Source organism: Larkinella insperata (assembly GCF_026248825.1).
Classification (GTDB): Bacteria; Bacteroidota; Bacteroidia; order Cytophagales; family Spirosomataceae; genus Larkinella; species Larkinella insperata.
Genome location: NZ_CP110973.1, coordinates 4,676,558 through 4,733,633 on the forward strand (window position 1 = coordinate 4,676,558; position 57,076 = coordinate 4,733,633).

53 protein-coding genes (2 of these 53 cut by a window edge) are annotated in these 57,076 nt (G+C 54.6%); 26 read left to right on the forward strand and 27 right to left on the reverse strand.

Going from position 1 to position 57,076, the window contains the following annotated elements; genetic code table 11:
• Together treY and OQ371_RS18970 are read right to left on the reverse strand one after the other, a co-directional pair.
• Positions 1-803, reverse strand: the start of a protein-coding gene (treY, locus tag OQ371_RS18965) for a malto-oligosyltrehalose synthase (RefSeq protein WP_265989823.1). The gene continues 3,427 nt to the left of window position 1, outside the view; 803 of the gene's 4,230 nt are visible here — the first part of the coding sequence; its start codon is at positions 801-803; the stop codon falls past the left edge of the window.
• 202 nt (positions 804-1,005) lie between these two features.
• A complete protein-coding gene (locus tag OQ371_RS18970) occupies positions 1,006-1,524 on the reverse strand; it encodes a YciE/YciF ferroxidase family protein (RefSeq protein WP_265989825.1) in 519 nt (172 codons plus the stop codon).
• A gap of 163 nt (positions 1,525-1,687) precedes the next feature.
• On the opposite strand from OQ371_RS18970, the gene OQ371_RS18975 reads away from it, so the two are divergent.
• Positions 1,688-2,287 (forward strand): cysteine hydrolase family protein, encoded by a 600-nt coding sequence (locus OQ371_RS18975; RefSeq protein WP_265989827.1) that lies wholly within the window; start codon positions 1,688-1,690, stop codon positions 2,285-2,287.
• A gap of 28 nt (positions 2,288-2,315) precedes the next feature.
• Here the strand turns inward: OQ371_RS18975 and OQ371_RS18980 are convergent, their stop codons facing one another.
• The 3 genes from OQ371_RS18980 to OQ371_RS18990 all read right to left on the reverse strand — a co-directional run bounded on the left by OQ371_RS18980 (position 2,316) and on the right by OQ371_RS18990 (position 4,873).
• Complete coding sequence (locus OQ371_RS18980; protein WP_265989829.1) at positions 2,316-3,386, reverse strand: sensor histidine kinase; 1,071 nt, start codon at positions 3,384-3,386, stop codon at positions 2,316-2,318.
• A gap of 128 nt (positions 3,387-3,514) precedes the next feature.
• Positions 3,515-4,585, reverse strand: coding sequence for a sensor histidine kinase (locus tag OQ371_RS18985; RefSeq protein WP_265989830.1), 1,071 nt, complete (start codon positions 4,583-4,585; stop codon positions 3,515-3,517).
• Positions 4,586-4,615: 30 nt separating this feature from the next.
• On the reverse strand, positions 4,616-4,873 hold the full coding sequence (locus OQ371_RS18990; protein WP_265989832.1) for a hypothetical protein: 258 nt from the start codon (positions 4,871-4,873) through the stop codon (positions 4,616-4,618).
• Between the two features lie 12 nt (positions 4,874-4,885).
• On the opposite strand from OQ371_RS18990, the gene OQ371_RS18995 reads away from it, so the two are divergent.
• Entirely contained in the window at positions 4,886-5,653 is a 768-nt protein-coding gene (locus OQ371_RS18995; protein ID WP_265989833.1) for an SDR family NAD(P)-dependent oxidoreductase, read from the forward strand.
• A 60-nt stretch (positions 5,654-5,713) separates the two neighbouring features.
• On the opposite strand, the gene OQ371_RS19000 is transcribed toward OQ371_RS18995, so the two are convergent.
• The 5 genes from OQ371_RS19000 to OQ371_RS19020 all read right to left on the reverse strand — a co-directional run bounded on the left by OQ371_RS19000 (position 5,714) and on the right by OQ371_RS19020 (position 8,545).
• Positions 5,714-6,628 (reverse strand): EamA family transporter, encoded by a 915-nt coding sequence (locus tag OQ371_RS19000; protein WP_265989835.1) that lies wholly within the window; start codon positions 6,626-6,628, stop codon positions 5,714-5,716.
• A gap of 123 nt (positions 6,629-6,751) precedes the next feature.
• Positions 6,752-6,937, reverse strand: a complete 186-nt coding sequence (locus OQ371_RS19005) for a hypothetical protein (protein ID WP_265989837.1) — start codon at positions 6,935-6,937, stop codon at positions 6,752-6,754.
• 45 nt (positions 6,938-6,982) lie between these two features.
• Positions 6,983-7,357: a hypothetical protein gene (locus OQ371_RS19010; RefSeq protein WP_265989838.1), complete on the reverse strand. Its 375-nt coding sequence runs from the start codon at positions 7,355-7,357 to the stop codon at positions 6,983-6,985.
• Between the two features lie 420 nt (positions 7,358-7,777).
• Complete coding sequence (locus OQ371_RS19015; protein ID WP_265989840.1) at positions 7,778-7,963, reverse strand: CsbD family protein; 186 nt, start codon at positions 7,961-7,963, stop codon at positions 7,778-7,780.
• Positions 7,964-8,089: 126 nt separating this feature from the next.
• A complete protein-coding gene (locus OQ371_RS19020; RefSeq protein WP_265989842.1) occupies positions 8,090-8,545 on the reverse strand; it encodes a DUF2147 domain-containing protein in 456 nt (151 codons plus the stop codon).
• Between the two features lie 161 nt (positions 8,546-8,706).
• On the opposite strand from OQ371_RS19020, the gene OQ371_RS19025 reads away from it, so the two are divergent.
• Positions 8,707-9,246 carry an acyl-CoA thioesterase gene (locus OQ371_RS19025; protein WP_265989843.1) on the forward strand — a complete coding sequence of 180 codons (540 nt, stop codon included), beginning with the start codon at positions 8,707-8,709 and terminating at the stop codon, positions 9,244-9,246.
• A gap of 75 nt (positions 9,247-9,321) precedes the next feature.
• Here the strand turns inward: OQ371_RS19025 and OQ371_RS19030 are convergent, their stop codons facing one another.
• Positions 9,322-10,791 (reverse strand): leucine-rich repeat domain-containing protein, encoded by a 1,470-nt coding sequence (locus OQ371_RS19030; protein WP_265989846.1) that lies wholly within the window; start codon positions 10,789-10,791, stop codon positions 9,322-9,324.
• Between the two features lie 225 nt (positions 10,792-11,016).
• Here OQ371_RS19030 and OQ371_RS19035 point away from each other — a divergent pair, with 225 nt between their 5' ends.
• Positions 11,017-11,400, forward strand: coding sequence for a BlaI/MecI/CopY family transcriptional regulator (locus OQ371_RS19035; RefSeq protein WP_265989847.1), 384 nt, complete (start codon positions 11,017-11,019; stop codon positions 11,398-11,400).
• Positions 11,397-13,442, forward strand: coding sequence for a M56 family metallopeptidase (locus OQ371_RS19040; RefSeq protein WP_265989849.1), 2,046 nt, complete (start codon positions 11,397-11,399; stop codon positions 13,440-13,442). Before OQ371_RS19035 ends, OQ371_RS19040 begins: the two co-directional genes overlap by 4 nt.
• Before the next feature lie 40 nt (positions 13,443-13,482).
• Here the strand turns inward: OQ371_RS19040 and OQ371_RS19045 are convergent, their stop codons facing one another.
• A complete protein-coding gene (locus OQ371_RS19045) occupies positions 13,483-14,439 on the reverse strand; it encodes an L-threonylcarbamoyladenylate synthase (protein ID WP_265989851.1) in 957 nt (318 codons plus the stop codon).
• 386 nt (positions 14,440-14,825) lie between these two features.
• Between OQ371_RS19045 and OQ371_RS19050 the strand changes: the two genes are divergently transcribed.
• The 4 genes from OQ371_RS19050 to OQ371_RS19065 all read left to right on the forward strand — a co-directional run bounded on the left by OQ371_RS19050 (position 14,826) and on the right by OQ371_RS19065 (position 19,689).
• Positions 14,826-16,568 (forward strand): GMC oxidoreductase, encoded by a 1,743-nt coding sequence (locus tag OQ371_RS19050; RefSeq protein ID WP_265989853.1) that lies wholly within the window; start codon positions 14,826-14,828, stop codon positions 16,566-16,568.
• Between the two features lie 99 nt (positions 16,569-16,667).
• On the forward strand, positions 16,668-17,294 hold the full coding sequence (locus OQ371_RS19055; protein WP_265989855.1) for a gluconate 2-dehydrogenase subunit 3 family protein: 627 nt from the start codon (positions 16,668-16,670) through the stop codon (positions 17,292-17,294).
• A 96-nt stretch (positions 17,295-17,390) separates the two neighbouring features.
• Positions 17,391-18,482, forward strand: coding sequence for a Gfo/Idh/MocA family protein (locus OQ371_RS19060; protein WP_265989857.1), 1,092 nt, complete (start codon positions 17,391-17,393; stop codon positions 18,480-18,482).
• A gap of 19 nt (positions 18,483-18,501) precedes the next feature.
• Positions 18,502-19,689 (forward strand): T9SS type B sorting domain-containing protein, encoded by a 1,188-nt coding sequence (locus OQ371_RS19065; protein WP_265989859.1) that lies wholly within the window; start codon positions 18,502-18,504, stop codon positions 19,687-19,689.
• 3 nt (positions 19,690-19,692) lie between these two features.
• Here OQ371_RS19065 and OQ371_RS19070 read toward each other — a convergent pair whose 3' ends face one another.
• From OQ371_RS19070 to OQ371_RS19085, 4 genes are all read right to left on the reverse strand, one after another.
• Positions 19,693-20,262, reverse strand: coding sequence for a pyridoxamine 5'-phosphate oxidase family protein (locus OQ371_RS19070; protein ID WP_265989861.1), 570 nt, complete (start codon positions 20,260-20,262; stop codon positions 19,693-19,695).
• Between the two features lie 215 nt (positions 20,263-20,477).
• Positions 20,478-20,930: a hypothetical protein gene (locus tag OQ371_RS19075; protein WP_265989863.1), complete on the reverse strand. Its 453-nt coding sequence runs from the start codon at positions 20,928-20,930 to the stop codon at positions 20,478-20,480.
• Positions 20,927-21,181 carry a hypothetical protein gene (locus tag OQ371_RS19080; protein WP_265989865.1) on the reverse strand — a complete coding sequence of 85 codons (255 nt, stop codon included), beginning with the start codon at positions 21,179-21,181 and terminating at the stop codon, positions 20,927-20,929. The genes OQ371_RS19075 and OQ371_RS19080 overlap by 4 nt, the downstream gene beginning before the upstream one ends.
• Positions 21,182-21,366: 185 nt before the next feature.
• Positions 21,367-21,483, reverse strand: coding sequence for a 30S ribosomal protein THX (locus OQ371_RS19085; protein WP_265989866.1), 117 nt, complete (start codon positions 21,481-21,483; stop codon positions 21,367-21,369).
• Between the two features lie 219 nt (positions 21,484-21,702).
• On the opposite strand from OQ371_RS19085, the gene OQ371_RS19090 reads away from it, so the two are divergent.
• From OQ371_RS19090 to OQ371_RS19125, 8 genes are all read left to right on the forward strand, one after another.
• Positions 21,703-22,482 (forward strand): SRPBCC family protein, encoded by a 780-nt coding sequence (locus OQ371_RS19090; protein WP_265989868.1) that lies wholly within the window; start codon positions 21,703-21,705, stop codon positions 22,480-22,482.
• Positions 22,483-22,656: 174 nt separating this feature from the next.
• Positions 22,657-23,481, forward strand: coding sequence for a sterol desaturase family protein (locus tag OQ371_RS19095; protein ID WP_265989869.1), 825 nt, complete (start codon positions 22,657-22,659; stop codon positions 23,479-23,481).
• A gap of 114 nt (positions 23,482-23,595) precedes the next feature.
• A complete protein-coding gene (locus OQ371_RS19100) occupies positions 23,596-24,390 on the forward strand; it encodes an SDR family NAD(P)-dependent oxidoreductase (protein WP_265989870.1) in 795 nt (264 codons plus the stop codon).
• Entirely contained in the window at positions 24,387-25,364 is a 978-nt protein-coding gene (locus tag OQ371_RS19105; RefSeq protein WP_265989871.1) for an NAD-dependent epimerase/dehydratase family protein, read from the forward strand. The genes OQ371_RS19100 and OQ371_RS19105 overlap by 4 nt, the downstream gene beginning before the upstream one ends.
• A 360-nt stretch (positions 25,365-25,724) precedes the next feature.
• Entirely contained in the window at positions 25,725-28,100 is a 2,376-nt protein-coding gene (locus OQ371_RS19110; RefSeq protein WP_265989873.1) for a TonB-dependent receptor, read from the forward strand.
• A gap of 40 nt (positions 28,101-28,140) precedes the next feature.
• Positions 28,141-29,409, forward strand: a complete 1,269-nt coding sequence (locus OQ371_RS19115; protein ID WP_265989875.1) for a DUF4374 domain-containing protein — start codon at positions 28,141-28,143, stop codon at positions 29,407-29,409.
• A gap of 98 nt (positions 29,410-29,507) precedes the next feature.
• Entirely contained in the window at positions 29,508-30,866 is a 1,359-nt protein-coding gene (locus tag OQ371_RS19120) for a PepSY-associated TM helix domain-containing protein (RefSeq protein ID WP_265989876.1), read from the forward strand.
• A 252-nt stretch (positions 30,867-31,118) separates the two neighbouring features.
• Positions 31,119-31,637, forward strand: coding sequence for a DUF4198 domain-containing protein (locus OQ371_RS19125; RefSeq protein ID WP_265989877.1), 519 nt, complete (start codon positions 31,119-31,121; stop codon positions 31,635-31,637).
• Between the two features lie 94 nt (positions 31,638-31,731).
• Here OQ371_RS19125 and OQ371_RS19130 read toward each other — a convergent pair whose 3' ends face one another.
• On the reverse strand, positions 31,732-32,442 hold the full coding sequence (locus OQ371_RS19130; RefSeq protein WP_265989879.1) for a LytR/AlgR family response regulator transcription factor: 711 nt from the start codon (positions 32,440-32,442) through the stop codon (positions 31,732-31,734).
• Positions 32,439-33,476, reverse strand: a complete 1,038-nt coding sequence (locus tag OQ371_RS19135) for a sensor histidine kinase (RefSeq protein WP_265989881.1) — start codon at positions 33,474-33,476, stop codon at positions 32,439-32,441. The genes OQ371_RS19130 and OQ371_RS19135 overlap by 4 nt, the downstream gene beginning before the upstream one ends.
• Before the next feature lie 248 nt (positions 33,477-33,724).
• Between OQ371_RS19135 and OQ371_RS19140 the strand changes: the two genes are divergently transcribed.
• Entirely contained in the window at positions 33,725-36,166 is a 2,442-nt protein-coding gene (locus OQ371_RS19140) for a TonB-dependent receptor (RefSeq protein ID WP_265989883.1), read from the forward strand.
• An 84-nt stretch (positions 36,167-36,250) separates the two neighbouring features.
• Here OQ371_RS19140 and OQ371_RS19145 read toward each other — a convergent pair whose 3' ends face one another.
• Together OQ371_RS19145 and OQ371_RS19150 are read right to left on the reverse strand one after the other, a co-directional pair.
• Positions 36,251-37,879, reverse strand: a complete 1,629-nt coding sequence (locus OQ371_RS19145; RefSeq protein ID WP_265989884.1) for an ABC-F family ATP-binding cassette domain-containing protein — start codon at positions 37,877-37,879, stop codon at positions 36,251-36,253.
• Between the two features lie 179 nt (positions 37,880-38,058).
• Positions 38,059-38,805 carry a head GIN domain-containing protein gene (locus tag OQ371_RS19150; RefSeq protein WP_265989885.1) on the reverse strand — a complete coding sequence of 249 codons (747 nt, stop codon included), beginning with the start codon at positions 38,803-38,805 and terminating at the stop codon, positions 38,059-38,061.
• Positions 38,806-38,943: 138 nt separating this feature from the next.
• On the opposite strand from OQ371_RS19150, the gene OQ371_RS19155 reads away from it, so the two are divergent.
• A complete protein-coding gene (locus OQ371_RS19155) occupies positions 38,944-40,035 on the forward strand; it encodes a glycoside hydrolase family 130 protein (protein WP_265989886.1) in 1,092 nt (363 codons plus the stop codon).
• A gap of 390 nt (positions 40,036-40,425) precedes the next feature.
• Positions 40,426-41,880 carry a PI-PLC domain-containing protein gene (locus OQ371_RS19160; protein WP_265989887.1) on the forward strand — a complete coding sequence of 485 codons (1,455 nt, stop codon included), beginning with the start codon at positions 40,426-40,428 and terminating at the stop codon, positions 41,878-41,880.
• Between the two features lie 94 nt (positions 41,881-41,974).
• Here OQ371_RS19160 and OQ371_RS19165 read toward each other — a convergent pair whose 3' ends face one another.
• Both OQ371_RS19165 and OQ371_RS19170 read right to left on the reverse strand, forming a co-directional pair.
• Positions 41,975-43,477 carry an ATP-binding cassette domain-containing protein gene (locus tag OQ371_RS19165; RefSeq protein WP_265989889.1) on the reverse strand — a complete coding sequence of 501 codons (1,503 nt, stop codon included), beginning with the start codon at positions 43,475-43,477 and terminating at the stop codon, positions 41,975-41,977.
• A 13-nt stretch (positions 43,478-43,490) separates the two neighbouring features.
• Positions 43,491-44,273: a hypothetical protein gene (locus OQ371_RS19170; RefSeq protein WP_265989890.1), complete on the reverse strand. Its 783-nt coding sequence runs from the start codon at positions 44,271-44,273 to the stop codon at positions 43,491-43,493.
• A gap of 189 nt (positions 44,274-44,462) precedes the next feature.
• Between OQ371_RS19170 and OQ371_RS19175 the strand changes: the two genes are divergently transcribed.
• Entirely contained in the window at positions 44,463-46,433 is a 1,971-nt protein-coding gene (locus OQ371_RS19175; protein WP_265989891.1) for a glycoside hydrolase family 127 protein, read from the forward strand.
• A gap of 145 nt (positions 46,434-46,578) precedes the next feature.
• Here the strand turns inward: OQ371_RS19175 and OQ371_RS19180 are convergent, their stop codons facing one another.
• The 3 genes from OQ371_RS19180 to OQ371_RS19190 are packed head-to-tail and all read right to left on the reverse strand — an operon-like array spanning position 46,579 to position 48,412.
• On the reverse strand, positions 46,579-47,514 hold the full coding sequence (locus tag OQ371_RS19180; protein ID WP_265989893.1) for an NAD(P)/FAD-dependent oxidoreductase: 936 nt from the start codon (positions 47,512-47,514) through the stop codon (positions 46,579-46,581).
• Between the two features lie 24 nt (positions 47,515-47,538).
• Entirely contained in the window at positions 47,539-48,000 is a 462-nt protein-coding gene (locus OQ371_RS19185) for a hypothetical protein (RefSeq protein ID WP_265989894.1), read from the reverse strand.
• A 34-nt stretch (positions 48,001-48,034) separates the two neighbouring features.
• Positions 48,035-48,412: a MerC domain-containing protein gene (locus OQ371_RS19190; protein WP_265989896.1), complete on the reverse strand. Its 378-nt coding sequence runs from the start codon at positions 48,410-48,412 to the stop codon at positions 48,035-48,037.
• 204 nt (positions 48,413-48,616) lie between these two features.
• Here OQ371_RS19190 and OQ371_RS19195 point away from each other — a divergent pair, with 204 nt between their 5' ends.
• From OQ371_RS19195 to OQ371_RS19205, 3 genes are all read left to right on the forward strand, one after another.
• A complete protein-coding gene (locus tag OQ371_RS19195; protein WP_265989897.1) occupies positions 48,617-49,231 on the forward strand; it encodes an HAD family hydrolase in 615 nt (204 codons plus the stop codon).
• 36 nt (positions 49,232-49,267) lie between these two features.
• Positions 49,268-51,352, forward strand: coding sequence for a CehA/McbA family metallohydrolase domain-containing protein (locus OQ371_RS19200; protein WP_265989898.1), 2,085 nt, complete (start codon positions 49,268-49,270; stop codon positions 51,350-51,352).
• Positions 51,353-51,427: 75 nt separating this feature from the next.
• Positions 51,428-53,176: an alpha-L-rhamnosidase-related protein gene (locus tag OQ371_RS19205; RefSeq protein ID WP_265989900.1), complete on the forward strand. Its 1,749-nt coding sequence runs from the start codon at positions 51,428-51,430 to the stop codon at positions 53,174-53,176.
• Between the two features lie 64 nt (positions 53,177-53,240).
• On the opposite strand, the gene OQ371_RS19210 is transcribed toward OQ371_RS19205, so the two are convergent.
• Positions 53,241-53,804 carry a hypothetical protein gene (locus OQ371_RS19210; RefSeq protein WP_265989902.1) on the reverse strand — a complete coding sequence of 188 codons (564 nt, stop codon included), beginning with the start codon at positions 53,802-53,804 and terminating at the stop codon, positions 53,241-53,243.
• 295 nt (positions 53,805-54,099) lie between these two features.
• Positions 54,100-55,353 (reverse strand): CYP152 family fatty-acid peroxygenase CypC, encoded by a 1,254-nt coding sequence (gene cypC, locus OQ371_RS19215; RefSeq protein WP_265989903.1) that lies wholly within the window; start codon positions 55,351-55,353, stop codon positions 54,100-54,102.
• A 362-nt stretch (positions 55,354-55,715) separates the two neighbouring features.
• Here cypC and OQ371_RS19220 point away from each other — a divergent pair, with 362 nt between their 5' ends.
• Both OQ371_RS19220 and OQ371_RS19225 read left to right on the forward strand, forming a co-directional pair.
• The gene (locus OQ371_RS19220; protein ID WP_265989905.1) at positions 55,716-56,495 is read left to right on the forward strand and encodes a phytanoyl-CoA dioxygenase family protein; all 780 of its coding nucleotides are present in this window, start codon (positions 55,716-55,718) and stop codon (positions 56,493-56,495) included.
• 289 nt (positions 56,496-56,784) lie between these two features.
• Positions 56,785-57,076, forward strand: partial view of a spore photoproduct lyase family protein gene (locus OQ371_RS19225; RefSeq protein ID WP_265989907.1) — the 5' portion only. Its footprint extends 806 nt past the window's final position; the window shows 292 of its 1,098 coding nt (coding positions 1-292); it begins with the start codon at positions 56,785-56,787; its stop codon lies beyond the right edge, outside the window.

Consider the following 57,076-nt stretch of genomic DNA (forward strand, 5'->3'; position numbering starts at 1 on the left):
TTGATTTGCTGCCCGGTTTCTTCGTACGACCCCAGCCGGTACACCTGCTCATCGGCCAGCTGCTGGAGTTGCTGCGGGTCTGCATTAATGACTTTCAGCCGGGCTTTGATATAATTTTTAATCGTCGCGTTTTTTAGCAGGGCCGTAAGCTGCTGGCGGAATTCAGTCATCGCCAAACCGTATGCTTCCGGTTCTTCCACGAGCTGCACCTGCCGGATCTGATCAATCAGTTGCCTGATGGCTTCGGGGGCCGGTTCATCCGTGGTTTGCAGGATGGTCGGGTAGGAACGTAACCGCAGGGGGTAGACGGAATCGTAGTACTGAAAGACCAGCCGACCGTCCTGGTAATGGACGGTAAGTTCCCGGTTTTTTATGACTTCCTCCAGCGGAGCGCCCAGAAACGGGACCAGCACCCGACCGTGAAAAAGCCGACTCGTCCAAGCGGTATCAAAAAAAGAAGCAAAGCGCGACAAGGGGCCTTTTTCCAGCACGTCCATCAGCCAGGGATTGTGCGGATGAAACGCCATGTGGTTTGGAACAATGTCCTGAAGCCAGCCAATTCCCTGGTTGCGGAGCCGCTTGCTGAGTGCTTTAAGTTGGTTTTCCGTGCCGATCTCCGGATCGACGCGCTCCGGATTGACCCCATCATACCCGTGCTGGCTACCCGGCACGGATTCAAAAATCGGCGACGCATACAGCGCGCCAATGCCTAGCTTTTCCAGGTAGGGAAGTATTTTTTCAACGTCTTTGAACGTAAAATCTTTATGAAACTGAATGCGGTACGTGGTAACGGGATTGTTCATACGTTTAAGTTGATCCGGCCTGCCCGTCGCCCTGAGACGGTGGCCTGTTGTATTTTCTAAAGGCAGACCCAGCTGAATGGTTTGCAGCCGGGAAGGCTAATTAGCGAACGGCACAGGGGCAGCCGGAACCGTGTTTGCATAAAAAGGCGGCAAGCAATCCTGCTGATTACCTGCCGCCTTCCTACGTTTTATGCGAGTCTGATTACTCGCCTTTAGCTTCTTCATTTACGGAACTTACCGCAATATCTGTCAGCAGGGAGTCGGTTTTCTTTTCTTCTTCTAGCGTGGTTTCCAGTAGTTTAGCGGCTTCCTTGTAGCCCAGTACGCCGGCCAGGGTTTTCAGCGTACCGTACGAAGCGATTTCGTAATGCTCCACTTTCTGAGCCGCCGAGATCAGGGCCACATCCCGCGTCAGGGTGCCATCCTCGGTATCACTGATGAGTTCTTCCGCTTCTTTAATCAGACCTTCCATGGCTTCGCATTTCTTGGCCGACGCTTTTTCGCCAACGCCTTCGAATACCTGCTCCAGACGCGTGATTTGTTTTTCGGTTTCGGCCAAATGTGTGTCGAAAGCCTCCCGCAACTGGTCGGAAGTTGCTGATTTCGCCATTTTAGTCAACGCCTTGGTCAGGTGTTTCTCGGCCCAATAAATGTCTTTCAATTCATCTACGAATAATTCCTTCAACTCGCCTTGATCGGTCGTTTCTTTTGACTTTGCCATTTCTTTTAAAGTTTGTTTACTCACAAAGTCTAACCGGCAAGCCCTTTTTTTGTTTACGTTTAAAAATCATCCGGACCAGCTCCCAGCAGCCGCGCAGCCAATTGGTGCCGGCGGCATCTGTCCCAAGGAGTCTGGCAAACAACTTTTTAGACCCTGAATTCGTATGAGTGAGGATTTGCACGGAAATGTTCCCGATTCTTTTCCCGTTGCCCTGGTGATTATTGACATGATCAATGACCTGGAATTTCCGGAAGGGGAAGCCTTTCTGGAACCGGCTACCAGAGCAGCCGGGAAAATCGCCGTTCTGAAAGAAAAAGCCCGTAAACAGAACATTCCGGTTATCTACGCCAACGACAATTTTGGCCGCTGGCGTTCGGATTTTACCGAAGTGGTTGATCACTGCCTGAACGACGGGGTGCGGGGGCAGCCGCTGGTCGAACTGCTTCGCCCGAATTCCGACGATTATTTTGTGCTCAAACCCAAGCATTCGGCCTTCTACGCCACCACGCTGGAAACGCTGCTGGAGTATTTGAAAGCCAAACGTTTAATCCTCACCGGAATCAGTGCGGACGTTTGTGTGCTGTTTTCGGCCAGCGATGCCTACATGCGCGAGTTTCAGTTGTACATCCCGTCGGATTGTGTGGCTTCCGGCTCCGCCCAGCACACCCAGGAAACCCTGGAGTACGTCGAGCGCGTTCTGAGCGCGGATACAACACCGTCCGATCAGCTTAACCTGGAGGAGCTTTGCCGGACCGGGGAGTGACGGCCCGCCCGGTGCGGTTCTGGAACGGTCAGGGAGCCTCGGGGGCCAGGAGCGGCAGGGCTACCGTGAAATACGTTTGATCGGAGGTGACGATGGGGTCGGTTTGGGCCAGGAGACGGTATTTGGCCAGAATATTCGACAGCCCCACCTGATTGGAGGCTACGCGCCCGGTTTTGCGCTGGAGGTTGTTGCGGACGATCAGCCGCCCGACCTGCGTGGTTTTGATTTCGATCAGCAGCGGTTTGTTGCTGTGGATGACGTTGTGCTTGACGGCATTTTCGACCAGCATCTGCAAGGTCAGCGGGGGGAGTTTGTAGGCCCTGAACGGTTCGGAAACTCCGATTTCCAGCCGGATGCCCGCGCCGTAGCGGGTTTTGAGCAGGTGAAAATACGACTGAATGAAGCCCAGCTCGGTTTCCAGCGTGGTCAGTTCGCCCTCGTTGGTCTGGAGTAAATACCGGTAGACTTTCGACATTTCATCCACAAATTCTTCGGCCCGCTCGGGTTCGTCGGCAATCAGCGAAGAGAGCGAATTGAGGCTGTTGAACAGAAAATGCGGGTTTACCTGGCTTTTCAGACTTTCGTACTGGCTTTGCAGATTCACTTTTTTCAGCTGCTCTTTTTCCAGCGTGTTTTCCCGCCATTTGTTGAGGGAATAAACGCCCTCATCAATGCCGACCGACACCAGATTGGCCAGTAGATTGATTAGCAGGATTTGCCAGGTGGCGGCTGGGTTGTGCTGATACCCAAACAGGTGGAAGGTGTCGTACAGGAAAATGCCACCCAGAATGAAAAACGGCGTAACCAGCATAAATACCAGCAGCAGGCGCCAGACCCGCTGCCAGGTCTGGCCGATGTTGGGGTACCGCCGAACAACGAGTTGCGTCAGCTGATCGAGGGAGAACAGACAGGCGCTGCCAATGGTCAGATTCAGCAGGGTCGCGGCTACAAACGTCCGCCAATCCGCCAAATACCGATCGCCGACCACCCAGTAGGAAATGATCGGAATAAACCAGGGAAACAGCAGCAGAAAGTGCCACTGACTCTGTTTCCGAAGACGCGGTACACGACGAAACAAATCAAAAAAAGAGGACTGCATAAATCGACCGTATCCACTGAATGTAACGGTTTGGGAGACGCCCAACACGGCCTTCGTGGATTAGTTGCTCAAATTTCGGTCTGAATTGCGAAAAGCGGTGTCTGAATTGCGGTTTATTTAACACCTGGTCACGGCCGGGCGGGTTGCGAAACCAGCAAGGGCAGCGAAACCTCGAAATGCGTGTCGGTTTCCTGCACGCGCACTTCTTCCGGTGTGAGCTGCCGGAACTTGGCCAGCAAATTGGTTAGTTTGGCCTGGGAGAGGTCCATTTTGACGGTTTTTCGCTGCAAATTATTCCGAATTAGTAAACGCCGGTCCTGCGTGGTTTGGATTGTGATGAACAGCGGCCGGCTGGCGCTCATGATGTTGTGTTTGATAGCGTTATCAATCAGAGTCTGGAGGCTCAAAGGCGGTAACAGATGATCCAGCAACGTAGCATCGGTAGAGTGATCAATGCGCAGACCGGAGCCATAACGGGTTTGCAACAGATCGACGTAATTGGCCATGAATTCCAGTTCCGTTTGCAGGCTAACCAGCTCGCGGGTATTGGACTGAAGCAAGTACCGGTATACTTTAGAAAGCTGGTCGACAAACTGTTCGGCCCGCTGCTGATCTTCGCCGATGAGCGAGGAGAGCGAAGTCAGGCTGTTGAAGAGAAAGTGGGGATTAATTTTCAGCTTCAGCGTATCGAGCTGGTGCTGGAGAGTGGCCTGCCGAAGCTGTTCATTTTCGGTTTGGTCGAGGTGCCACTGCCGGTAGGTATAAAACACATTCAGCGCTACGCAGAAGCAGAGGTCAAACACCAGTCCCAGGACCAGAATGGGGCGGACCGTCTGCCAGTCCAGCGTAACGCCCAGACTGGGGAAGAGGCTGTAGGTAAACAAATCCAGCACCGCCAGGCCAACGGTAAGCCCACCCACCAGCACCAGCATGACGAGGGTGCGCCGGGTGGCCCGCTCAACCCCGGGAAACCGGCGAAGGACCCAGCGTACGGCCAGCGTCAGGGTAATCACCGATAGCCAGTAAAGGAAAAAAATAACCGCGGTACCGAGGAGGAATACCCGCCCGTCTTGAAAGTAGTTGGGGCCAAGGAAAAAGTAGTTGCCGACGGGAAACAGGATCGGCATCATCAGAATGTGATACCAAAGTTCCCAGCGGGAGAAAAATGCGGTTGAGCGCCGGTAAACCTTTTGAATCATGCGCAAAGAACGTCGGATCGCCCCGTTCTGTCAAATTTTCTCCCAAGTTACTCTTTTTGAAAGATGCTTCAAACGGGTGACGCAAACCGTTGCCGGAGAGAGACGCGAAAAAGGCGCTGGACGGGTGAAGTCAGAAACTTGATGATCCGCTTGCCGGGAAAACCGACTGCGGTGACCTGCAATGACCAGCGAACCTTTCATTGCGCCGGTTTTTACACAGTATTCAGAAGGTAGGTTGATTTGTTTGTCAATTTTGGGACATCTTTGCACCGTTTCTTTTGTTGCCATTAGCCTAATCCCATGACCTTTCAATCCCAGACTGCAATTGTTACCGGCGCGGGTATTGGCATTGGCTTTGCCATTGCCCGCGATCTGGCCCGCCAGGGGGCTTCTGTTTTACTCAATGACCTCGACGAGACCCTCGCCCACCGGGCAGCCGCCACCATCCGGCAGGAGGGAGGAACGTGTCTGGCTTATCCGGGTGATGTTTCCGATGTCAGTTTCATTGAATCGATGGTCGAAAAAGCCGTTGCCGAATTTGGCAAACTGACCATCGCGGTCGCCAACGCCGGCATCACCATTTTTGGCGATTTTTTTGATTACCAGCCCGCTAATTTCCAGCAGGTGGTCAACCTGAACCTGAGGGGAAGCTTCTTTCTGACCCAACTGGCCGCCCGTCAGATGCGGGTGCAGCAGGAGGGAGGCAGTGTGTTGCTAATGTCGTCGGTAACGGGGCATCAGGCTCATCCCGGCCTGGCCGCTTACGGCATGACCAAAGCCGCGCTGGAAATGCTGGCCAAAAACCTGGTGCTGGAACTGTCGCCCTACGGCATCAACATCAATGCCGTGGCACCGGGGGCAACGCAGACAGAGCGTACCCTGGATGACCCGACGTACGTGCCGATCTGGTCGCGCATTACGCCGATGGGCCGCCCCGCGACGGTCGATGATATTTCCAACGCGGCCCTGTTTCTGGTCTCTCCCCAATCCCGTCACATCACCGGGCAGAGTCTGGTGGTCGACGGCGGCTGGACGGCGGTAAGCCCCCCACCCGTTGCGGGTGAGTAAAACGCGGACACTAGCTGTCTGCCGATCCGGTTTTACTCTTCTGACAGAGTAAAACCGTTTCTACTTCCGGCCCAGCGTGATCAGCACGACACCCGTGAGAATAATCAGGGCGGCCAGAATCGAAGAACTCGTCAGGGCCTCACCGGCAAATGCCCAGCCCAGCAGCATAGCAACAACGGGATTGACATACGCGTAGGTGGAAACCAGTTGCGGAGAAGCGTTGCGGGCCAGCCAGGCAAAAGACGAAAAGCCGATGATGGAGCCGAAGATGATCAGATAGATCAGCGAACCGATGGCCTTTACGGGCGCATCGCCAATGCTCGTGGGAGTCACGTTTTCCGTCAACATGCTGAACAGAAAAAGCACCAGACCACCTACCAGCATCTGAACGGCACTGGAAATTAATTGAGAAGGCAGGCTCAGTTTTCCCGAAAGCAGCGTACCAACCGCCCAGGAGATGTTGGCGACCATGATCAGGCCAATGCCCAGCCAGGTGTTGGCGGTGGATGTAACGCCCGTACCCGTCGGTTGCACCAGCAACGAAACGCCCAGCAGACCCACCAGCAGCCCCGCCAGTGATAGGTTGGTGGGCCGGATATGGCCAAAACTGATCCAGTTAAACAGAATGATGAAGAGGGGAACCGTTGCCGCCAGCAGCGCGGCAATGCTCGTAGGAACGTATTGCAGGGCCACCGACATACACCCGTTGGCGATGGTCAGCAGCAGTACGCCAATCAGACCCGCCGACGTCCATTGCTTCAGCGTGGGAGCGGGCAGACCGGAAAGCCGGGCGTACAGGTACAGAATGAGTCCCGCCGTGCTGAGCCGCAGGGACGCCATATAAAGCGGGGGCATCCGTTCGGTCATGAAGTGGATGAATAGATAGGTTGATCCCCACAAGGTATACACGGAGGCCAAGGCCATCCAAAGCGTTAACCGGGGTGACTGAATTTTCTTAAGAAGGACGGTATTCATGGCGTACTCTATTTGCTGTTACTGTTACAACAGCAAAGAAATAGAAATATTCCCAGAGCTTAGCCTTAAATTTTTTTAATGGAAATGATTAATTTTAATAATAGTCAGAATGCTCTTCTGGCATTAATTGTAATTCGTGTTGGTGATCAGTGAAAAAGGAATTTTCTCGGTGATTGTGAAGTGAACCGTGTTGTCAAGAACCTGGCGGTAGCGATAGATGTACATTACAAACAGTGCATCAAACACCGCCGGATCGTTGGTAGTCTTTAATTGACGCAACAGCTCATTGACATAAAGCGTATCGTTCATCGGTTGAAAAGTTTTGATAAGGATAAAAATTAAGGTTTTATCCGATTAGGATTCAAACCAGTTTTTCAAGGAAGGATAGGTATGGAGTAAATGTTCAACAAAGGCGCTGGTCTGTTCGTTGACGGTTTTCAGGGTATCGGTGTGTTGGTTAAACCGGCTAAGCGTTTCGCTCTTTTTGTTGGAAAGCCGGTGGGAAGTTGACGGTAAATCCTGGATTAAATCGGCAATGGTGTTGATTAGTAACTCTTTTAAGCGGAGCAGATCCCGGAAGGTTTCTTCCGGAATAAGTAGACGCTCGCTTTGCGCTTCAGCAAAGTTTAAAAAATGAAAATTTTGATAAATTTCATCGGCGGCTTCTCCCCATTGCGGCAATAAGTTTTTGAAAGAAGCAATCGAATCAGGGCTTTGATGGCTACACATCGGATCGTTTACTTTATTTTAAGGCTTTGATTATTAAGTATTTATTATTGTATTATCCATTTTGATCTTTATTTAGATGCTGCCCCAGGTTAAAAGTAACAGCAGGTTTTGGAGCTTCTTTAAAATTTGATAAAAGCCCGCGGCAAGGCTATTACTCGTCGGTAGTAACTGAGCATAACGTGTAGTGGAAGTTGTTTTGCCAGACAAATATAAATTACTCTGGTGTTAGGTTGGTATAACCAATTTGCCGTCGGGCAAGCGAACCGCCGTTCGGCCGGGACTATGAACCAGATAGTCATGAAGTTAACCAAGAAGAAGAGCACAATGTCCGAGAACGGGGGGCTTGTCCATAAAAAAAGAGCCGGAAGTGGATGCTTCCGGCTCTTGGTACTGGCCTTACGGTCAGCTGAGAATTATCGATTACAAATCGGCAATAGTCTTATTGATTTCGTCTTTCGTTTTACCAGTTTTCTGCTGGAGTTTGCCCCACATTTCGTCTTCTTTACCTTCTTCGTACGTCAGATCGTCGTCGGTCAAATCACCATAGGCTTGTTTGATTTTGCCTTTTAGCTCATTCCAGCCACCTTTTATGGTCGTCTCGTTCATGGTTGATAACTGTTTTCTGTGTGAATTGATAGTGATACAATTACAAAGAATTGTACTATAATAACCGAGCGTCTGCTGAATTGTTTAAAAAATGAAGCAAGTGAGGCAATTTTCTGAAATCGGAGGCTATTCAATTCGAGTCCAGGTTTGCGTTTTACCGAGCAACGAAATGCCTACATAGCCCCGAACGTCGAGTGTGTTAGGATTTTTCAGGGTTAGCTTACAGTTGTATTCTTTCCCATCCTCCGGATTATAAATCAGGCCATTTTCCCAGACGCGGCCGCCGTCGAAACTAAAATCCTGCATAACGTCCAGGCCGACCAAAGGCCGGGAACGCAGGTTGGTTTCGCTGTTTCGCCGGTCGGTACGGGGTTTGCCGGTGGCCGGGTCGGTGGGCTCTTTCAGCCAGACCAGTTTGCCAAAATATTTATCCCCTTTTTTGTAGATCTGAATGCGCCCCTGCTTGGTTCCGTTGAGCCAGGTACCCAAAACGGCGTCCGAACTATACTGAGGAGTGGGTTTAAAAGCAGTTAAAATGCTGGTGGTCAGAAGTAATAGGGCAAGCCAACGTAACGGTTTCATTCCTTTTTAGGGTGTTGATGGAACTTCCAGATCAAGTACGGTATTAAACGTAAAAATAAACAAAAAATGTGTCTCCGGAAATGGCCTGATTTTGCGGATTTCCGCTGATTTTTGCACGGCTGATTTCACAGGTTCCCGGAGAACCCATTGCCCAAGATGCTATGATCAAACTTGACCCAACCCGCACCTATCCGCACGAAACCGAGTCGCGGACCATCGTCCGGTTTCAGGACTGCGACCCGTTACAGCACCTGAACAACGCGAAATACCTCGACTACTATTTCAACGCCCGCGAAGATCAGGTGGCTACTCAATATAACTTCAGTCCGCTGCAGTTGTTTCGCGAATACAAAACCAGTTGGGTGGTTTATCAACACCAGATTGCTTACGTGCGCCCGGCCATGGTGAGTGAGTGGATTCGGATTGTCTCCCGCATCATCCATTACGACGAGGACACAATGATCACGGAGTATTATATGACTGACGACTCGCGCAGGCAATTGAAAAATGTCTTGTGGATGACTTCAAAGTACGTTAGCGTTGTCACCGGCAAGCGCATTCCGCATAACCCGGAAGTGATGGCCTTTCTCGACGCCATCTGCATGAAGAATGTCGATTTTCACAACCTCAATTTCAATGACCGAATCCGGCAGATCAAGGAGCAACTGGCGCAGGACGGCAGTGAAGGCGTAAACGACTGAAGAGAAGACGGGATGAAGCGCAGAGAAGGAGGGAAAAGGCAAGGGGCAACCTCTTCTTTTCCCTCTTTAGAATTGTCAATAGAATACCTCCGTTTTGTTGCCCTCAAGCTGTTTAAGCAGATTAGCCGAAACGGTTTTCTGTTCGCTGACGGGATTACCCCGGATAAAAAGCTTCTTCAATGTATGCAGCTGGCTCATCTGCACCGGCAATTCGGTCAGCCGGTTGTGGCTGATGTCGAATTCTTCCAGATTCGGCAGCGTCAGGACCTGCTGGGGAACGGTTACGAAAGCATTGTGACCAATGTCGAGGGTTCGTAAATAATTGAGTTTCTCCGAACTGGCGGGCAGACTGGCCAGAAAATTATGGTGGGCATAGAGCTCCTGGAGTTTCCGCAGCCGCCCCAGTTGCCGGGGTAATTCGTTGAGTTTGTTGTTGGAGAGGGCCAATTGCTGCAAACGTCGCATCCGGCATGCCGACTCGGGCAGCGTCCTGAGGTTGTTGTAATACAGGTCCAGTACTTCCAGGCGTTTCAGGCGGCTGATGCTGGCGGGGAGTTCGTTTAACCGGGCGTGGTACAAATTAAGGTCTTTCAGTCGGCGTATCCGGCGCAGAGGAGCGGTATTTAGCCCACCCGAAAAATTGTTGAAACCCAGCCAGAGACTTTCCAGCCGGCGGTTCTTGGTAATGGCTTTCGGAACCGCCGTAAGGCCGGTTGATTGAATATTGAGAATTTTCAGGTGTTTATTGCGGACCACGTGCAGTCCATCGCTGCCCAGCGGATTGTACGACGCATCCAGTTGACGCAGTTTCGGCATCGTAAACACTCTTTCGGGGATCGTGCGAATCCCGTTGATGCTCAGGTCCAGGACTTCCAGGTTCGGGAACCGGTAGATCACCTCCGGTACTTCCGTCAACTCGAGCGTGTTAAAAACCAGGTGTTTAACGGTATCCGGCCGGGTGGTTTTTTCGGCCTGTTCGAGGGTGGTCAGAATGCCCGGACCCCGGCGTAGCTTGCGCCGTGAGGGCAATTTGCCGACCGCCATACCGGATGAATACCGATACGGTTTGTCGCCGGTAACGGGAAATCGATAACTCGAAAACCATTGGCACAACACGGGGTCCATCCGTTCCTTAAACCGTTTTAGGGCTAGACTATCCGGAGCTTTGGGGGAAAGATTGGTTGAAAATTCATGGTAAACTTTATTCAGCGAACCATCCGGATTGGCGTAGAGGTGGACAATCAGGTAACAGGTCGTGTCCTGCAACAGCCCGGCCTTTTTAAAGAATTGGTTAACATCTTTCTCGACCTGGGTGTACAACTCAAACCGTTTCTTTTCGCCGGGTGTCCATTCGTCCGGCAACCGGGGGCCGGTGGCAATTGGTGCCGTCCCAAAAGTCGGGTCTATGACTTTATCCACGGCTATATACTCTTTCTCCAGTTTTTTAACGGTAACTTTATGCTCGGCTTGGGTCAGGCACACCGTTTGAGCCAGTGTACTGCCCGAAATAAATACGGCAAGGAGAGTTCGGAAGAAAGTAGACATTGCTAGAACGATCTTTTTAGGTGTATAACGGTAAATATAGTTTTAAATTTCAATAAGTTTTCTTCTTTCCGCATAAAAGCACCTGAATAAAAATTAACACTTGTTACGAAAGTTTTCGTACGTAGGACTTGACTTCTACGAACGGTTTCGTATATATTTGTTACGAACAATTTCGTACAACGCCACACGCCGTCAGCGGCTGATCCGAACAGTAAACGTAAATTCATGAAACCAACGGAATCTGAACTGGAAATTTTGCAGGTATTGTGGGCCAAAGGACCCAGTACCGTACGGCAGGTGAACGACCACCTGAGCCAGACCAAAGACGTGGGCTACACAACCACTCTGAAGCTCATGCAGATTATGCACGACAAGAGGCTGCTCAGCCGCACCGAAGAAGGCCGTTACCACATCTACCAGGCGCTGGTCGATGAAAAGGAGACCCAGCAGCATTTGCTCGATCGCTTCGTCGACACGGCTTTTCGGGGATCGGCCATGAAGCTGGTCATGCAGGCGCTGGGCAACAGCAAAGCAACTCCGCAGGAACTGGAGGAATTGAAAAAGCTGATCAATAACCTGAATCCGTCTTCCAACAACGAATCCCGATGAACACCTTTTCCCTGTTTTCCGAACCGTTCACCAATGCGCTGGGCTGGGCCTTGGTGCACACACTCTGGCAGGCTACGCTACTCGTTGCGGTGACCGCCCTGGTTTTACGACTGACCCAGCAGCAGCCCGCTTCCGTCCGCTACAGCATCAGCATCGGGGCTCTGGCGTTCCAGTTTCTGACTTTTTTGGTCACAGGCTGGGTATCCTACGAACCCGTTCGGGCGAGTATGGCAATCGGGAGCGAGCAACCCGCCCCGGCAACGCAAACTACCCTGATGTTGAACCTGCCCGCTACCAGCGACTGGCTGGACGATCTGACGGCCGGGTTGAATCAGTACGTACCGTTGCTGGTAACGATCTGGCTCGTTGGCACAATTGTACTGCTCGTTCGTTTGCTGGGCGGCTGGGTGTTTGTGCAGCGACTAACGCGCCGAAACATCAATCCCGCCCCGGAAGCCTGGCAGAATTACCTGCAACAGATAGCCCGGCAACTAGGAATTTCGGACGCCGTTCGGCTGATGGAATCCACCGAAATAACCGTGCCGATGACGATCGGCTGGCTGAAACCCGTCGTGCTGATTCCCATCGGATTGCTGGCGGGTTTGTCGCCCCGGCAGGTGGAAGCGGTGCTGGCGCACGAACTGGCCCACATCCGGCGGTATGACTACCTGGTCAACCTGTTGCAGTCCGTTGTCGAGATCGTGTTGTTTTTCCACCCGGCGGTCTGGTGGCTGTCGGCCCGGATTCGGGAAGAACGCGAACACTGCTGCGACGACGTTGCCATCCAACTATGCGGAGAGCGGGCCAGTCTGGCGCAGGCGCTGGTCCACATCGAAGAACGTCGGCAGGCGGTGGCAACCACACCGTCGCTGGCAATGGCCTTCGGAGCGCGCCGACCGTCTTTTCTGCAGCGGGTAAAACGGGTGATTGGCCTACGGGAACCGCAGGCCGCATCACGACCGAACGGGTTGGCGGTGGCGGGTTTTCTGGTCCTGCTGGCGGGTTTGGTGACGGCTCAGCACCGCCATCGGTCGGGTCACGTCAACCGCCCGGCCACCGATTCAATGATGATCAACACCTGGCCGGAGTTCGCGGCCGTCGGGCCGTTCGTGGCGCAGGATACGAACGGAAGGCAACCGTTGGTGCCGTTGGTTGTAATAGAAAACGACACGATCGATCCGGTTGAACGAGCCCACATTGAAAGCCAAATTGAAGAACAGGTTCAGGAAATGGAGCGCTTGGGACAGGAGATGGAAGAAATGCAACTGGAGAAGTTTGACAAGCAGTTGGAGCTTCAGCATCGGGCGCTGGAACTCAACAATCAGGAAATGGAGAAGCTGCACGAGAAGCTTGAAAAGCTTCATACTGACCTGGATGGCAACCTACAACGATCCGTTGAACTTGAGTTAAAGCAATCGCGGCTAAATGGGAAATTAAGTGAAGCCGAGAGCAAACTGCTCGAAAAATCGAAGGCCATGGCGGCCCGGGCACAGCAACAAATCGAACAGGTTAATTCCGGCGAAATGGCCAGGCTTCAAAAGAAGATGCAAGCGCTGCTCGAAGGACCCATGAAGGCGCACCAGGACACCATGAAAACCTACATGGAGCGGGTATTTAAAGACCATAACATCCTCGTTGCCCAACTGACCCGGGAAGCTCGCAAACTGGATTCGCTGCGTGAAAAACTGCCTCCTGTTCCGGCCATCGCACCAACGCCCGATGTGCGGCCAATTCCAGCCGCTCCCGCAGCCCCGGCCAGAGTCCCCGGTCCGGCCCGCGCGGACAAACCGGCGAAGGGCAAGAAGGGTGAGTACTGGTACAACGGCAAACGCTACGATAACCCGGCGGACATGCCAGCCGCTCCCGCACCCCCGATTCCGCCCGCGGAGCCCAGTCCGGCCACCGTTGCCGATCCTGTTGCGCCGGCAGTTGCTCCGGCGGTCCCGACCCCGCCCCAGTTTGAAGCCGTCCCGGATGCTCCGGCCGCGCCCAGGGCGCCCAAGTCCGGCAAGAAAGGCCGGCACACCAAAACGGAAGATTGAAACCCGGAGGAGGAGAGGAGCAGGGCTCTTTTCCTCCTTCTTACTTAAACGCAGCCCGGCGCAACCGGTCGTTAATGGCCCGGCCCAAACCCGTTTCGGGCAGCAACTCCGCCACAATCACCTCAACATCCAGCGCATCCAGCGCGCGCATGGCGGCAAACAGATTTTTGGCCGCTTCGTTTAGATCCCCCGTTACAGAAAGAAGCTGCTGATTTTCCAGCGGAATCAGGCGCGTCAGTTCATCAAACGCCAGCACGCCGATCCGTTCCGGTTTATGCATCTTTAGTACTTCCTGCGGAGTTTTTAGCAACAACGGTTTGCGGGGGGCGTAGTGACTGCTCAGCATCCCCGGCGCTTTCGGGTTGGAGGTCGAATGGCTGCGTACGGCTATTCTGCCGAGAACCGCTTCCAGTTTTTCCAATGTCATGCCGCCCAGTCGATACACGATGGGGCCGCCTTCGCTGAAGCCAAGAATGGTTGATTCGATGCCTACTTGCGCGGATCCGCCGTCGAGCACGTACGGAATTTGGTCGCCCAACTGCTGGGCCACATGGCGGGCGGTGGTGGGACTGATGTAACCGAACGGGTTGGCGCTCGGAGCCGCCAGCGGAAAATCCAGGATCGACAGCAGTTTCAAGGCCAGCGGATGGTGGGGAATCCGGATGGCTACCGTATCCAGCCCCGATGAAACCAGGTCGGGAATGACGGATTTCTTCGGTAACAGCATCGTGACGGGCCCCGGCCAGAACCGCTCGGCCACCAGCCGGGCCTTTTCCGGAATGGCCGTAACGAACGTTTCGACCTTGTCCAGCGAGTCGGTATGAACGATGAGCGGATCGAAGGAAGGTCGGTTTTTTACCTTGAAAATCTTCACCACGGCATCCGGATTGAGCGCATTTCCGGCCAGTCCGTATACTGTTTCGGTGGGCATACCAATCACCTCACCCTGTTCCAGCAGCTCTTTTGCCTTCTGAACGTCAGTTCCTACTTGTACCATGCTGCAAAGGTACGGATTTCCGGTGAAGTGCTCCAGGTGGTTTCCACGAGGGAGCGGCTCTTGGAAGCTGGCGTATCAAAACCTGGCAGGCCTACTTGGGCTCACAGGGTATCCGCGGGAGGAGCTGAGCGCACCACGCTGCCCCCCACTGCGCCCGTCAGCAGGATAGCAGGTCTTGAAACAGCTAGCCTTGCTGGCTGAGAAACAATGACTCCTGAAAAAATCAGCTTGCTTCCGTAGTCTTTTTGAAGTAATTCAGCGTATGGTTGGGTAGAGAAAAGCTGACATTTATATCCAAAAGAATGGATAATTAGCGTATTCGGTATTACTTTTAGCTGGTTTTTTACGATTCAATCTTGGTGACCTACTCACTAAACCAAAATTCAATGGATGTTCCACAAATAAAGAAGGCAGCGCAAGTTTACGACGTTGTCATTGTTGGCTCAGGAGCCGGGGGCGGTATGGCAGCTTATCAGTTGTCCAAGGCCGGTGCTACCGTTGCTCTGCTGGAAGCCGGAGGCTATTTCGACCCTGCTGATCCGAAGTACATTAACCAATTAAAATGGGTGTATGAATCGCCCCGGCGCGGAGCCGGAACTACCCGGGCATTTGGTGATTTTGATGCGGCCTGGGGTGGTTGGGAAATTGAAGGTGAACCGTATTCGGCGGTTAAAGGAACTGAATTTCACTGGTTTCGTTCCCGGATGCTTGGCGGCCGGACGAACCACTGGGGCCGGATTTCGTTGCGCATGGGACCCGATGATTTCAAGCGGAAGTCATTAACGGGGATTGGTGAAGACTGGCCGTTGAGCTACGAAGATTACGCGCCTTATTACGACAAAGTAGATGATCTGATCGGGGTTTTTGGCTCCAAAGAAGGGCTGCGGGATGCACCCGATGGCCGCTTCCTGCCGCCACCAAAACCGCGTCTGCACGAATTGATGATTAAGAAAGCGGGTAAGAGCATTGGGGTGCCGGTGATTCCCTCCCGTCTTTCGATTCTGACCAAGCCCATCCATGATCGGGGGGGATGTTTCTACTGTTCACAATGTGGCCGGGCCTGTCAGGCTTATGCCGACTTCTCGTCCTCGTCGGTCTTGTGTATTCCGGCGGTGAAAACCGGCAAAGTGAAGCTGATCAACAACGCCATGGCGCGTGAAGTTTTGACCGATGCCAAAACCGGTTTGGCCAATGGCGTTTCGTACGTTGATACATTAACGTTAACCGAGCAGTCGGTTATGGGGAAAGTGGTCGTGCTGGCCGCCAGTACCTGCGAAACCGCCCGCTTGCTGCTCAACTCCAAATCGCCCCGGTTCCAGAATGGTCTGGCCAACTCCAGCGGGGTGGTGGGCAAATACCTGAACGACTCCACGGGTGCTTCGCGCAGTGCGTTCATCCCGGCGCTGATGGACCGCAAACGGTACAACGAAGACGGCGTGGGCGGGGCACACGTCTATTCACCCTGGTGGCTGGATAACAAAAAACTCGACTTCCCGCGTGGTTATCACATCGAGTACGGCGGTGGTATGGGGATGCCCATGTACGGTTTTGGCTTCGGTATGGAAGGCCGCAACAACCTGGTGCCGGGTCGGGATGGCAAACCGAAAGAAGCGGGTGGCTACGGAGCCGACCTGAAAGACGACTTCCGCCGGTTCTACGGCGCCAACATCGGCATGGCCGGTCGCGGTGAACCCGTCCCGCTGGAAAGCAACTACTGCGAAATCGACCCCAACACCGTTGACCGGTACGGGATTCCGACGCTGCGGTTTAACTACAAGTGGTCGGACGCCGAGATCAAGCAGGCCAAACACATGCAGGATACGTTCGAAGAGATCATCCATGCTATGGGCGGTATTCCGCTGGGCAAAAAACCCGGTCCGGAAAACAATTACGGTCTGGAAGCTCCCGGAAAGATCATCCACGAAATTGGAACGGCCCGGATGGGGAACGACCCGAAAAACTCGGTGTTGAACAAGTACTCGCAGGCGCACGACGTTAAAAACCTGTTCATCGTGGATGCTGCGGCTTTCCCGTCGCAGGGTGATAAAAACGTAACGTGGACGATCCTGGCCAACTCCTGGCGGACTTCCGACTACATTATCGACCAAGTCAAACAGAAAAATATCTAAACTCTGATCCCCTCTGATGCCCCCTGATTCGCTTTGTCTAATTAGTGATTACACCGAGTTGATCAGGGAGCTTCAGAGAGAATCGGGAAATCTCAGACTATGAAACGCAGAGATTCTCTCAAGGCCATTACCTTAAGCAGTTTGGGGTTTGCCGGGTTAAACCCGCAGATTGCCGCTGCCGAGTCGATTGCCCCACCGGATGTTAAGCCGGTGAAAATTCCCGGGGGTCGGCAGAAATTTGAAGCCGAGCGCGATGCCAAACTGAACGCCGACAAGTTTTTCACGCCCCACGAACTGCGGACCGTTACGGTGTTGGGCGACATCATCATTCCGGCCGATGCAAAATCCGGCAGCGCTTCACAGGCGGGGGTTCCGGCGTTCATCGAGTTCATGATGAAAGACCAACCCCAGTGGCAGACGCCGATGCGGGGCGGTATTCGCTGGCTCGACAACGTGTGTGTCAAGCGGTTTGAAAAGAAATTTGCCGATTGCCCTAAAGCGCAGCAAATCGAAATCATCGACGAAATTGCCTATCCGGCCAAAGCCAAACCAAACATGTCGCAGGGCGTTGCCTTTTTTAACATGATGCGCGGTTTTGTTGCTACAGGCTTTTTTACCAGCCCCGTCGGCATTAAAGACCTGGGATACGTCGGCAACACACCCAACCAGTGGGAAGGCGTTCCGGCGGACGTACTCAAGCAGTACAACCTGAGCTACGACGAATAGGTAAGAATGATGAGTTAAGAGTTATGAGTTGGCGGATGCACCCCTTGATGGGAAGCGTTAACTCATAATTCTTAACTCTTAACTTTTCACTCACTTATGTCTTCCCGACGGATATTTTTGCAGCAAGCGGGTTTGGCGGCCTCGTCGCTGGCGTTTTCGCCGTTGACCCTTGCGCAGTCCCCCAAAAAAGACCGACTGGGCGTGGCGCTGGTCGGCCTGGGCTATTACAGCACCGATTTGCTGGCGCCGGCTTTGCAGCTCACCAAAAATTGCTACCTGGCTGGTGTTGTGACCGGAACGCCCTCAAAAGCCGAGCAGTGGATCAAGAAGTACAACATTCCCGAAAAGAATGTGTACAGCTACGACAACTTCGACAAAATCGCGGACAACCCGGATATTGACGTCGTGTACGTGGTTCTGCCGCCGTCGATGCACCGTGAGTACGTTATCCGGGCGGCCAAGGCGGGCAAGCACGTCTGGGTCGAAAAACCGATGGCTATTACGGAGAAGGAGTGCCAGGACATGATTGATGCCTGCAAGCAGAACAAGCGGCTGCTGGCCGTTGGTTACCGGCTGCAGCACGAACCCAACACGCAGGAATGGATGAAGTTTCTGCGGGATGGTAAAATCGGCAAGATCAAAATGGTCAGTTGCTCGGCGGGGTACAACGACAACCGGACCACCCACTGGAAGCAGAAAAAGGAAATGGGCGGGGGCGTCATGTACGACATGGGCGTCTACGTTTTGCAGGGCGCACGGCTGGCAACGGGCGAGGAGCCGATTTCGGTCACGGCCCAGCAGTTTACAACTCGTCCGGAAATTTACAAGAACGGGCTGGACGAAACCACGATGGCCCAGCTGGTTTTTCCGAGTGGGGCGCGGGCGGCCGTCCAAACCAGTTTTGGAATGAACATGAACTTTCTGCACGTCACGGGCGAAAAGGGATTCCTGAAAACAGAACCGTATTCGGCCTATAACGGGCAGAAGGGGGAGGCTTCCGGCGGGGTGAAGATCGAACACCCGTATGAGGTGCCCCGGCAGCAGGCCATGCAGATGGACGACGATGCCGCGGCCATAATGAACAACAAACCGCTGATTGCCCCCGGCGAAGAAGGCATGCGCGACATCCGCATTGTTGAAGCAATCTACCGGGCGGCCAAATCTGGTCAATCGGTGAAATTAACGTAGGTATTAAGTAGAAAAATCAATGAGTGACGCAGGGATTGTACGGTATTTAGTCGGGATTCTCTGCGTCATTTTCTTTTCCATCCCTTCGCTTCCCTGCCGGGCCCAAGTCGACGAGTGCAACCCGGGTCCCGGCCAGTTAACAGGTTCCTTCCTGATTGCATCCGGCATTGGCTGTGTTCCCTTGAAAATTACTGCGATCAGCGGGCTACCGGAGGTAAAAAATGTCCGCTATGTTTACAATTACCAGGGCGGGGCGGTTCAGGAGTCGGATCTGAGCCGTGATTCCGTGTATACCTTCACCAAACCCGGTCTGTACCGCGTGTTGCAATATGCCGAGCAGAATGGGAAACAACTTCGGGCCTGTGCCATTGTGCAGGTTTACGATACCCTGCCGCCCGAGCTGGCGGTGGCGGGCTGCCTGAACCGGGTGACCCTAACCGTTCCAAAAGCGGCTGACTACCAGTACGATTGGTATACCGTTGATTGGGGCGATGGAACGAAGGAGCAGCTTGACGGGGTCAGCCCCGTTGGCATTCACTCGTACGCCGATAACAGGCAACGACTCATTACCGTGCGTGGGGTGCATTTGTACGGCAACTGCGGAGGAACCGCGCAGGTACAGTTCCGGCCTTCCCAAAAAGCAGAAACTCCCGTTATTGATCAGGTCCGGGCAGTTGGACCCAGATCCCTTGAACTGACGTTTACCAATCCGGGCGGCAACCCGGTCTGGCTGGAACAACGCGCTCCGTCAGGAACATTCGAACGGGTGGTGCGTTTCGATGAAACGTTGAAAACCACCTTTCAGATGGACGCCGACACGGCGGCACCGGTTTGTTTCCGGCTTGCTCTGGCCGACACCTGTCTCCAGACACCGCCTTCCGCCGAGGTTTGTTATAATCCGCCTAAACCGCCCGATCCGACTCCGGTGCCTGACTCCACGGTTTTCATGCCCGACGCATTCAGCCCCAACGCCGACGGGATCAATGATCGCTTTCTGCCGCAGGGGTTGCTGAGCGGTAAGCTGCGTCTGACGGTCTATAACCGCTGGGGCGAAGTGGTGTTTCGGGCGGAAGACGCCCGCGACGGGTGGGACGGCCGGCAGCGCGATCAGCCGTTGCCCACCGGAACGTATTCGTACGTACTGGAAATGCAGAAAGCGGACGGCCAACGCCTGAACAAGCACGGAACCGTGGTACTGCTGAACTAGCGGTCAGGACGGTTGGTGATCTTGGATCCGTCCGAGGTCGGTCGGTAACCCGTCGAGACTCACGAGGTTTTTTTCCTGAACGTAATCCTGAAGCCCGTCCTGGCCTTTCTTCTCGGCCCAGTCGAAATGAATGTCGCGTTCGCCCGCGTACTCAAACAGCGGCACGCCAAACCCGCAGGAGGTCTGAACCAGATCAATGTCGGCAACGATGAGCTGGCGGGTACTGGGGTAAATCGTAAACTGGGGTGCGTAGAGCGCCCATTCGTCCGTACCGGGCAACACCGCGTGCCCTTTTCCGTACAGCCGAAGAATCAGGGGAGCGCCCTCGAACGAGCAGAACATGATGGTAATGCGGCCGTTCTCGAGCGTGTGCGCGGAGGTTTCGTTGCCACTGCTGATTAGATCCATATACCCCACTTTGTTTTCGGCCAGAAACCGGAAGCAGTCCAGTCCTTTGGGCGACAGGTTGATGTGCCCGTCGGTGCTCAGCGGGGCGGTACTAACAAAAAAGATGTGTTGTTTTTCAATAAAAGCCTGGTGAGCGGGTTTGATGGAATCGTGAAATTTACCCATGATGCGTGACGGTTTCGAAGTTGGGTAAAGATATCAAAAATACATCTTAATCTCCCGCCACCGGGCGTGAAGGGCACCACCGGCCCGTAGAAATCGGGTCCGAAAGGCATCAATCCGGTTGCACACCCACGTCTGCATCCGGCGGGGCTATCGGCTGTAGGGTAAGAAGTGTCCAGAGTACAATCAGGATACAGACCCTCTCCGCGAACGGCGCATTACTGCAAACGCTCACTTCCGTCGGCGTGCCGGTCGAGAAACGTGCTTTCGGTGTGGCGAATCACTTCGTCGCACTGCGCACAGGCGGTTTTGCCCCGTTGCCGGAACCAGCGGCAGCGGCTGCGAATCGGGCATTCGGGTAAGGCGGCTTCAACGGTTTTTTCCCGTTGCTCCATCAGCCGGTCGACCAGCGCGCAGGCTTGTCGGGCGTCGCTCCACTGGTGGCAGCCGTTTTGGATGCACTTTCCGGCAAACCGAAACCGTTCTTCCGCCGGGCGACCCGCGCGGGCGGCTTCCACAAACGTAGTATCGATCGTGATGGGTTGCCGCAGGTACGAAATTCGTCCTTCGGCGTTGACCAGGCCGAAGAGTTGCGCACCGGGTTTGGCGATGTAACTCGGGCAAAGAAGAGAATCTTCCTTGCCCGGTTGCCGCGGTTCAGTCGGGGTCATTGCTGGAAAAGCCCTTCCCGGACCAGCTTGATTCGGATGCCGTTGATCAGTTCGTCGGGGTTGATTCTGGACTTGTCGATTTTGAATCTTCGGGCGAAGGCCAAATCCCCCTTGAGGTCGATGGCGGCCAGCTCTTTCATAACGACCTCCTGAATGCCGGATGCAATGCGGTCATGCTGCTCTTTGGTCAGCGCTACTCCTTCCAGGGCGGCAACAAAATGCGCGGCCGCGGTTTGTGGTTTTAAATCCATGATGTAGAAAAAGTTGAGGTAACTAACTGATTCAAAGGTAGAAGTTGCTGTTAGTCAGCGGTAGAGCAGGACTACGCGTTTTGACAGTGAAGTATATTTACGGGGAAAAGCGTAGTTTCTCGGGCGTAGAAGGGGCAATAAAAAAGCCCCGCCGAAGCGGGGCTTTTCAGGTGAAAGGTGGGTGCTTATTCTTTCACTGTTTGGTCGGATTTTCCTTGTGAGTTCGTTAGTTGCGGACGTTTTTTCCCGTAAGAACCGCGCCAGATTTTACCACGTTTGGTTTTGACATCTCCTTTTCCCATGATCAGAAAGATTAGTTTTACAGATGAAACAGATCCCGATTAACGGGTACTTAAGAATAAAAATCCTAGTTAATCATTAAATCGCACTATTCAAAATGAGTCGGTAGTGGTTGTCTGGTTGTTTTGCTTCCGGCTGATTTTCAGGCAATCGGGCTTTCCTTTCTAAACATCTGCCGCGGAATTGAGTTAGCCTACAAACAACTGTTAAAAACTACACGCATGACAAGTAATAAAACAGCAGTTTCGGCAACTTCCGGAATCGGCCAGCTTGAACCGGAAGTAAGTGGATCAAGCCAGATCAACGTCGGGGAGGAAGAACGGGTCTGGTCGACCGTCGCCGGCGGATTGTTGCTGACGTATGGCCTGAAACGGGCTTCCCTTAGTGGAATTCTGCTGGCGGCTGCGGGGGGGTACTTGGCCTACCGGGGCATGTCCGGGCATTGTCCCGTGAGTGAGCGAATCGGCCGTAACACGGCCGGCGAACAGGCCGGACCCATTCAGCCCATTGAAATTTCGGCCAGTCAGACCGTTTACAAATCGCGCGAAGAAGTCTATCAGTTCTGGCGGCAACTGGAAAACCTGCCCCGGTTTATGTCGCACCTGAAAGAGGTTCGCCAAGTGGATTCAACGCATTCACACTGGGTTGCGCAACTCGGGGAAGGAAAAGTAGCCGAAACGGTTGGCTCGGTGGCTTGGGATGCTCAGATTATTCACGAAACACCCAACGAACGGCTGGTCTGGAAATCGGTGGAAGGGGCCAGTATCGATAATGCGGGTGAAGTCCGGTTTACGGATTCGCCGGATGGCTTCGGAACCCAAATTCACGCGACTATTCTTTACCGTCCGCCGGTTGGTCACCTTGGAGGGGCCATCATGAAGATCTTCAACCCGGCTTTTTCTCAACTGATTGAGCAGGACCTGCGCCGGTTTAAGGAGGTAATCGAAAAAGGCGATCAAACCACCATTCAGCAGTCGTCTTCCGAAGTCGCCCAGCTGTAACGACGGAAAATGAACAATAAATAACAGCCAACGGGAGTCTGAAAGTGGCTGACTGATAGAGGGTTGATGAGAGTGGAATTCGTTGCTCGTTATTTATTGTTCATTTTTTTCTTCATATGATAGGGGTACGCCGGCCAATGGCTGTCATTAGGGCGAACAGTAAACAACGCACTAATGAATTTGCAACAATTGGAACGGGAGCTACTCCCGCTGACGGCCTATGCGGCTCCCGTCATTTTTGGCTCCGTACTGCTGGAATTCTGGTTGAACCGGCACGACGACGAACACCGGTACGAAAGCCAGGATTTCTGGTCGTCGGTGGGCATTGGACTGGGAAGCCTGATCATCAATGGCCTTCTGAAAACCAGCGTTTTCGGGATGGCCCTGTTTTTTTTCGAGATCATTCCCTGGCGGATCGAAACCGGGTGGTGGGCCTGGCTGCTGGCCTACTTCATCATCGACTTCTGTAATTATTCGGCCCACTTCATTGCCCACAAACAACGCGTCTGGTGGGCGACGCACGTCACGCACCACTCTTCAGAGCACCTCAATTTTTCAACGGCTTTCCGCAATTCGTGGACGCAGCATCTAAAGCTCGTTTTTTTTATTCCGGCCTGGGCGTCGGGCATTAACCCGGTGGTGCTGCTGACCTGCTACCAGATTAACCTGCTGTACCAGTTCTGGATTCACACCGAAATGATCGGCAGGCTGCCGGGCTGGTTTGAGTTTTTCTTTGTGACCCCTTCGCACCACCGCGTTCACCACGGCAGCAACGACCGCTACATCGACAAAAATTTCGGCTCCTCGCTCATCATCTGGGACCGGCTGTTCGGCACGTTTCAAATCGAAGACGAAAAGCCGGTCTACGGGCTGACCAAACCGGTTGAATCCTTCAATCCCGTCTACCTGAACTTTCATGTCTGGGCCGACATCTGGCGGGATCTGCGCCACGCTCGTTCTTTCCGGGCCGTTTGGGGCATTCTTTTTGGCCCCCCCTGAAAGGCCGGTTGGATACTCCCCATCTTTCTGTTTCTCATTTCCATTCAGGCAACTTAATAGCGGCTTCATGCATCTTAGGCGTTGAGCGGCTGTCTATCCACAAGTAATTTTATCATGAAAAAATACGTGCTGATTACCGGGGCCAGCGCCGGTTTAGGAAAAGCATTTGCCCTCGAACTGGCCCGCCAGGGGCAGAATCTGATTCTGGTGTCGTTGCCCCACGAAAATTTGGAAGCATTGGCGCAACACATTCGGCTGACCTGCAACGTGAGCGTGTCGTATTACGAAACCGACCTGTGCCAGCGTACCAACATTGAAGCGCTGGTAGCCTGGCTTCAGGCTGGGCGGTTCGAAATTTTTTACCTGATCAACAACGCGGGCATCGGTGGTTCGCAGGCGTTCGATCAGGCCGATACCGGGCGCATTGAGCGGATTCTCCAGTTGAACATCATCGGAACCTCGCTGCTGACCCGCCTGGTTCTTCCATTTCTGCTGAAGTTTCCCCAATCCTACATCCTGAACGTGTCCAGCATGGCGGCTTTTTCGCCCATACCGTACAAAACCGTTTACCCGGCTTCCAAGGCGTTTATTTATTCTTTTTCGCTCGGGCTGCGGGCTGAACTCAGTGCGCTGGGGGTGCAGGTGAGCGTGGTCCATCCCGGCCCGATGCCGCACTCGCCCGAAAACCAGGCCCGGCTGAGCAGACACGGTCGGCTGGGTCGGATGGCGACCGTGCCCCTCGAACTGATTGCGCGCACGGCCCTTCAGCGGGTGCAGCAAGGACAACCGGTTATTATTCCGGGCTGGACCAACAAGTTTGGCTACTGGATGACGCGCTGGATTCCGTGGTCGTGGCGCCAGCCGCTGATGGTATCGATGCTTCGGAAAGAACTAACGCCGACGGTATGAAAGTCCTGTTAACGGGGGCAACCGGCCTATTGGGGGTGCATGTGGCCGGTGAGCTGCTCCGGCAGGGGTATGCCGTCAAAGCCGTATACCGTTCGTTTCCCCGGCAGATGAACAAGCTGCCTTGGTTTAGCGACATCGAATGGGTGAAAGCCGCCATCACCGAACGGTCTGATCTGGAAACGGCCCTGACTGATTGCCAGGCCGTCATTCACGCAGCCGCCCGCACTGATCCTTACCCGACCGATCTGGCGGCTTATTACGACGTCAACGTGGGCAGCACGGAGCACCTGCTGGAAATCGTTCGAAGAAGAGAGGGAGTTCGTTTGGTCTACGTCAGCACGGCTTCCGTGTTCCGGCCCGGTAGTCTGGCGAGTCCGGCCACTGAGGAAAGCCCGTATGCCTTTGACCTGATGGCGTCTGGTTACATTGCAAGCAAGTACGAAGCGCAGTTGCGTATATTAGAGGCCGTTCAGCAGGGCGTTGATGCCGTGGTGGTTAACCCGACGTTTATGCTGGGGCCGTACGATTTTAAACCGAGTTCGGGGGCGGTGATTCGGTACGTGATGCAGAACCGCGCGGTTTTTTATCCGGGTGGGGGCGGCAAAAGCTTCGTCGATGTTCGGGATGCCGCCCGGGCGACGGTCAATGCGTTGCGGCTGGGGCGAGTCGGGGAGTGTTATTTGCTGGCGAGTGAAAACCTGTCGTATGACCATTTCTTTCCGCTGCTGGCGCACGTGTCCGGTCAGAAAAAACACCTGTTCCCGATGCCCGTTCCGCTCCTTCGGATGGCGGGTGACCTGGGTTCGTTCGGGGAGCGGATTTTCCGGCGCGGTTTACCCTTAAACCGGATCAACGCCACCCTGCTGACTCAGGAAAATTACTATTCCGGCAAAAAAGCCCAGAACGAATTAGAGATGCCCACCTCACCGGTCCGCCGGGCGATGGAAGATGCCATGCAGTGGTTTGGGCAATAACCCCGCTGTCGGGTCATAGTAAAGGCTATTATAACGAATCTGCTGATAAAATTCTTATGATCAGTGGGTTATGTTATAGTGGCCTTTATTTTTTGATGTTCTACCGAATTAGCCTTTCGCCCGAAGAGTCTGCTAAAGCGACATTATTGAAAAATTTATTTTTATTTAGACTGATTTAAATATACTTTTGTTCACGATTTTTGAAGGGAGATAATTCATAAGGGAGGGAACGTAAAAGTACCTCTTGTATCCTCTCATCAAAAAAGTACAACCAGTAAAAAAAAGAGCCGAATGGCGCCAACCATCCGGCTCGTCCCGCCCAGGGCGGGATGCCTTAGAACGCTGTAACATTTTAAAGCCATGCAAATTAATAAAATTTTGCGTGCGTGGAGTCTTTGTGCCTTGACAATTCCGGTTTTTGCGCAAAGCCCTACTGCAAGCCTGTCGGGTCAGGTACGCTCGGAGGAGGGGGAGCCTCTGCCCGGCGCAATTATTTCCCTGACCGGGTCCTCCAAAGGTACGTTCACGGATGCCAACGGCGTTTACCACCTCGGCCAGTTAGCCGCTGGTACCTACCGCGTTACGGTTTCTTTTCTGGGCTACCGGAAGCACACCCGGGAGCTTTCGCTGCGGGAAGCCCAGCGCACCAAGCTGGATTTTCGGTTGCAATCCGACACCCGCGAGCTCGAAACGGTTTCGGTTATCGGGCGGACGGAAACCCGGGAAGTCAGCCGCCAGGCGTATAACGTGACGGCCGTGGATGCCAGAAAACTGCAGAACTCCACGCTCGATTTGTCCCACGCCCTGGACCGGGTTTCGGGCGTTCGGGTGCGGGAAGCCGGGGGCGTCGGTTCCAGCATGAATTTCTCGCTCAACGGCTTTACGGGTCGGCAGGTAAAGTTCTTCATCGACGGGGTGCCGATGGACAACTTCGGCTCGTCGTTCCAACTCAACAACATTCCCATCAACCTGGCCGAGCGCGTCGAAGTGTACAAGGGCGTGGTGCCCATCTGGCTGGGTTCGGATGCGCTGGGCGGTGCGGTGAACATTGTTACCCGCACCAATCAGAATACCTATCTGGACGCTTCTTACTCGTACGGTTCGTTCAACACGCACCGGAGTACGATCAATGCGGGCTATACCGCCCGGTCGGGTTTTACGGTTCAATTAAACGCTTTTCAAAATTATTCGGACAACAACTACTGGGTTAACGTCGACGTTGCCGATATCCATACCGGCGAATACTACCGGAATCAGCGCGTCCGCCGGTTTCACGATACCTACCACAACGAGACGGTGATTGCGAACGTCGGGGTGATGGGCAAAAAATACGCCGACCGCCTGCTGCTGGGCATTACGCTGGGGCAGAACCACGCCGATATTCAGACCGGGGCGCGGATGGTCAGCGTATTTGGCAACTGGTATCGCCGGGGCAACATCGTCATGCCGAGCATCAAGTACCAGAAACGTGATCTGCTGGTGAAGGGGCTGAACGTCAACCTGACGGGTAATTTCAACCTGGGGCAGGAGCAGAACGTCGATACGGTGTACCGGCGCTACAACTGGTTTCAGCAGTATAAACAGTACCCTGGGCTGGGCAGTGAACGCGACCGGTCGCTTTACAAGTTTCGCAACAACAACGGCCTGGTTACGGCTAACGTGAGCTACCAAATTGACGGGCGGAATTCGCTGACGGTCAGCAATGTCTTTAACACGTTTAACCGGAAAGGCAGCGACGAGCTTTACCCGCAAAGCGCCCGGTATGAACAACCCCGTATCAATACCAAAAACGTGCTGGGCGTGGGCTACAAGTTTGATTACAGCGAACGGTGGAGTAGCTCGGCGTTTGTAAAGCATTTCGCGCAGCGCAACAAATATTCGATTTCCTACAACCCCAGCGGTAACTGGGGGGATCAAGCTTACCTGACGCAGAAAAACCGGTTTGGCAAGCTGGGGTACGGACTGGCTACCACCTATTTTGTTCAGCAAAACCTGCAACTCAAGGCGTCGTACGAAAAGAGCTACCGACTGCCCGAAACCGACGAATTGTACGGTGATTTGCTGAACCTGGAAGGAAACATTGAACTGGATCCAGAAACCAGCCACAACTACAACCTGGGCATCAGCTACCAGACGCACCTGCGGAAAATCCACCGCTTCAGCTTCGACGGCAACCTGCTTTACCGCAACGCCCAGGGCTTCATCCGCCCCCGGCTGAACGCCAACCAGACCAAGCAGGTGATGGACAACCTGGCCGACGTGACCAACGCCGGGGCCGACGGTGAAATCCGGTATTCGTTCAAACGGTTCTTTACGGCCGGGGTCAACATGACCTACCAGAACCTGCGCAACAACACTAAATACGAAGACGGGTACACCGGTGTCAGCGCCCTGTACCGCGACCGGATTCCCAACATGCCGTTTCTGTTTGGAAACGCTGATGCGTCGGTTTTCTTTCAAAACGTGGGCGGCAAAGGCAACACGCTCAGTCTGGGCTACAACCTGCTTTATGTCCACGCTTATTACCTCTACTGGCCGAGCCTGGGCAGCGACAAACTGGACATCCCCCAGCAACTGGCCCACGACGTGAACGCCGTCTACGCCATTGCCAACGGCACGTTCAACGTGGCCGTGGAGTGTAAAAACCTGCTGGATGCCCGGCTTTACGACAACTTCAGCCTTCAGAAACCCAGCCGGGGCTTCTACGTGAAGCTGCGCTATTTCGTGAGTAAATAATCCCTTCGAGTACCCATACAATCAATCCCCTCTTTCAAACATGAAAACATTGAAAACCAGCCTTGCTTTGGGTTTAGGACTCAGCCTGATTTTCGCAGCCTGCCGCACCGATACCCCCACCGTAACCCCCGACGAGCCCGCGAAACCCGGAACCGGTAATGAGGGGGGCGTCAAGGAAAAAGCCAAATACGTGATTTCTGCCCTGCCCATTGGCTCGCAAGGCGTGGCCGACTACCTGCTGACGGCCGACAGCCTGACCGGGGGCAGCATTTCAACGGCCGGTAACGGCAAGGAACAGGACGGTACCTACCGCTATTACGTCACGCACAAGAACCGGTTTTTCAGCCTGCTCTACGGCCAGGGCAACCCCGGAGCCGTAACAACCTACAACCTGAGTGCGACGGGGGGCTTAACCAAAGTGTCGGATTTCCAGGCGGAAACCGTTCAGGTGTTTGCGCCCGTTGCGGACGACGTGCTGACCATCAAGGTTCCGCGTTCGGGCAACGAAAGTGCTTCGTTCTTTCGGATCAATGCCGAACAGTCGAAAATCGTGGGCGAGTATCAGGTCAATATCGTCAAACTGGCCGGTAATGGTGAGCGGGCGCACTTTACGTGGGCAACGCAGGTGGGTGATAAGGTGTTTGCTCCCTACATGAGCATCAAAGGGGCGGCACCGGATGTGTTCGGTACGAGCTACCCCGACAGCGCCTGGATTGCCGTGCTGTCGTACCCGAGCCTGGCCGTCGAGAAGGTGATCAAAGACAACCGGACCAGTTACATCGGACGGTATTTTAACAACGGTCTGGCCGTCGACGAACTGGGCGATGTGTACGCGTATTCGGGTTCGGTCGCAACCAGCAGCGGCAAGGCAACGTCCACCAAACCGTCGGCCATCACCCGCATCAAGGCCGGAACCACCGAGTTCGACAAGAGCTACCTGTTCAACGTCGAGCAGGCTTCGGGCGGTTACAACATCACCTCGCAGGTGTACGTTGGCAAAGGCAATTTCGTCCTGATGATGAGCAGTGCCGCCGACCGGGGCGCTTACGCCGTGGGCAAACGCCTGGCCGCCGTGAATGTCTACAACCAGACGTTCAAATGGGTTGAGGGAACGCCGGATGTGGCCACCATCGCGCAGGTTACCACGACCAACTACGCGCCACAGGACGGCAAAACGGCCTACATCGGCATTACGCCGACCGACGGGGCCAGCTACGTGTATCAGGTTGATGCGGTAGCGGCCACGGCATCCCGCGGCCTGAAGGTGGAGGGCGGAACCATCACGGCGATCAATAAACTCACCTATTAATTTGAGACTTCCGGACGGGGCACTCGCTGCGGTCTTCGTCCGGAAGTTTTTTGGAAGTCCAACCCTAAATGGATGACACGCACTAACCGAAGAAAACCATGATGACATTCCGAAAAGTTAATAACTGGCTCCATCTGTGGCTCGGGCTGGTGTCCGGCAGTATCGTATTCATTGTCTGCATCACGGGCTGCATCTGGGTCTTCAACGAAGAAATCACGGCCCTGCTCGAACCGGAAAGCCGGATTGAAGCCCAGAGCAAACCGGTCCTGATGCCGTCGCAAATCCGGCAGATTGCGGCCAGCCAGTTTCCGGGCAAGCGCGTCACCTACGCCATCTACCGCCAGGGCCGGGCTGCGGAAGTGTACCTGGGTGAAGGGCGCAGGGGCAACAGCTTGGTCAGGCTGAACCCGTACTCCGGCGAGGTCATCAGCAAAAAGGAGCGTCAGAAAGGGGAGGTGGACTTTTTCCGGTTTATCCTGAACGGCCACCGGTTTTTGTGGCTCCCCTTCGAGATCGGGCGGCCGATTGTCAACTACGGCACGCTGGTTTTTGTCGTCTTGCTCATCACGGGTCTGGTCTGGTGGTACCCCAAAAAATGGACGAAAAGTACCGTCGATAAAAGTTTCAAAATCAAGTGGAATGGTTCGTTCAAGCGCGTCAACCTCGATCTGCACAACGTCCTGGGTTTTTATTCGCTGCTGGTGGCCCTGGCGCTGGCCCTGACCGGGATGGTCTACGGAATCGAGTGGTACAGCAAAAGTTTGTACTGGGCGACCTCGGGCGGAGACACGCTGCCGGCCTTCGACCGCGCGGCTTCGGATTCTTTGCAGGCCGGGAAATTCTACACCCCGGATCAGGCCATCGACAAAGCCTGGGCGCAGGTTACCCGGCGGCACCCGGACGCCGAAGGATTTTACTATACCTACCCGGATACCGCGAATGCCAAAGCCCCCATTTACGTAACGGTTTATCCGAGCCGAACCCATTTCTACGACAACCAGGGCTACACCTTCGACCAGCACACGCTCAAGGAGTTTCCCAAGCACAAGATTTACGGGACGGCGTTTGCCGATGCGCCCTTCGGGGCCAAACTGCGCCGGATGAACTACGACATTCACGTGGGCAGCATTCTGGGCTTTCCGGGTAAAGTGCTGGCGTTTCTGGCGAGCCTGATCGGCGCATCGCTGCCCGTCACCGGGTTTATCATCTGGTGGAACCGGAAAGGTTTTGGGAAAAGCAAAGGCAAACGAAAAACCGCAGTTTTAAAACCCCAGCCTGCCGGGAAAGAGGCTTCCCGACCTTCCTTCAAGCCGAAAGGTGCCCGTTCACCGAAAGTCCCGCATCCGCAAGCGGTTGAAGAGGAGAGTCGGTCCGGGATTCAGCCCGCCCGCAAGGAGAGTCGGTCAAAACCGCCTTTCCTGACCAACCGGGGTCTGGTTCCGCCCGACGCCAACTAGTTTGAACGCGAAAGCACACAGCCAGAAAACCATTCCCAAAGACGCATTCAATTCCATGAAAAATAAACTTACCCTGCTGGCCCTCGCCCTGCTGCTTTCGGTCGGCAATGCTCTGGCCCATGCTTTATGGATTCAGACGGCTTCGGTCGGAAAAGTCGGCCAGAAGCAAACGGTTCGGATTAGTTACGCCGAACCCGGCGACAAACCCGAGAAAATTGCTGACTGGTATTCGGATGTCCGGGCGTTTGAACTGTGGCTGATCGGACCGGATCAGCAAAAAACAAAACTGACGACGGTGCCCGGAGACGATTTCTTTACTGCGGAGTTTACGCCCGAGAAAGAAGGTGTCTATACGGTGGCGACGGGCCACAGCGCGAAAGACCTGGGGGCGCAACGGTCTACCAGTTCAACGCCACTGCGCTGGTAACGGTGGGGAAAGGCAGGGCCGCCAAAAGCGCTGCGGCCACAGGCAACGAGTTGGGCGTTTTCACCGATGCCGGAACGGTCCATAAAGTGAGCAAGCCGTTGACCCTACGGGGCTTCTACAAAGCCGAACCGCTTGAGAAACTGCAAATTACCGTGACCTCGCCCACGGGTTGGTCGAAATCCGTCAGCACCGACAAAAACGGCGTGGCTGACTTTACACCGTTGTGGCCGGGAACGTATTTTATCGAAGCCTCCCGGAGCTGGAAAGAAGAAGGAAAGCACCACGATAAAGACTACAAAGCCTTCTGGCGATGCGCGACGCTGGTTGTCGATGTAGCCAAGTAATAACCGGTTCCTTTTTAAAAAAGCCTTCGGTTGAACGGACGTTAAAATCTGTTCAGCCGAAGGCTTTCTCGTGCCGCTTGCCGAAAGAACGTGCTTACAAACCCAGCGCTTTTAAAAAGCCGTCCCGGTAATTACTTCCGATCGGTATTTCGGTTTTATGGATGAAAACCCGGTTTCCTTCAATGTGGGTTATTTTGGATTTGTTGACCAGAAAGGAGCGGTGGATCCGCAGAAATAACGCCGAAGGAAGGAGTTCTTCAAAGCGGGAAAACGTCATGCCCGGAAGGAGGGTATGCTGGGTCGTGACCACTTTTGTATAGTTGCCGTTGGCTTCGGCATACAGCAACTCATCGTGAAAGATTTTATAAATTTTCCCGTCGGTTTTTAAAAACAAGTAATCTGCCTTGTCGGCTGCGGTATTATCGGCGGTTATGGCCGGGGAGGTTTGCAGCCGTTCCAGCGCTTTATCAACGGCCACCATAAACCGCTCGAGTGAAAAAGGTTTTAGTAAATAATCAACGGCTGCCAAATCGAACGCATCCAAAGCGTATTCTTTATACGCCGTGGTAAAGATAACCTGCGGCTGGTTTCGGAGCGTTTTTAAAAACGAAATGCCACTCAGAACCGGCATGTTTATATCCAGGAAAAGAATGTCGATGGAGTGCTGCTGCAGAACGGCTTTGGCTTCCAGGGCATTGCCGCAGGAGGCTACAACCGTCAGGTTCGGAAAATGGCTGCAATAGGTTTGGATGATGGTCCGGGCAATGGGCTCGTCGTCCACAATCAGGCAATTGATCTGGGTCATTTTACTTTGATTTGGAGCATAACCTGGTAAAAACCGTCTTGATTCTGAATGGTCAGATCGTGCGCATTTGGGTACAACAATTCCAGCCGTTTTCGGACATTGACCAATCCCAGCCCCCGGTTTTTTTCCAGAGGCTGGGTGTCGTTATCGGCGTTAATGGTGTGGTTGTTTTTTACCGAGAACAGAACGGACTGTCCCCACGTTTTCAGGGAAATATCAATTACTACATTCTGATCCGTGGTGTTTTTGGAATGCTTAAACGCGTTTTCGACGAACACAATCAGCAGCATCGGCGCAATCGGGAGGTCGGCAGGCAGGGTGTTTTCGATGGACGTGGTCAAGGTAAGCCGTTCGCCAATCCGGATTTTTTCAAACTCAATGTAATTGGTGATGTAGGCTAGTTCCTCGCTAAGCGGCACGAATAATTCTTTCGTATCGTAAACCGAATACCGTAATAAGTCGGAAAGTTTCAGCAGCAACGTGGGTATTTTATCGGGTTGCGAAAGAGACAGGCCGTAGAGGTTATTGAGGGTATTAAACAGGAAATGAGGGCTCAACTGTGACTGCAATAAATACAGCTCACTCTGGCTTTGTTCGGCCCGGGCGTTGGCTTCCTGCACCTGCTTATTTACCGTCATCTGGCTTAGTTTGACGAGCATACCGACGGCAATACTCAGGATAAAAAGCGGCACATAAAAAAGCAGTAAGTTCAGAGCCGCCCGGTCTCTGAGCGGAAACTCGGCGTGAACAAAAAGCCAGACAATACAGGCCATACTGATTACCGAGAGGATCACGAGCAGTCCACTCGGAACGGGTTTTGCCGTCCAGATCTGGGATATATACCGCCCCATATACAAGCCGATCAACACAAATAGGGTGGCCGCTAAAGCTGCTTGTTCTTCGTCTTTCGGAACAACGGTTCCCGTATAAAAAACAGAAATAAAATAAACCGGAATGGCAATCAGGAGCGTCAAACGAAGGGATCGTTTGAAATCGAAAGAGTCTGCCGTTGCCGGGTTCTGCGGGTTTTTCATAGGCATTTACTGCTGCACCTTGATTCAGCGTACAAAGCTGGGAAAATGGACGGAACGGACGGCATCAACCGGTTAAACTCCCAAAAATGCCGGACAGAAAGCCCGGGAACCGGTACGAATGAGTTGAACCGGCTTCAGCCGCTTTTCATCAGCTCTTCCGCCCGGTCTGTCCTGATAAATTGGCTGCGTTTGCGGTTTTATCCAGATTTGCCCAACACAATTTAATGGACTCTTGCAACCGCAACGCCATGAAACTCATTCTCTTATTTTTTCCGCTCCTGGTCAGTTTGGTAACCCGGGCGCAATCAATCGATACAACCATTCGTGGTCTGGTGAAAGACGAACTGAACGAACCGCTGCCGGGCGCGACGGTTATCCTCTACCGGGCCGCCGATTCGACGTTGGTGCGGGGTGAAACAACCCAAAGTAACGGAAAATTTGCGTTTACCGGCCTGACCAGCAACGTCTATTATCTGCGGGTGACGAGCGTTGGCATGAAAGAATACCGCAGCGGCTCCCTGACAATTGATGAAGCGCACCCGGTTCTTGCGCTGCCCGCCATCCTGCTGAGTCCTTCCCGAACAACGTTGCAGGAAGTGAAGGTGGTGGCCAAACGGCCGTTGGTGGAGCAGGAAATTGACAAGACGGTGGTTAACGTGGATGCCTTAATTGGCAGCGCGGGAAACAATACGCTGGAGGTGCTGGAAAAAACGCCCGGTGTTACGGTGGGTACGGACGGAGAAATCAGCCTGAATGGCAAAAACGGGGTGCTGGTGCTGATCGACGGCCGGCAGACCTACCTCTCCGGTCCGGACCTGGCGGCTTACCTGCGCTCGCTGCCGGGCGGTTCGCTCGACAAACTGGAGCTGATGACCAACCCACCCGCCAAATACGACGCGGCCGGAACCGCCATCATCAACATCCGCCTGAAACGCAACCGGGTGCAGGGCTTTACCGGCGACGTAAGTGCCAGTTACAGCCAGGGCCGAACGGTCCGGAGCAACGAGGTCATCAACCTGAATTTTAACCGCAAAAAGCTGAATGTATTCGGTGGATTGAGTTATAACAAGGACGGTGATTACGCGGATAATTTCTATAACCGGACCTTTTATGGTGAGAATGGAGCCCTTATTTCATCGCTGCGTTTACAGAATAATTTCCGAACCAGTAGTCAGGGGTTGACGGGAAGACTGGGAATGGATTACGCCGTTTCACCGAAAACAACTTATGGATTTGTGGTCAGTATGCAGAGCCGTCCCCGTCGGGAATGGCGGGATATTACAAGCCAGAATTTTAACGCCAGTTCGCTAATCGACTCAGTGGGAGTGGGCGGAACCAACGGTAATTTTTCCTGGAAAAATAAGAGCGCCAACGTAAATTACAACCATCGGTTTGATCAGGCAGGGCGCGAAATAACGGCCGATTTAAGTTATGCTCAATACGAGTCGGACGGGGTACAACGGCTAACCAACGTTATGGTTTTGCCGGACGGAACTCCGCTCAACCATAGCGAATTTCTATTTAACCTGCCTTCAGATATCCAGATTTATACGGCAAAAGCGGATTACGTTCATCCATTAAAAAACAAGTTTTTGCTGGAAGCCGGCATTAAATCGAGTCTGGTTAATACCGATAACGATTCAAAGTACTATACCGTAATTGATCACAACAAGGTACCCGATTACGGCAAGTCGAACCATTTTATCTACCGGGAAAACATCAACGCGGCTTACGTGAATACGCGCAAGGAGTGGAAACTGCTGGGTATTCAGGCCGGTTTGCGGGTCGAAAATACGCTGGCGAACGGGCGGCAGTTGGGCAACGCGGAAGTACAAGCCAGCTCATTTGATAAGAATTACACGCGCTTCTTTCCAACGGTTTTTGTACGCTATAAACTGGATACGGTCGGAAAAAATACAGTGTCTTTAAGCCTGGCCCGCCGAATTAACCGGGCCAATTATCAATTGCTAAATCCGTTTGTATTCTTACGCGATACGTACTCGTATACGGCCGGGAATCCATTTTTAAATCCGCAGTATCATTACCAATACGAACTTAAATACCAGCATAAAACGCATCTCGGCATTGCGCTGCAATACAACCGCTTTACCGATGTAATTTTTCAACTGACGGAAACCGTCGGCGATTTATTCATTACCAGTCCCCGCAACGTAGCCAAAGGTTATATTCTCTCGCTGGCGACCAATCTGTCACTCGAACCCACCAAGTGGTGGCGGCTGAATGCCAATTTGATGGGTGCCCGAATGGCTCTTCAGGGAACGGCGTATACCGAGAAATTAACACCCGGGATCTTCCATGCCCGACTCAATGCCGTGAATCAGTTCCAGTTGAAGAAAGGATGGAGTGGAGAATTAATCGGCTTTTTTGCTACGAAAGATCTGGCGGGGCAAACCATTACCGAACCCCGCTACCGCGTCAGTTTTGCCGTGCAGAAAAAGATGCTGAAAGGGAAGGGGAGCCTGCGGTTTATGGCGGACGATCTCTTCCATTCCTGGCGGCAAAATGACCGCACCGTGAGCCTGAAACAGGCCGTAGCTTATCATACCGGCATCAGCGACACGCGCCGGGTTGGGCTGGCGTTTACGTACCGGTTTGGGAAGGAAACATTCGCCCGCAAACGCCGTCATACCGACAATGCGGCCGACGCGGAGAAGGGGCGCGTCGACTGAGCGGTAGCCCGACGGCCGGGATATAAAAAAGCGGCTTTGCGGAACTACATCCGCAAAGCCGCTGATAGCTTAAATTCCTCTAATTTATTTGTATTTATACAACGCTTCCCGTTGGGCTTTCACATTTTCATCCTCCAGGTACTCGTCGTAGGTCATCAGTTTGTCGAGGTGACCGTTGGGCGCGATTTCAATGATACGGTTGGCAATCGTCTGCGCAAACTGGTGGTCGTGTGAGGTGAACAACACCGGGCCTTTGAAGTCGATCAGACCGTTGTTGAGGGCCGTGATGGATTCCAGGTCGAGGTGGTTGGTCGGTTCGTCCAGCACCAGCAGGTTGGAGCCCGAAAGCATCACTTTCGAGAGCATACACCGCACTTTCTCACCCCCGGACAATACCGTCGCTTTCTTCAGCGACTCTTCACCCGAGAACAGCATCCGGCCCAGGAAGCCCCGAATAAAGCTTTCGTCTTTCTCGGCGGAAAACTGCCGCAGCCAGTCAACCAGGTTCAGGTCAGTCTGGAAAAATTTGTCGCGGCCCGTATCGTTCGGGAAATAGGACGGCGTAATGGTCACGCCCCACTTGAATTCCCCTTTGTCGGCTTTGCGTTCGCCCGCCAGAATGTCGAACAGGGCCGTTACGGCCAGACCGTCGCGGCTGAAAAGGAAAATCTTGTCGCCTTTCCGCATCGAAAACGACAGGTTGTTGAACAGCGTGACGCCCTCGTCGCTCGTGTAGCTGAGCCCTTCGACGCTCAGGATCTGGTCGCCCGGTTCGCGCTCCGGTTTGAAGTTGATATAGGGGTATTTCCGGGACGAAGGCGCGATGTCGTCGATGGTCAGTTTCTCCAGCAGCTTGGCGCGGCTGGTGGCCTGCTTGGACTTGGACGCGTTGGCCGAGAAGCGACGGATGAATTCTTCGAGTTCTTTCCGCTTGTCTTCCGTCCGTTTGTTCTGGTCCTGCCGTTGTTTCAGGGCGAGTTGGCTCGATTCGTACCAGAACGTATAGTTACCCGTGTACAGTTTAACTTTCGAAAAATCGATATCGACAATGTTCGTGCAGACCTGATCCAGGAAGTGCCGGTCGTGGGAAACCACGATAACGGTGTTCTGGAAGTTTGCCAGGAAGTTTTCCAGCCAGATGCTTGATTCAACATCAAGGTTGTTGGTCGGTTCGTCCAGCAGCAGGATGTCGGGGTTTCCGAACAGCGCCTGCGCCAGCAGCACCCGCACCTTTTCCGACCCGTTCAGGTCGGCCATCTGGGTGTAGTGCAGGTCTTCCTTGATGCCCAGACCGCTCAGCAGCGTAGCGGCATCCGATTCGGCATCCCAGCCGTTCATCTCGGCAAACTCAGCTTCGAGGTTGGCCGCCCGTTCGCCGTCGGCATCCGTGAAGTCGGATTTGGCGTAGAGCTCGTCTTTTTCCTGCATGATGTCATACAGGCGCTTGTTGCCCATGATGACGGTCTGCAACACCGGAAATTCGTCGTAGGCAAACTGGTTCTGATTCAGCACAGAAAGCCGTTCGCCCGGTGTGATGGTAATCGCGCCCGTCTGCGGTTCGATATCGCCCGACAGAATTTTCAGGAAAGTAGATTTACCGGCTCCGTTGGCTCCGATAACACCGTAACAGTTGCCGGGGGTGAATTTTATATTGACGTCGTCAAACAAAACCCGCTTGCCGTAGCGGAGCGAGACGTTTTGTACTGAAATCATTCGATGGTTCTCCTTATAGAAATGAAGCTGCAAAGGTACGGAAAGCTGGCCGTTTTTGCCATTTAAAAACAAAGGAATAACAAAAACCCCGGCACGAGCGGTCACTCAGCCGGGGTTGCGGAATATTCTGGCAGAAAATCGATCCAATCGGGCGAGGCCGGGAAAGCGGTTGCCGGAAATTAGTCGCGCTCAATTTTGCTGGCGCCACTGGCATTCTGGTTGACCTTGGCCGGATTGCCGCGGTAGCGGATTTTGCTGGCGCCACTGGCATCGGCAACCAGCGACTGGTTGGCCGTAATTTCGGCATGGCTGGTTCCGGATGCTTTCACATTCACCTCGTATGCTGCGTAATTGAACGCCTGCACGTTCGATGCGCCCGAGGCATCAATGACCAACTGGTCGATTCGACCCGCTACCGTATCATCATTGGTGGTCACTTGCGGGGTCTTCAGGTCCAGTTTTGAACCGCCCGACACCGTAACGTTGGTCCGGGATGCGAGCACCTCGAAGGAGCCGTGGGTACCGCCGGAAAGGTCGATATCCAGGCTGGCTGCGTTGGCAAACCCCTTGATCGTGGAATGAACACCCCCCGAAAATTTGGCCCCGCGCAGCGCCGGCATTGTGATGGTGAATGTGGTCGAAAATTTACGGTTGCGATGCGTGCGGTATTCGGCCGAAAGCGTGCCGTTGCGAACCACCACCTCCAGATCGTCCAGGTTGCGCTGATCGCCTTTGGCAACGACGCTGAAAGACGCGCCGGGCTGCACGTTGACGTCAAAACCGCTGCCCATTTCGAGCCGGTCGAAACCCGTCAGGGCGAAGGTTTGTTGCCCATCCTGCAACGGACCAACATCTTCCCGGTTGCAACTGGTTAACAAAGCGGCAGAAACCGTCAGGCTGGCGAATAAAAACAGGATTCGTTTCATAGTAGTTGTTGTTTGTATGCCGCAAAGTTGGCCGTGCTATCGGTGTTGCCCAAGTTTTTACTGACTCAATTGGCGATTTCCGGCCCTGAAACGTATAATAGCAGTTCCAAACCATACCGTTTAATCACCCGTCTGTTCATGACAAATCGACTCTTTTTTCCCTTTTTTGCCTTATTTTTCTGGTTTTCGGCCCCGGCCCAGTCGCCCTATAAGCCGTGGATGATTGGTGAATTTACCAAACAGCACGCGGCCAACCCGGTTCTGGATGCCCGCGCTACCACCACGTTTGCCTGCCCGGTGCGGAAAGAAACCGTGCGCTGGGAGGAAAAAGATGTGTTCAATCCGGCCGTTGTGGTGCGTAAAGGCAAGATTCACCTGATTTATCGGGCCGAAGATACCGTCGGGAAGCACGCCGGAACCTCGCGGCTGGGACTGGCAACGAGCACGGACGGCCTGCACTTCAAACGACGTCCGGAGCCGGTTTTTTACCCCGACAACGACGCCATGAACGTCTACGAATGGGAGGGCGGCTGCGAAGATCCGCGGATTGTGGAAAGTCCGGGGCGGGTGTACGTGATGACCTACACGGCCTACGACGGCGACAAAGCCCGGCTTTGCGTGGCTACTTCCCGCAACCTGGTGACGTGGAAAAAACAGGGGCTGGCGTTTGACGACCTGAAATACCGCAACGGATGGTCGAAGTCGGGTTCGATTGTGTGCAAACGGATCGGGAGCCGGATCGTGGCCCAGAAAATTAACGGTAAATACTGGATGTACTGGGGCGATCAGCCGCAGCTTTACTGCGCGTCGTCGCCGGACCTGATTCACTGGACGCCGGTGGAAACGACGGACGGCAAACTTTACGCGGTGGCCGAACGGCGCAAGGAAAAGTACGATTCTCGGCTGCTGGAACCCGGTCCGCCCGCGCTGCTGACGGCCAACGGCATTGTGCTGCTTTACAACGGCATGAACCTGCCCAAAGACGGCGACCGCGATCTGCCCGAAGGAACGTATGCCGCCGGGCAGTTGCTGTTCGATGCCAGCGATCCCACCAAACTGCTCGACCGCTCGGAGACTTATTTTATGAAGCCCGATCAGCCCTACGAGATCGTCGGACAGGTGAACAACGTCTGTTTTATCGAAGGACTCGTGCCCTACAAAGGCCAGTGGTTTCTGTATTACGGAACGGCGGATTCCAAAATTGCCGTAACGACGGCTCCGTTAAAATAGAAGCGAAACACCAGGTTTCATTCTTTTAAAAAGCCGTATTGCCTTACTTAGGGCATCGGTAAAATAGAAAAAATTCGCTTGAAATGGAGGTGAATAAATAGCTTATATTAGCTATTGTTCACCTTTTTTATGCACTATAATTTTGCGTTGTCAACCAGAAGGTTAGTTAGCGCTATCTACCAGTTTACTTCTTTGTTGCTTCACGGCTAAGGCCCGCCGGTATAGCGGGGTGATGAGTCTATTGTTCTTATAGTCAGTCGGTAGTGGGTCGATCTGCCAAGGATTCGTATTGCTTGATCGGTATAGAATCTGAAGTAGGGTAAGCCGAGAAGCCGTCATCCTTTAGTTTTAATTGTCTCTTTTTTAACCGTTATTATTCAACTTAACACGATGCAAACCGAACAAACCGTGCAAAGCGTGGGCGGCTTTTTCAATCCCAGCAAAGGAATTGATTATTACGCCTACTTGGGAGATTCACAATTTTCAATTCAGTTTCAAAAGCCATCGTCTACAACCCCCTGGGGAACGCCTGGTCAGATGTTGGCGAATAATTTCCAGATTTCGGAATCAGATATTGGAATGCTGGAACACACCGGCCGATTCCAGTGGCACCTGAAGCAAAACGGCAATGAGATCGCTTCCCGGTACGCCGAAATTGCCCCTTCCGACGGAAGCCTGGGCGACTGCAACATGGCAAATATGATGCAGACGCCTTCGCTCGTTTCGCCAGGTTACGCGGTTTCCTACGGGTTTTACGATTCCGGCTCGGGCAAAATCGGTACCCTGACCAACCAGGATCAATCGTATGTTTACGCCACCGCCAATCTGTCAAACTGGATGCGTGATTTGGTCAACGCGAGTCCGGCGGTTGGGAGTGCGCCCTTCAACTGCTTTGTGCTGCCCGGCGCCCACGATGCCGGTATGTTTGACCTGAATTGCTGTCAGACGCTGTTGAATAACGACACGTTTCGGAGTAATCTGGGAGCCGCCGTCGGGGTCGGTATTGCTACGTTGCCCACCAGCGTTGTCAACCGCATCATTATCAACCTGGCTTTTACCCAGAAAGATACCGTCAATACCATGCTGGATCTGGGCATCCGGTATTTTGACTTCCGACCGGGGTACTGCATAACCGACCCGACGGCCGCGGGCGGACTTTATCACCAGCATAACTTTATTCCGGGTTACTCCTACGAACAGTTTCTTCAGAACTGCCTGTCGTGGCTGATGAGTCACCCCACCGAAATTGTCGTTGTTGCGCTGGGCCATTCGGGGTTCAACAAAGATTTCATGCGGGCTTCAACCGATACGCTGTCGGCCTACCTCGATGGTGCCATGCAGGCTACCCACACGGCGGGCGAAGCCGGAGAGATGCCCGCCATCGTAGTGGGTGACAAAAGCGATTTGTCCAGCTCGTACAACAACCTGATTGCTGCCAGAAAACGGCTCATCTTCCTGAACCAGTACGGCTTTCCCAACGACGCGGCCAAATACGATTCGTACAACGACGGCTACCAGACCACGGATATTAACGTGATTTTGAGCGCTTTAAACAACATGAACGCGGGTGGTCAGAACGGAAATGACTATACGGTTCTGCAGCTACAAGGGACGGCTTCCGGGGCGGGGGGCGGCATTTTTGGTTCAGTTGCCACGCTGAACGATGCGTCGTCACCCCTGATGTCAACGAAAGCCAAATTTGATAATGCGACCTACTCGTGGTTGATGAACAACGTGCCGGGCCGGTTTTCAAACCAGCAGCTGCTGGTTTGTCTGAATGATTTTGCGGATAACGCACTCACGCAAATCTGTTCGACACTGACCCGGCAACGCGCCGGAGCGTAAATCCGTTCGAAATCGGGGGTTCCGCAGGGAGGGCTTGCAACCCGGGCCATTTCTGCGGAACCCCCAATTTTATGTATTGTTAAATACCGTCCAATCAAAACGGCTCAACCGTACCCCGTCCCGCATCCAGCCGCAACACCTGCGAAACGCACCGCGGAATTTCCTCGGCGTAATGCGAAACGTACAGCAGCGTTCGGTCGGGCGACTGGCACAGTTCATCGACCAGGTCCCGGAAGCGGGCGATGTGGGCCGGATCGAGGTTCTGGCAGGGTTCGTCCAGCACCAGCAGGGGCGGATTTTTCACCAGCGCCCGCGCCAGCAGAATCCAGCGCTGTTCGCCCGTGGAAAGTTGCGAAAGCCGTTTGTCGCGCAGGTGCTGAACGCGCAACAGGTCCAGCATAAACTCCACCCGCTCGGTCTGCTCCGGCGTCGTTTTGCGAAACAGCCCCGCCGTATCAAACAGGCCCGACGCCACCACTTTCCAGACCGACTGCTCACGGGGAAAGTAGAGGTGAAGCTCGGGCGACACAAAACCGATGTTGCGTTTGATGTCCCAGATGCTTTCGCCGGTGCCGCGCTTGCGGTCAAACAACGCATAGTCGTTTCGGTAGCTTTGGGGGTTGTCGGCCGTGATTAAACTCAGGAGGGTGGATTTTCCCGAACCGTTCGGCCCTAGCACCGCCCATTTTTCGCCCCGGCGCACCTGCCAGTTGATGCCCTCCAGCACCGTCTTCTCACCGTAACTCACGGTTACATTCCGCATCCGGATGGCGTCCTCGAACGCAAGGGCCGAGGTGTTCAGCCAGCGGGGGAGCAGGGCCGGATCGGTGAGGGTTTCGGGCGCAGATTCGGGCAGGGCCGGCATTTCCGCTTTCGGCCCCTGCCAACTGATCTGTCCGTCGGCCAGTTCCACAACGTGCGTCATGCAGTCGGGAATTTCGCGGGGTGTGGTTGCCAGCACCAGCGTAGTGCCTTCGGCGGCAATGCGGTTCAGAATACCGTGTAACCGTTCCCGGCTGGCGACATCCAGACCGCCGAACGAGTTGTCGAGCAGCAGGATTTTGGGGCGTCGCAGCAGCGAACGCGCCAGCAGTGTCCGGCGGGTTTCGCCGTTGGAAAGCGAGGTGAGCCGCCGGTTCAGCAGGTGGGTGATGTGCACCCATTCGGCCACTTCGGCCAGCCACGCTTCCGGGTAAGCCGGGGGCGGCAGGGTAACGGATTGAGCGTCAATGGTGCCGGTGGGCTTAATTTGATGCTGCAAGACTTCCCACACCGTCGGTGCTTCTTCGGCGGCATCGGCGTTAAACCGCTGCTGGTAGAACTGGGCCGACGACGCCACTTTGCGGTCAAACTGGTAATCGTTGGCGACGTGTTCGACGGTATCACGCAGCGGCCCAACCGGATGCAGATACGTACCACCCGCCACCGGCAGCCGCCCGCTCAACGCATCCAGCAATGAACTTTTGCCCGCGCCGGTTGCACCCAGAACGGCCCAGTTTTCGCCCGCCCGGAGCGACCAGTTGAGGTGTTGCAGCACAAGGCCGGTGGGCCGGCGAACGGTGGTATTTTGCAGGGAAAGTAAGGGGGAAACGGCCATCTTGGGTCAAATTTTAACCCCCAAACTTAGCAAGACCCGTAGAAAGATCAGACCGTGGATTCGGATTTATCTTTTGCGCGGGCGGTTTTTTTCGGGAACGGACGCCGTTGTGTCCTCTTTCCGGCGTCTTTCCAAAAGCTTCTAATCCGCGCACCGCTGCCCGGTTTTGCGCCCCGGCCGTCGGCAGCGGAAGGGCCGACAGCAGCACCTCATCGAACCGCCGGGCCATGTCGGCAATGGTCTGGGCTTTGTCGGTGCCGTTGATGATGGAACGGGCTTTTTCGTATTCGGGCGGCTGGTTGTCTTTGATAAACTGATCGAGCCGTTTGCCGGTAAACCAGCCTTCTTTCATGCCCTGCACCGCAATCCGGTAGGCCAGTGGCGGATTTTTTGCCAGATCCGGCTCGTCAATCAGATTGGTGTTCAGAAAATTACCGGCCCGGCGGTAATTGGCCCGGCCGGTCAGCTGCACGTAGCCCCGGCCTTTAAACCGGGCCCCGTCGCCGGGCTGCGTATTGCCCAGTATTTTACCCACTTTGGTGTCCGGACCGTACAGCTTGTTAAACCGCTCATTGGTGCCGAATTCGTCGATGGGTTCCATCGTGTGCGCGGTTTCCCACTTGAAGGTTGCCAGGCAGTAGGCCAGTTGCCGACGGTCTTTTTCCGAGTGGGTGAAGCGTTCATCCTGCTCAATCTGATCAATCAGAAAGTCGAGGGCGTCCACCAGCGGTTGCGTCAGCTTACCGAATCGGTTGCGGTAAGTCTCGAAGAATTTTTTGCGGTCGAAGGATAACATGGTGGTTGAAAATAGAGATTGGAAAAGTGAAGCAGAAGGTAGCACAAAACAACGTCGTACTTGTAATTCTTTTACGGAACGGCAGTTACATTTTTGGCACCGGTAATTTGCCGATAAACCCGGATTCGCCCTGGTCAATTCTGTGTAACAATCTCTATTTTTGACCAAACCATTTGTTTCCTAGACCTCATGACCCTCCGAGTTACCCTCCTTGCTGCGCTTCTGGCCGGTACAGTGAACCAGACCGTTCACGCCCAAATTCCCGTCCGGCGGTTTGAACCCGTCGGTTTTTCGCAGGTCACCATCACCGACCATTTCTGGCGGCCCAAGCTCGATAAAGTAGCCACAACCACCCTACAGGCCTGCATCGTGCAGACGGAGCAGAAGTCGGGGCGCATCCGGAATTTTGAGAAGGTGCAGCGGGGAAAACACGAAAAACACGAGGGCATTTACTACGACGACAGTGACGTTTACAAAGCCATCGAAGCCATCGCTTATTCGTTGAAAAACCGCCCGGATGCTGAGTTGGAAAAGAAAGCCGATGAATGGATCGACAAGATTGCGGCCGCCCAGCAACCCGACGGATACCTTAATACATATTACACACTGGTCGGGCTGGACCAGCGCTGGACCGACATGGAAAAGCACGAGGACTACTGCGCCGGCCACCTGATGGAAGCCGCCGTGGCCTACTACAACACCACCGGCAAGCGCAAACTGCTGGACGTGGCCATCCGGTTTGCCGATCACATCGACGCCACGTTCCGGCAGGCCAACCGCCCCTGGGTAACCGGGCATCAGGAGATCGAACTGGCCCTGATGAAGCTCTACCACCAGACTAAAAACGACCGCTACCTGAAACTGGCCGACTGGTTTCTGGACCAGCGCGGACGCGGTTTTGGCAAAGGCAAAATCTGGGATGACTGGAAGAATCCGGATTACTGCCAGGACGGCCAGCCGGTGAAGGCCCAGAAGGAAATTACCGGCCATGCCGTGCGGGCGATGTACCTCTACACCGGGGCCGCCGATGTGGCCGCGACCACCCAGGATGCCGGGTACATGAACGCCATGAAAACCGTCTGGGAAGATGTGGTGTATCGCAACATGTACATCACGGGCGGAATCGGGTCGTCGGGGCAAAACGAGGGATTTTCGGTGGATTACGACCTGCCCAACGAATCGGCGTACTGCGAAACCTGCGCGTCGGTCGGGATGGTGTTCTGGAACCAGCGGATGAACCTGCTCACGGGCGAAGCCAAGTACATCGACGTACTGGAACGGAGCCTGTACAACGGGGCGCTGGATGGCCTGAGTTTGAGTGGTGACCGGTTTTTCTACGGCAACCCGCTGGCATCCAGCGGCAAAAATGCCCGGAGTGAGTGGTTCGGGACGGCCTGTTGCCCCTCAAATATTGCCCGGCTGGTGGCTTCGCTGGGCGACTACATTTACGGCAAAAATGATTCGGGCCTCTGGGTCAACCTCTACATTGGCAGCAATACAAACCTGAAAATCGGTAAAACCGACGTGCCCGTTCAACTCGAAACCAATTATCCGTGGGAGGGCCGCGTGCGGCTGACGGTCAATCCGGCCAGAAAGACCCCGTATGCGCTCCACCTGCGGATTCCGGGCTGGGTGAGCAACGTGCCGGTGCCGGGCGATCTCTACCGGTTTGCGGATGCGGGCAAAGCCGCCGTTACGGTTAAACTAAATGGAAAACCCGTTGACTACAGGGAAGAAAACGGCTATGCCGTCATCAATCGAACCTGGCAGAAGGGCGATGTCGTTGAACTGGATTTGCCGATGGAGGTGAAGCGCGTGGTGGCCCGGAAAGAACTCGTAGCCGCCAACGACCGGGTAGCCATTCAGCGCGGACCGCTGGTTTACTGCGTCGAGGGAGCCGACAACGACGGCCAGGCCTGGAACCTGCTGGTGCCCGACCAGACGACGTTTACGACGCAGCCGTACCAGGTGCTCACCGAACCGGTGGTGGCCGTGCAGGCCCAGCTGCCGGTTGTCGGGCCTTCAGCCGACGGAACGAGTGTGGTCACCGAGAAGAAAACCGTTACAGCCGTTCCGTATTACGTCTGGGCCAACCGGGGCAAAAGTCCGATGCAGGTCTGGCTGCCAACTAAAGCAAAACAGGTGAAGCTGTTGGATTAGAGACGGTTACGTGGGTGGATAAAGAAGTTGCCATTCCGGTAAAACAGGATCGGGGTCGGGCGGGAAACAGGGGTTGTTTCGAGCTTTAATTCCGGTGATGTTTTTCCAGAATGGCAACAGAAACCGCGTCAAGGGGCGCAACTATTTAGGCTGCTGGAATGGATATAGCCTCAAATTCTTCTTCAATCAGTTCGACGTTGATGCCGACGGCCGCTTTCATGCCGTTGTGAGCCGCGATGAGCACCTGCCGCATCATGGTGTGCGTATCGCCAGCCGCAAAAACACCGGCCACGCTTGTCTTCCCCGCTTCCCCCACGACGACCATCCCTTTTTCGTCCAGCTCACAACCCAGCTGTTCGGCCAGGTCGCACGTTTGCAGGAGGGTGGGGTGTGCATACAGGGCGTCGATCGGAAAGGCGGTTTCGTCGGCCAGCGTCAGGGCCTGCAAGTGGCCGTGCTGGTGCTGAAAAGCCACAATCGGCGTCTCAACAATCGAAATGCCGTGTTGGGTCAGTTGAGCGGTTTGCTCGTCGGTGAGCGTCGAAGGACCGTTGGTAAACAGGGTCAACCCCGGATTCCAGTGCTGAATCCGTTTTGCCATTTCGAAACCCGTGTGCCCGTTGCCCATGATGCCAACGGTTTTATTCCGAACTTCGTATCCGTGGCAATAGGGGCAGTGCAGAACCGAGATGCCCCAGCATTCGGCAAAACCGGGCAGGTCGGGCAGGATATCCTTCAACCCCGTGGCCAGCAAAATCCGGCGGGCCGTAACGGTTTCACCGGTATCGACGGTCACCGAAAAGCCGTCGGCCCGGCGCTCGGCCCGGGTGGCCGTTGCTTCCCGAAGCTGGACCGTCGGGTAGGCCAAAGCCTGCTGGCGGGCGATGGCGGCCAGCTGGGCGGGCGTCTCGCCGTCGCGGGTCAGAAAGCCGTGGGAGTGGGGCGTCTGGCGGTTGGCGGGTTGCCCGCTGTCCAGCACCAGCACCGTGCGCAGCGACCGTCCGAGCACCAAGGCGGCACTCAGTCCGGCGTAACTGCCGCCCACAATAATCACGTCGTAAGAAGGTGTTGATGAATTCATGAGATTTTTTAATTCAGGGTGTAACTACTGCCCCAGCGATTCCACCGGTTTGAGACTGGCTTCCGTGCGCTGCTGAATCTGGCGAATCTGGTCCCGGGCTTCCCGTTGCAGGTCACGCATCTGATCGGCGGGCAGGTCTTTCAGTGTCGCGTCGGTATGGTGGTGATGCTCGTGCTTCCCGTGTTCGTGGTGATGTTCGTGCGGCATCCCTGGCACTTCGACCCGGTTTGCTTCCCAGTCCTCGAACGCTTTTTTCAGGCTGTCTAGGCGGACTATCGTAGCCTTTGCCGCCGGTTGCGGCTGGTTTGCCAACCGCGTTTTCAGCGAATCAATCTGCTCGATCTGGGGCTCAACCATTTTCTGAATCTGCGTGGCCTCGTTATGGTATTGGGCGGCTTCTTCCAGCAGCGGATCTTTTTTGTCGTTGGATGAACAGGCCGTCAAAACCGTTGCGGCACAACTGATTAAAAGCAGGACACGAAACATGGGTTGGTTGTTTTGAAAAGTTTACTTGATGAGGCTATGGGTGTTGCGGATGGTGGTGGTGAGTGCGCAGGTTGAGAAGGTGCATGGCAATCAGACCCGCCGAGGCCGCATACGCCAGATACTCAAATGCTTCGTGCACATCTTCCAGCAACAGGCCGGCGGCAAACAGGCCCAGAAAGCTCCACAGACCCATTTTGACGAGCGGCTGGCTGGCCCGGCGGGCTGCAAAATAAACGGCAATAACGTTGATCACGATAAAAACGTAATCCAGACTGAGAAAGCCGATGCGCAGCGTCCGGTCGGCCAGCAGCGTCGACGATACCAGCAGAAAAGGGGTGATCAGGCAGTGGATGATGCAGAGGATGGAACCGGTAATGCCTATATAATCGGCTTTGCTGTAAGAAGTTGCCATAAGAATGCAAGATTTTGTTGAATACGAATGGAGTGCAAAAGTACCAAAAAAATGCTTAATGCAACTATGTTGCAAAAACTTTTTGCGCTACTTCCTGTGCTGAACAAAGCTGTTTTGCCCGAGAGAGCCGGGTGGTTAACTCGATATTTTTTAGGTTATTGGGGCCGGATTGAAAACCATTGAAATTTTACCTGATTGGATTACATGATTAATACCATCGTTTTTGACCTCGGAGCCGTTTTAATCGACTGGAATCCGCACTATCTCTACTCAAAGATTTTTCAGGAAGAAGAAATGCGCCACTTTCTGGCGACCGTCTGCACACCCGACTGGAACGAAGAACAGGACGGCGGACGCTCACTGGCCGAAGCCACGGAACTGCTCGTGGGCCAATATCCGGAACACGAAGAAAACATCCGGCACTTCTACGGCCGCTGGTCGGAGATGCTGGGCGGTGAAATCGCCGGGACGGTGGAAATTTTCCGGCAGCTCAAAGCCAGTGGGCGGTATAAACTGTACGCGCTGACCAACTGGTCGGCCGAAACGTTTCCGATTGCGCAGGAGCGATTTGAGTTTCTAACCTGGTTCGACGGCATTGTGATGTCCGGGGTCGAAAAAGACCGTAAGCCATTTCCGTCCTTCTACCAGACGCTTCTGAACCGGTATTCCGTCAAGGCGGATGAGGCCCTGTTTATTGATGATAACCTCCGAAACGTGAAAGCGGCCCAACAACTGGGCATCCACAGCATTCATTTTCACAGTCCGGAGCAGCTGAAAGAAGAACTGATTCGCTACGAAATTTCAGTAGAAAACCGGTAATGCCGTGTTTGCAGGATGTGATGTCATCTAAAAGCTATGTTCATAAATAAAAGCATCCTGCTACTCCTGATCCTGCTGAGTACGATGGCCCGGGCGCAAATCCGAGCCGATTTGTCGAAGATTCAGAAACACAACGGGGCCACGGTTGTCCAACAGGGAACCAATCTGGTCGTAAGCTGGCCCACACAGGGGCGGGAGCAAGCGCGTTTGGTGCTGAGTCTGGAGGGCCAGAAGCCGCTCTTCAACAGCCTGCAGGTAACCCAGGGCGGCAAGTTTCAGGAAGTGGCCAAAGCCCTCGATCCGGCGTTTGTGCTGACCGTCGGCAAGCGGGACCTGGTTTCCCAGAACGGCTGGAACATTTTTTTCGACAAAACCAACCGACTGCCGCACAAATCCTACGCCGTGGGGCTCAGCAAACGGAAGGCCAGCGCCCAGACGGTCGGTACGCGCACCGTCGTCCGGATTTCGGAGGTAGAAGCTGCCACGTTCCGCGGGGACCTGGAAATTACGGTGTATAACGGCAGCCCGCTGTTCAACGTGGCCGCCGTGATGGCAACCGACGTGGATTCAACGGCCATTCTGTACGACGCCGGAATGGTGACCCGCGAACCCGTCTGGAAAACGATTGCCTGGTCGGATACGGAAGACAAACTCCAGCAGACTCCGGCCCGGCTGGACGAGCCCAACAAAGCGCAGGCCGTCAAATACCGCACCATCATGGGCGTGGGAGAGCGGGGCAGTCTGGCGGTTTTTCCGGCGCCCCACCAGTATTTTTACCCGCTGGACGAAGCGTTTAACCTCGATTTTACGTGGTACGGTACCGGTTACCGGAGCCTGGTTCCGCAATACGGCATCGGCATTCGGCAGGATTTGATGGGCGACCGGCGCTGGGTGCCGTGGGTCAATGCGCCCCCCCAAACCCAGCAGCGGCTTAATTTCTTTTGCCTGCTGAGTCCCGGCGATCCGGCCCAGGCGTTGGGGGAAGTCAAGAAGTTTACGCACAACGACAAGTACCCGACTCTGCCGGGCTACAAGACGATGTCGAGCCACTTTCACAACGAATTTATCATGAGCGTGGTGCTGGCGGGCAAGCCGATTCCGGAAAAACCGGCGTTTGTCGATGTGTTTAAAAATTCGGGCGTGGACATTGTACACCTGGCGGAATTCCACGGCCCCGGCCACCCGAAAGGGCCGGATAGCTTGCGGCTGCGGGAACTAAAAGCCTTATTTGAGCAGTGCGAGCGGCTTTCGACGAAGGATTTTCTCCTGCTGCCCGGCGAAGAACCCAACAACTTTTTTGGCGGTCACTGGCTGGAGTTCTTCCCCAAACCGGTCTATTGGATTATGTCCCGCAAGCCGGAAATGCCGTTTGTGACGGACGACCCGCAGTACGGAAAGGTGTACCGGATTGCCGACAAGAACGACATGCTGAAATTACTGCAACAGGAAAATGGCCTGGCCTGGACGGCCCACGCCCGCACCAAAGGCTCAACTGGCTACCCGGATAAATACAAAGAAGAGGAATTTTTCAAGTCGGATCACTTTTTCGGCGCGGCCTGGAAAAACATCCCCGCTGATCTGTCGGAGCCCCGGCTGAGTCGCCGGGTGCTGGACTTGATGGACGACATGGCCAACTGGGGGCATAAAAAGCACGTCATCGCGGAAACCGATATTTTCACGATGGAACCGGAAAACGAAACCTACGCCCACCTGAACGTCAACTACCTGCAGCTGGACAAACTGCCGGATTTCAAACAGGGCTGGCAGCCGGTGCTGGACGTGATGAAGCAAGGCAAATTCTTTGTCTCGACCGGCGAGGTGCTGTTTCCGGCGTTTTCGGTGAACGGAAAGGGAGCGGGCGAAACCGTCCGGCTGCCGGGTGACGGCAAAACCACCATCGTGCTGGACGTCAACTGGACCTTCCCGCTGACGTTCGCGGAAATCATTTCCGGCGACGGCAAAAACGTGTTCCGCGAGCGCATTGACCTGACCAAAACCCGGCCGTTCGGCAAGCAGCAATTTACCTTTAATACCCAACTGAAAGGCCGTAAATGGGTGCGCGTCGAGGTTTGGGATGCCGCCGTCAACGGGGCCTTTACGCAGCAGGTCTGGCTCGAATAAAAAGCGGATGGTTTCGCCAACCGCGCCTGAAAGTGAATAATACCACCAAAATCCTATACCGAACCCTTTTTCACCATGAAGTTTGTTTTCCTCGTTGTTGGTCTGTGCGCCGGTTTCGCCGGAATGGCCCAGGCCCAGCTTCCTCCCATTTTTGAAGCATCCCGCGCCAAAGAAGCGCAGACCGAAGCCACGGTTCGGCGGTATTTGTCGCCCGTCAAGATTCTGTGGCAGACCGGCACGATTCAGAACGCTGAGCGGCTGTTGAAGGTGGGCAACGGGCAGGCCGACCTGTCGGGACAAAATATGTGTTCGCTCAAGAGCGACGCCAGCGGCAAGCCCAGTCTGCTGCTCGATTTCGGGCGGGAACTGCATGGCGGTTTGCAGATCGTGACCGGCCAGTGGCGGGAAAGCAAACCGATCACCGTCCGGATCCGGTTCGGAGAGTCGGCCAGCGAAGCGATGGCGGACATTGAACCGAAGCAGAACGCGACCAACGACCACGCCATCCGGGATATGACCGTGCAGGTACCGTGGCTGGGCAAACTCGAAATTGGCAACACGGGTTTTCGCTTCGTCCGGATTGATCTGGTGGACGGTAATACCGAATTGCTGCTGAAGGAGTTGCGGGCTATTTTCGTGTTCCGCGATATCCCGTATCTGGGTTCGTTCCGGAGCAGTGACGAAACGCTGAACAAAATCTGGGCCACCGGGGCCTACACCGTGCACCTGAACATGCAGGACTACCTCTGGGACGGAATCAAGCGCGACCGGCTGGTGTGGGTGGGCGATATGCACCCCGAAGTGTCCACCATCAATGCCGTGTTTGGCGCCAACGAAGTGGTGCCGAAAAGCCTCGATCTGGCCCGCGACATTACGCCCCTGCCCGGCTGGATGAACGGCATCAGTACCTATTCGATGTGGTGGATTCTGATTCACAAAGACTGGTATTTGCACAACGGCAATCTGGCGTACCTGAAAGAACAGCAGCCGTATCTAGTGAAGCTGGTGGATTTGCTGATCGCGAAAATTGACGATAAAAACAGCGAGAAGCTGGACGGAACCCGGTTTCTGGACTGGCCATCGAGCGAAAACCCGAAAGGGATTCACGCGGGGTTGCAGTCGATGATGGTGTGGTCGCTGGGGGCTGCCGGTGACATCAGCCGCATCCTGAGCGACCCAACCACCGCCAAGAAGTGCGACGAAGCCGTGGCCCGGCTGAAGCAGTATGTTCCCGACCCGAACCAGTCCAAACAGGGGGCCGCGCTGCTGGCGCTCTCGGGCCTGACGCCCCCCGAAAAAGCCAACCGCGACGTGCTGGCCGTCAACGGTGCCCAGAACTTTTCGACCTTCTACGGCTACTACATGCTTCAGGCGCAGGCCAAAGCGGGCGACTACAAAGGCGCGCTGGCCAACATCCGCCAGTTCTGGGGCGGTATGTTGGAGCTGGGTGCGACGACCTTCTGGGAAGACTTCAATCTGGATTGGGTGAAAAACGCCGGGCGGATTGATGAGCTGGTGGCCGAGGGTAAAAAAGATATTCACGGCGATTGCGGGGCCTACTGCTACATCGGTTTTCGGCACAGCCTGGCGCACGGCTGGGCGTCCGGTCCCACGCCCTGGCTGACGGAGCACGTGCTCGGCATCAAGGTGGTGGAGCCGGGGTGCAAAGCCATCAAAATTGAACCGCATCTGGAAGATCTGACCTTCGCCGAGGGCACGTTCCCAACGCCCTACGGTATTGTGAAAGTGAAGCACACCAAACTCGCCAGCGGGAAAGTTCAGACGGAGGTCAGCGGTCCGAAGCAGGTCCGGATTATTCGGTAAACCGGCTGATGGCCCACGGTCCGCCCACTTAGAGCCAGGCAAGCCGTAAAGGGCTGCTGCGTAATTAGCGGGTTTGCCGTTCCAGGTGTTTGACGCCAAAATACGTAAGAAGGCAGCAGATCAGCAGGCCGAGCAACGCAGGGACAACGGTGGCTGCTCCGGCCTGCCCGGCTTGCAGAATGCTCCAGCAAATTTTGCCAACTGCTATACTGAAAAGAACGGCCAACCCCAGGAGCACGCTCTTTTTCCAGAAGGCCATTCCCAGCGCTGCCATTGATACCGGCACCAGCAACGACAGGCAAATTTTGCCCAGATCCCAGGGGCCCCGCAGCCATTCCTGCTCAAATTGTAGAAACTGACGGACGGATTCATCGACAACCCGGGGTTTGGGGAACCAGAACGTGCTGGTTAGAAGAATGAAAACCGTTCCGGTAAGGCCCGCCCAACGGCGTTGGTAGGCAAAAAAACAGAACGGAATAAGAAACAGCGGGCGCAGGTACCAGCTTAGTTGGTTCTGGTGGCGTTCGAATACCCAGTGCAGAAAGTCTTCGTTGGTCAGGGTAACCAGGACCAGAATCAGCGTCAGAACGCCAAAAAAAGCGGCCAGCCGGCGGTCGTTTGTTTTCATGCCGTCTACGTGCGGAACAGGTGAATACTTGCCAGCCAACCATCGTCGGGTTGCTGACGGGCAAAGGTGGGCTTTACAGCGTGCGAAACCAATCGGAACCAGGTGAAGCGGCAGAAGAACCGGGTGAACCGGAAGGGAGGGCATGTGAAGGTGGGCGACACAGCTTTAGAAAAACAAGCTTTCGCGAACCATCCCGGTTTCGGTCAGGAGGATTCACGGAAGCTCGTAGAAAGAATCAGGTCTGGAAAACGGTCTGCGTGAAGGCCATCAGCCTTGCCCGGCAACCAGAATGCGCTTATTTTATTTCCCTGACCTGGGATAGGATGAATCCACTTCGGGGGTAGGTAGGCATACGGGACAGTTTAAACGATAAATCCTGGGGCGGCACGGTGTACTCCATGTGCCTGGTCAGGTAGTTCAGGGCTACGTTGAGGGCTTCGATGGTGACCCACTCGCCAGCGCACCGGTGATTTTTGTAATGATCTCCTCCGCCCTGCGGAATGAAGTTGTAAGCGCTGCCATCCCACTGCCGAAACCGGTTGGGCCAGAACTCCAGGGGTCGCTCCCAGGTGTCGGGGTGGCGGTTGGTGCCGTATACATCCAGCAACACCATCGCTCCTTTCGGAAAGTGCATGTTTCGCCAGTCGAAGGCGGAACGGACTTTGGCACCTAGAAACGGGGCAAACGGGTAATACCGGCGGACTTCCTGCACAAAAAGCTCGGTATCCTCGGCACTGCCGTTGCGTAGCACTTCCCGGCATTCCGGGTGTTTGTGCAGGGCCAGGGCCGCAAAAACGATGTAGTTGGCAATGGCCACAATCGGGCGAACGGTGTTGATCAGCTCGACGGCAGCCACCTGCGCATCCAGCGGCTTACCGTCCGGCTCGCGGTGCAGGGCCATGGCGTAGGCCGACGTTCCTTCCGGGACCGTAATCCGGCCTTCCCGAATGCCGAGGATGAGGCTCCGAATCCAGTCTTCGGTTTGATGGCGGGCTTTCCGGCCCCGAAGATGCCGCAGCCCCACCGCTCCGAAGGCATCCACCCGTTCCCAGAATTGCTGCGCCCGTTGTTTGACTTCTGATTCATTCAGCGGCACCCCCGCCCAGGCGCAGGCCGCCCGGCACAACAATTCCTTTACTTCGTCAAACAGAACAATTGGGCCCGTTGTGGCCGCCCATTTCCGGATGCCCACCTGCCAATGGTCGTGCATCAGGGCCGACAGTCGCTGGATGTTCTCTGGCGTCATGATGGACATAAACAATTCTTTCCGGCGCCGGTGGGCCGCGTCGTCCAGGGTCTGCACGCCATGTTCGCCGAACAGCGTTCGCTGGATGCGTTTGGGTATGGCTCCCTGGCGCACAAACCGTTCGGGATCATAAAAAATCCGGGAGGCTTCGGGGCCGCTCATGCAGACCACTTTCATAAACGGAACCGTGATCTCGAAAATGTCGGACTGAAAACGCCGACAGCGGTTGTAGATGAATGGGAAGCCTTCGCGAGCCAGGCCTACAGCGCTGCTCCAGGCACTGATGCGCGGGATATTTCTCATGGACATTGATCATTAACAGCCTAGTAGTTGAAGGCATAACCGCTGGTCTGTACGGCCGTTCAGGATACCCGGCGAAAACTGAGGATACGGGTAAAAAGCCGTGACGAAGCAGGACGGGATGCGAAGTCGGGCGGGGGCTTGACTTGCATGGGAGGTTTGGTTTATCTTTACCGGTATGAGAATGGCCGTAATGCTCTAAAATCCCGCCCGCTGTCGCCCCGACAGATGGCCTTTTCGAAGGCCCAATTTCCTATTGCTTTTCCGTCAGCCAACGCACCGTACCCGCTTCGGTGAGGATACCCTGTGTCCAACGGTCGCGTATTGTCGGAATTATCTTGTTTCATCCGCATTGCTTCCAACTCATGCACGACTTAACGAAAGACCAAATCAGTCAATTCATCCGGGATGGATTTGTCCGCATCGACCATGCTTTTCCTGCCGAAACCGCCCTCGAAGCTCGAACCATTCTCTGGCGCGACATGGACGCCGATCCCGACAACCCGGCCACCTGGACCCAACCGGTCGTCCGGCTGGGGATGTATTCGCAGGAACCGTTTGTGCGGGCGGCCAATACCGCCGTGTTGCACCGGGCTTTTGACCAGTTGGCCGGGCCGGGGCGCTGGCTTCCGTGCCGAAGTATGGGCACGTTTCCGGTGCGCTTTCCGTCCGCCGTCGATCCCGGTGATGCGGGCTGGCACGTTGATGCCAGCTTTCCGGGCGATGATCCGGCCGACTACTTTGCCTGGCGGGTCAACGTACGCTCCCGGGGGCGGGCGTTGCTCATGCTGTTTCTGTTTTCGGACGTGAGCGAACACGACGCGCCGACCCGGATTCGCGCCGGGTCGCACCGGGATGTGGCCCGGTTGCTGAAACCGGCCGGCGAAACCGGATTGTCGTTCCTGGAATTGGCCCAACAATTGGCGGAGCTGCCCGACCGACCCGAACAGCTGGCGACCGGGGCTGCGGGTACGGTTTATCTGTGCCATCCATTTCTGGTGCACGCGGCCCAGCCACACCGCGGGACGGAGCCCCGGTTTTTAGCCCAGCCACCCTTGCTGTTTAAGGGCGAAACCGCCATTGAGGGATCGGAGGGGCACTATTCACCGGTGGAAGAAGCCATTCGGCGGGCGCTGAGCGAGTAGCTGGTTCTCAAGGTCGTCGAGAGAATAGTCTGAAAAGGGGCGTTTAGCTTCGTACTTCTCTGAGTATCCTCTCTCTTAGTGACTTATAGCTGAGCCAGATTTGGGCCGGCAAGAAGCGTTTCGGGATCATTTTGGAATTAGTGAATTTATTTTGTAAAGTCCTGACAGTCAATTGTTTGTATCTATATAAAGTAGATGTGATGAGGAATTTTGTCCGACAGAAAGGTGTTATTTTAGTAGTCGGATCGGCCTGAAACCGGTTCTCATCCAACGACCTTACTTCATCATCATGCATACGCAATCGGAACTGCTTACCCCGTCGAAAACCGTTTCACTTCCCCTCCAGCATTCCGCCCGGCTCTGGCTGCCCAAGCGGGTGCTGTTCACGCCGGATGCCTTGCAGGAACCGTTTGGCCAGCAGGTCTACGAACGCGTTTCGGCGCTGGATTTGCCCATTGAAATTCTGAAAAATAACCGGCTGACCGGCCTGCGCGGAAAGGATGACCGTGAAACCTACCGGATTGCCAAGAACACGCTGGCAGTCGTTAAGGCACCACCCAGTTCATTGCGGCTGCAGCCCG

Bases quoted from the DNA above. Each gene is read 5' to 3' on its own strand.
- OQ371_RS19150 (WP_265989885.1), bottom strand. From the start codon at position 38,805: ATGAAACGAATCCTGTTTTTATTCGCCAGCCTGACGGTTTCTGCCGCT.
- OQ371_RS19195 (WP_265989897.1), top strand. From the start codon at position 48,617: ATGATTAATACCATCGTTTTTGACCTCGGAGCCGTTTTAATCGACTGG.
- OQ371_RS19185 (WP_265989894.1), bottom strand. From the start codon at position 48,000: ATGTTTCGTGTCCTGCTTTTAATCAGTTGTGCCGCAACGGTTTTGACG.
- OQ371_RS19130 (WP_265989879.1), bottom strand. From the start codon at position 32,442: ATGACCCAGATCAATTGCCTGATTGTGGACGACGAGCCCATTGCCCGG.
- OQ371_RS19170 (WP_265989890.1), bottom strand. From the start codon at position 44,273: ATGTTATCCTTCGACCGCAAAAAATTCTTCGAGACTTACCGCAACCGA.
- OQ371_RS19200 (WP_265989898.1), top strand. From the start codon at position 49,268: ATGTTCATAAATAAAAGCATCCTGCTACTCCTGATCCTGCTGAGTACG.
- OQ371_RS19010 (WP_265989838.1), bottom strand. From the start codon at position 7,357: ATGTGTAGCCATCAAAGCCCTGATTCGATTGCTTCTTTCAAAAACTTA.
- OQ371_RS19155 (WP_265989886.1), top strand. From the start codon at position 38,944: ATGACAAATCGACTCTTTTTTCCCTTTTTTGCCTTATTTTTCTGGTTT.
- OQ371_RS19045 (WP_265989851.1), bottom strand. From the start codon at position 14,439: ATGGTACAAGTAGGAACTGACGTTCAGAAGGCAAAAGAGCTGCTGGAA.
- OQ371_RS19105 (WP_265989871.1), top strand. From the start codon at position 24,387: ATGAAAGTCCTGTTAACGGGGGCAACCGGCCTATTGGGGGTGCATGTG.
- OQ371_RS19220 (WP_265989905.1), top strand. From the start codon at position 55,716: ATGCACGACTTAACGAAAGACCAAATCAGTCAATTCATCCGGGATGGA.
- OQ371_RS19100 (WP_265989870.1), top strand. From the start codon at position 23,596: ATGAAAAAATACGTGCTGATTACCGGGGCCAGCGCCGGTTTAGGAAAA.
- OQ371_RS19035 (WP_265989847.1), top strand. From the start codon at position 11,017: ATGAAACCAACGGAATCTGAACTGGAAATTTTGCAGGTATTGTGGGCC.
- cypC (WP_265989903.1), bottom strand. From the start codon at position 55,353: ATGAGAAATATCCCGCGCATCAGTGCCTGGAGCAGCGCTGTAGGCCTG.
- OQ371_RS19025 (WP_265989843.1), top strand. From the start codon at position 8,707: ATGATCAAACTTGACCCAACCCGCACCTATCCGCACGAAACCGAGTCG.
- OQ371_RS19205 (WP_265989900.1), top strand. From the start codon at position 51,428: ATGAAGTTTGTTTTCCTCGTTGTTGGTCTGTGCGCCGGTTTCGCCGGA.
- OQ371_RS19180 (WP_265989893.1), bottom strand. From the start codon at position 47,514: ATGAATTCATCAACACCTTCTTACGACGTGATTATTGTGGGCGGCAGT.
- OQ371_RS18975 (WP_265989827.1), top strand. From the start codon at position 1,688: ATGAGTGAGGATTTGCACGGAAATGTTCCCGATTCTTTTCCCGTTGCC.
- OQ371_RS19065 (WP_265989859.1), top strand. From the start codon at position 18,502: ATGAGTGACGCAGGGATTGTACGGTATTTAGTCGGGATTCTCTGCGTC.
- OQ371_RS19020 (WP_265989842.1), bottom strand. From the start codon at position 8,545: ATGAAACCGTTACGTTGGCTTGCCCTATTACTTCTGACCACCAGCATT.
- OQ371_RS19085 (WP_265989866.1), bottom strand. From the start codon at position 21,483: ATGGGAAAAGGAGATGTCAAAACCAAACGTGGTAAAATCTGGCGCGGT.
- OQ371_RS19040 (WP_265989849.1), top strand. From the start codon at position 11,397: ATGAACACCTTTTCCCTGTTTTCCGAACCGTTCACCAATGCGCTGGGC.
- OQ371_RS19080 (WP_265989865.1), bottom strand. From the start codon at position 21,181: ATGGATTTAAAACCACAAACCGCGGCCGCGCATTTTGTTGCCGCCCTG.
- OQ371_RS19110 (WP_265989873.1), top strand. From the start codon at position 25,725: ATGCAAATTAATAAAATTTTGCGTGCGTGGAGTCTTTGTGCCTTGACA.
- OQ371_RS19135 (WP_265989881.1), bottom strand. From the start codon at position 33,476: ATGAAAAACCCGCAGAACCCGGCAACGGCAGACTCTTTCGATTTCAAA.
- OQ371_RS19005 (WP_265989837.1), bottom strand. From the start codon at position 6,937: ATGAACGATACGCTTTATGTCAATGAGCTGTTGCGTCAATTAAAGACT.
- OQ371_RS19095 (WP_265989869.1), top strand. From the start codon at position 22,657: ATGAATTTGCAACAATTGGAACGGGAGCTACTCCCGCTGACGGCCTAT.
- OQ371_RS19210 (WP_265989902.1), bottom strand. From the start codon at position 53,804: ATGAAAACAAACGACCGCCGGCTGGCCGCTTTTTTTGGCGTTCTGACG.
- OQ371_RS19160 (WP_265989887.1), top strand. From the start codon at position 40,426: ATGCAAACCGAACAAACCGTGCAAAGCGTGGGCGGCTTTTTCAATCCC.
- OQ371_RS19145 (WP_265989884.1), bottom strand. From the start codon at position 37,879: ATGATTTCAGTACAAAACGTCTCGCTCCGCTACGGCAAGCGGGTTTTG.
- OQ371_RS19165 (WP_265989889.1), bottom strand. From the start codon at position 43,477: ATGGCCGTTTCCCCCTTACTTTCCCTGCAAAATACCACCGTTCGCCGG.
- OQ371_RS19140 (WP_265989883.1), top strand. From the start codon at position 33,725: ATGAAACTCATTCTCTTATTTTTTCCGCTCCTGGTCAGTTTGGTAACC.
- OQ371_RS19120 (WP_265989876.1), top strand. From the start codon at position 29,508: ATGATGACATTCCGAAAAGTTAATAACTGGCTCCATCTGTGGCTCGGG.
- OQ371_RS19090 (WP_265989868.1), top strand. From the start codon at position 21,703: ATGACAAGTAATAAAACAGCAGTTTCGGCAACTTCCGGAATCGGCCAG.
- OQ371_RS19115 (WP_265989875.1), top strand. From the start codon at position 28,141: ATGAAAACATTGAAAACCAGCCTTGCTTTGGGTTTAGGACTCAGCCTG.
- OQ371_RS18985 (WP_265989830.1), bottom strand. From the start codon at position 4,585: ATGATTCAAAAGGTTTACCGGCGCTCAACCGCATTTTTCTCCCGCTGG.
- OQ371_RS19055 (WP_265989855.1), top strand. From the start codon at position 16,668: ATGAAACGCAGAGATTCTCTCAAGGCCATTACCTTAAGCAGTTTGGGG.
- OQ371_RS19000 (WP_265989835.1), bottom strand. From the start codon at position 6,628: ATGAATACCGTCCTTCTTAAGAAAATTCAGTCACCCCGGTTAACGCTT.
- OQ371_RS19070 (WP_265989861.1), bottom strand. From the start codon at position 20,262: ATGGGTAAATTTCACGATTCCATCAAACCCGCTCACCAGGCTTTTATT.
- OQ371_RS19075 (WP_265989863.1), bottom strand. From the start codon at position 20,930: ATGACCCCGACTGAACCGCGGCAACCGGGCAAGGAAGATTCTCTTCTT.
- OQ371_RS19030 (WP_265989846.1), bottom strand. From the start codon at position 10,791: ATGTCTACTTTCTTCCGAACTCTCCTTGCCGTATTTATTTCGGGCAGT.
- OQ371_RS18995 (WP_265989833.1), top strand. From the start codon at position 4,886: ATGACCTTTCAATCCCAGACTGCAATTGTTACCGGCGCGGGTATTGGC.
- OQ371_RS18990 (WP_265989832.1), bottom strand. From the start codon at position 4,873: ATGGCAACAAAAGAAACGGTGCAAAGATGTCCCAAAATTGACAAACAA.
- OQ371_RS19190 (WP_265989896.1), bottom strand. From the start codon at position 48,412: ATGGCAACTTCTTACAGCAAAGCCGATTATATAGGCATTACCGGTTCC.
- OQ371_RS19015 (WP_265989840.1), bottom strand. From the start codon at position 7,963: ATGAACGAGACGACCATAAAAGGTGGCTGGAATGAGCTAAAAGGCAAA.
- OQ371_RS19050 (WP_265989853.1), top strand. From the start codon at position 14,826: ATGGATGTTCCACAAATAAAGAAGGCAGCGCAAGTTTACGACGTTGTC.
- OQ371_RS19175 (WP_265989891.1), top strand. From the start codon at position 44,463: ATGACCCTCCGAGTTACCCTCCTTGCTGCGCTTCTGGCCGGTACAGTG.
- OQ371_RS18970 (WP_265989825.1), bottom strand. From the start codon at position 1,524: ATGGCAAAGTCAAAAGAAACGACCGATCAAGGCGAGTTGAAGGAATTA.
- OQ371_RS19060 (WP_265989857.1), top strand. From the start codon at position 17,391: ATGTCTTCCCGACGGATATTTTTGCAGCAAGCGGGTTTGGCGGCCTCG.
- OQ371_RS18980 (WP_265989829.1), bottom strand. From the start codon at position 3,386: ATGCAGTCCTCTTTTTTTGATTTGTTTCGTCGTGTACCGCGTCTTCGG.